Source organism: Dethiothermospora halolimnae (genome assembly GCF_037577855.1).
Taxonomy (GTDB): domain Bacteria; phylum Bacillota; class Clostridia; order Tissierellales; family VENL01; genus Dethiothermospora; species Dethiothermospora halolimnae.
On the sequence record NZ_JBAKFX010000013.1, the window covers coordinates 1 to 57671 of the forward strand.

46 protein-coding genes and 1 CRISPR repeat array (1 of these 47 running past the window's edge) are annotated in these 57671 nt (G+C 28.9%); of the genes, 41 read left to right on the forward strand and 5 right to left on the reverse strand.

The features are described from left to right. Window positions 1-146: 146 nt before the first annotated feature. Together V6137_RS07270 and V6137_RS07275 are read left to right on the forward strand one after the other, a co-directional pair. Entirely contained in the window at window positions 147-881 is a 735-nt protein-coding gene (locus V6137_RS07270; RefSeq protein ID WP_425447239.1) for a Rossmann-like domain-containing protein, read from the forward strand. A 19-nt stretch (window positions 882-900) separates the two neighbouring features. Continuing rightward, the gene (locus tag V6137_RS07275) at window positions 901-1311 is read left to right on the forward strand and encodes a (deoxy)nucleoside triphosphate pyrophosphohydrolase (protein ID WP_425447240.1); all 411 of its coding nucleotides are present in this window, start codon (window positions 901-903) and stop codon (window positions 1309-1311) included. A 105-nt stretch (window positions 1312-1416) separates the two neighbouring features. Here the strand turns inward: V6137_RS07275 and V6137_RS07280 are convergent, their stop codons facing one another. Beyond that, window positions 1417-2892 (reverse strand): methyl-accepting chemotaxis protein, encoded by a 1476-nt coding sequence (locus V6137_RS07280; RefSeq protein WP_425447241.1) that lies wholly within the window; start codon window positions 2890-2892, stop codon window positions 1417-1419. Window positions 2893-3529: 637 nt separating this feature from the next. On the opposite strand from V6137_RS07280, the gene V6137_RS07285 reads away from it, so the two are divergent. The 26 genes from V6137_RS07285 (at window position 3530) to uvrA (ending at window position 32880) form a co-directional block, all read left to right on the forward strand. After that, on the forward strand, window positions 3530-4006 hold the full coding sequence (locus V6137_RS07285) for a hypothetical protein (RefSeq protein WP_425447242.1): 477 nt from the start codon (window positions 3530-3532) through the stop codon (window positions 4004-4006). Between the two features lie 116 nt (window positions 4007-4122). Continuing rightward, the gene (locus V6137_RS07290) at window positions 4123-4401 is read left to right on the forward strand and encodes a hypothetical protein (RefSeq protein ID WP_425447243.1); all 279 of its coding nucleotides are present in this window, start codon (window positions 4123-4125) and stop codon (window positions 4399-4401) included. Between the two features lie 50 nt (window positions 4402-4451). After that, on the forward strand, window positions 4452-4922 hold the full coding sequence (locus tag V6137_RS07295) for a GNAT family N-acetyltransferase (protein WP_425447244.1): 471 nt from the start codon (window positions 4452-4454) through the stop codon (window positions 4920-4922). A 233-nt stretch (window positions 4923-5155) separates the two neighbouring features. Beyond that, window positions 5156-5998 (forward strand): DegV family protein, encoded by an 843-nt coding sequence (locus tag V6137_RS07300; protein WP_425447245.1) that lies wholly within the window; start codon window positions 5156-5158, stop codon window positions 5996-5998. A 290-nt stretch (window positions 5999-6288) separates the two neighbouring features. Next, window positions 6289-6585, forward strand: a complete 297-nt coding sequence (locus V6137_RS07305) for an ABC transporter permease family protein (RefSeq protein WP_425447246.1) — start codon at window positions 6289-6291, stop codon at window positions 6583-6585. A gap of 11 nt (window positions 6586-6596) precedes the next feature. Next, window positions 6597-6947 (forward strand): FtsX-like permease family protein, encoded by a 351-nt coding sequence (locus tag V6137_RS07310; protein WP_425447247.1) that lies wholly within the window; start codon window positions 6597-6599, stop codon window positions 6945-6947. 5 nt (window positions 6948-6952) lie between these two features. Beyond that, entirely contained in the window at window positions 6953-7546 is a 594-nt protein-coding gene (locus V6137_RS07315) for a response regulator transcription factor (protein ID WP_425447302.1), read from the forward strand. Next, window positions 7543-8580, forward strand: a complete 1038-nt coding sequence (locus V6137_RS07320) for a sensor histidine kinase (protein WP_425447248.1) — start codon at window positions 7543-7545, stop codon at window positions 8578-8580. Before V6137_RS07315 ends, V6137_RS07320 begins: the two co-directional genes overlap by 4 nt. A 35-nt stretch (window positions 8581-8615) precedes the next feature. Beyond that, window positions 8616-8825 carry a sensor histidine kinase gene (locus V6137_RS07325; protein ID WP_425447303.1) on the forward strand — a complete coding sequence of 70 codons (210 nt, stop codon included), beginning with the start codon at window positions 8616-8618 and terminating at the stop codon, window positions 8823-8825. 319 nt (window positions 8826-9144) lie between these two features. Next, the gene (locus V6137_RS07330) at window positions 9145-9426 is read left to right on the forward strand and encodes a CD3324 family protein (RefSeq protein ID WP_425447249.1); all 282 of its coding nucleotides are present in this window, start codon (window positions 9145-9147) and stop codon (window positions 9424-9426) included. A gap of 221 nt (window positions 9427-9647) precedes the next feature. Next, window positions 9648-10034: a BlaI/MecI/CopY family transcriptional regulator gene (locus V6137_RS07335; protein ID WP_425447250.1), complete on the forward strand. Its 387-nt coding sequence runs from the start codon at window positions 9648-9650 to the stop codon at window positions 10032-10034. Further along, on the forward strand, window positions 10027-12795 hold the full coding sequence (locus V6137_RS07340) for a M56 family metallopeptidase (protein WP_425447251.1): 2769 nt from the start codon (window positions 10027-10029) through the stop codon (window positions 12793-12795). Before V6137_RS07335 ends, V6137_RS07340 begins: the two co-directional genes overlap by 8 nt. A 263-nt stretch (window positions 12796-13058) precedes the next feature. Continuing rightward, window positions 13059-13301, forward strand: coding sequence for a GNAT family N-acetyltransferase (locus tag V6137_RS07345; RefSeq protein WP_425447252.1), 243 nt, complete (start codon window positions 13059-13061; stop codon window positions 13299-13301). Between the two features lie 188 nt (window positions 13302-13489). Next, the gene (locus V6137_RS07350; protein WP_425447253.1) at window positions 13490-13855 is read left to right on the forward strand and encodes a cupin domain-containing protein; all 366 of its coding nucleotides are present in this window, start codon (window positions 13490-13492) and stop codon (window positions 13853-13855) included. A gap of 259 nt (window positions 13856-14114) precedes the next feature. Continuing rightward, a complete protein-coding gene (locus tag V6137_RS07355) occupies window positions 14115-14993 on the forward strand; it encodes a GNAT family N-acetyltransferase (protein ID WP_425447254.1) in 879 nt (292 codons plus the stop codon). 257 nt (window positions 14994-15250) lie between these two features. Continuing rightward, entirely contained in the window at window positions 15251-16009 is a 759-nt protein-coding gene (locus V6137_RS07360; RefSeq protein ID WP_425447255.1) for an ABC transporter ATP-binding protein, read from the forward strand. A 1-nt stretch (window position 16010) separates the two neighbouring features. Then, window positions 16011-18362, forward strand: coding sequence for an ABC transporter permease (locus V6137_RS07365; RefSeq protein WP_425447256.1), 2352 nt, complete (start codon window positions 16011-16013; stop codon window positions 18360-18362). Between the two features lie 43 nt (window positions 18363-18405). Then, the gene (locus tag V6137_RS07370; RefSeq protein ID WP_425447257.1) at window positions 18406-19098 is read left to right on the forward strand and encodes a response regulator; all 693 of its coding nucleotides are present in this window, start codon (window positions 18406-18408) and stop codon (window positions 19096-19098) included. Further along, window positions 19088-20473, forward strand: a complete 1386-nt coding sequence (locus V6137_RS07375) for a sensor histidine kinase (protein WP_425447258.1) — start codon at window positions 19088-19090, stop codon at window positions 20471-20473. Before V6137_RS07370 ends, V6137_RS07375 begins: the two co-directional genes overlap by 11 nt. Before the next feature lie 774 nt (window positions 20474-21247). After that, window positions 21248-22747: an ABC transporter substrate-binding protein gene (locus V6137_RS07380; protein ID WP_425447259.1), complete on the forward strand. Its 1500-nt coding sequence runs from the start codon at window positions 21248-21250 to the stop codon at window positions 22745-22747. A 20-nt stretch (window positions 22748-22767) separates the two neighbouring features. Further along, window positions 22768-23166 (forward strand): hypothetical protein, encoded by a 399-nt coding sequence (locus tag V6137_RS07385; RefSeq protein ID WP_425447260.1) that lies wholly within the window; start codon window positions 22768-22770, stop codon window positions 23164-23166. Window positions 23167-23401: 235 nt separating this feature from the next. After that, entirely contained in the window at window positions 23402-25150 is a 1749-nt protein-coding gene (locus V6137_RS07390) for an ABC transporter permease (protein ID WP_425447261.1), read from the forward strand. A 521-nt stretch (window positions 25151-25671) separates the two neighbouring features. Beyond that, entirely contained in the window at window positions 25672-27051 is a 1380-nt protein-coding gene (locus V6137_RS07395; RefSeq protein ID WP_425447262.1) for a TldD/PmbA family protein, read from the forward strand. 1 nt (window position 27052) lies between these two features. After that, a complete protein-coding gene (locus V6137_RS07400) occupies window positions 27053-28348 on the forward strand; it encodes a TldD/PmbA family protein (protein WP_425447263.1) in 1296 nt (431 codons plus the stop codon). 208 nt (window positions 28349-28556) lie between these two features. Next, window positions 28557-29861 (forward strand): helix-turn-helix domain-containing protein, encoded by a 1305-nt coding sequence (locus V6137_RS07405; RefSeq protein ID WP_425447264.1) that lies wholly within the window; start codon window positions 28557-28559, stop codon window positions 29859-29861. 145 nt (window positions 29862-30006) lie between these two features. Beyond that, complete coding sequence (uvrA, locus tag V6137_RS07410; protein ID WP_425447265.1) at window positions 30007-32880, forward strand: excinuclease ABC subunit UvrA; 2874 nt, start codon at window positions 30007-30009, stop codon at window positions 32878-32880. A gap of 237 nt (window positions 32881-33117) precedes the next feature. On the opposite strand, the gene V6137_RS07415 is transcribed toward uvrA, so the two are convergent. Next, window positions 33118-34722 carry a M23 family metallopeptidase gene (locus tag V6137_RS07415; protein WP_425447266.1) on the reverse strand — a complete coding sequence of 535 codons (1605 nt, stop codon included), beginning with the start codon at window positions 34720-34722 and terminating at the stop codon, window positions 33118-33120. Between the two features lie 347 nt (window positions 34723-35069). On the opposite strand from V6137_RS07415, the gene V6137_RS07420 reads away from it, so the two are divergent. From V6137_RS07420 to V6137_RS07480, 13 genes are all read left to right on the forward strand, one after another. Then, on the forward strand, window positions 35070-35525 hold the full coding sequence (locus tag V6137_RS07420; protein ID WP_425447267.1) for an NUDIX hydrolase: 456 nt from the start codon (window positions 35070-35072) through the stop codon (window positions 35523-35525). A 52-nt stretch (window positions 35526-35577) separates the two neighbouring features. Beyond that, a complete protein-coding gene (locus V6137_RS07425) occupies window positions 35578-36618 on the forward strand; it encodes a threonine aldolase family protein (RefSeq protein ID WP_425447268.1) in 1041 nt (346 codons plus the stop codon). 210 nt (window positions 36619-36828) lie between these two features. Beyond that, window positions 36829-42980: direct repeats of the CRISPR family, unit length 30 nt; unit sequence ATTGAACCTTAACATAGGATGTATTTAAAT. A gap of 274 nt (window positions 42981-43254) precedes the next feature. Next, a complete protein-coding gene (locus V6137_RS07430) occupies window positions 43255-43488 on the forward strand; it encodes an HTH domain-containing protein (protein WP_425447269.1) in 234 nt (77 codons plus the stop codon). An 87-nt stretch (window positions 43489-43575) separates the two neighbouring features. Next, a complete protein-coding gene (gene cas6 / locus V6137_RS07435) occupies window positions 43576-44268 on the forward strand; it encodes a CRISPR-associated endoribonuclease Cas6 (RefSeq protein WP_425447270.1) in 693 nt (230 codons plus the stop codon). A 15-nt stretch (window positions 44269-44283) separates the two neighbouring features. Then, window positions 44284-46035 carry a type I-B CRISPR-associated protein Cas8b/Csh1 gene (cas8b, locus tag V6137_RS07440; RefSeq protein WP_425447271.1) on the forward strand — a complete coding sequence of 584 codons (1752 nt, stop codon included), beginning with the start codon at window positions 44284-44286 and terminating at the stop codon, window positions 46033-46035. After that, entirely contained in the window at window positions 46028-46981 is a 954-nt protein-coding gene (locus tag V6137_RS07445) for a type I CRISPR-associated protein Cas7 (RefSeq protein WP_425447272.1), read from the forward strand. Before cas8b ends, V6137_RS07445 begins: the two co-directional genes overlap by 8 nt. Window positions 46982-46984: 3 nt before the next feature. Beyond that, the gene (gene cas5b, locus V6137_RS07450) at window positions 46985-47773 is read left to right on the forward strand and encodes a type I-B CRISPR-associated protein Cas5b (RefSeq protein ID WP_425447273.1); all 789 of its coding nucleotides are present in this window, start codon (window positions 46985-46987) and stop codon (window positions 47771-47773) included. Between the two features lie 48 nt (window positions 47774-47821). Next, window positions 47822-50383: a CRISPR-associated helicase Cas3' gene (gene cas3, locus V6137_RS07455; RefSeq protein ID WP_425447304.1), complete on the forward strand. Its 2562-nt coding sequence runs from the start codon at window positions 47822-47824 to the stop codon at window positions 50381-50383. Further along, window positions 50383-50877, forward strand: coding sequence for a CRISPR-associated protein Cas4 (gene cas4 / locus V6137_RS07460; protein WP_425447274.1), 495 nt, complete (start codon window positions 50383-50385; stop codon window positions 50875-50877). The genes cas3 and cas4 overlap by 1 nt, the downstream gene beginning before the upstream one ends. Before the next feature lie 17 nt (window positions 50878-50894). Further along, on the forward strand, window positions 50895-51893 hold the full coding sequence (gene cas1b, locus V6137_RS07465; protein ID WP_425447275.1) for a type I-B CRISPR-associated endonuclease Cas1b: 999 nt from the start codon (window positions 50895-50897) through the stop codon (window positions 51891-51893). Further along, window positions 51893-52183 (forward strand): CRISPR-associated endonuclease Cas2, encoded by a 291-nt coding sequence (cas2, locus tag V6137_RS07470; RefSeq protein WP_425447276.1) that lies wholly within the window; start codon window positions 51893-51895, stop codon window positions 52181-52183. Before cas1b ends, cas2 begins: the two co-directional genes overlap by 1 nt. A 112-nt stretch (window positions 52184-52295) precedes the next feature. Further along, a complete protein-coding gene (locus V6137_RS07475) occupies window positions 52296-53966 on the forward strand; it encodes an SWIM zinc finger family protein (protein WP_425447277.1) in 1671 nt (556 codons plus the stop codon). 127 nt (window positions 53967-54093) lie between these two features. Further along, the gene (locus tag V6137_RS07480) at window positions 54094-54819 is read left to right on the forward strand and encodes a hypothetical protein (RefSeq protein WP_425447278.1); all 726 of its coding nucleotides are present in this window, start codon (window positions 54094-54096) and stop codon (window positions 54817-54819) included. A 156-nt stretch (window positions 54820-54975) separates the two neighbouring features. Here V6137_RS07480 and V6137_RS07485 read toward each other — a convergent pair whose 3' ends face one another. The 3 genes from V6137_RS07485 to V6137_RS07495 all read right to left on the reverse strand — a co-directional run. Beyond that, window positions 54976-55551, reverse strand: coding sequence for a rhomboid family intramembrane serine protease (locus V6137_RS07485; RefSeq protein WP_425447279.1), 576 nt, complete (start codon window positions 55549-55551; stop codon window positions 54976-54978). Window positions 55552-55624: 73 nt separating this feature from the next. Continuing rightward, complete coding sequence (locus V6137_RS07490; protein ID WP_425447280.1) at window positions 55625-56725, reverse strand: toxic anion resistance protein; 1101 nt, start codon at window positions 56723-56725, stop codon at window positions 55625-55627. 24 nt (window positions 56726-56749) lie between these two features. Beyond that, on the reverse strand, window positions 56750-57671 hold the 3' portion of the coding sequence (locus V6137_RS07495; protein WP_425447281.1) for a YceG family protein. 1571 nt of this gene lie beyond the right edge of the window; 922 of the gene's 2493 nt are visible here — the last part of the coding sequence; the start codon falls outside the window, past its right edge — the gene reads right to left on this strand; its stop codon occupies window positions 56750-56752.

The following is a 57671-nucleotide window of genomic DNA, read 5'->3' on the forward strand; positions in this document are numbered from 1 at the left end:
GCAAAAATAATATATATTATAAAATGAACCGTTTTTAAATAATATAAAATATTAAAATATATTTTACACTGAACCGTTTTTATAGATTTTTATAGATTATCTATAATTATTTATATTGACAAAATAAACAATAAGGAAGTGGAGAAATGAAAACTAATAATTTCTATGAAGATTTAATTACTAAGTTTAGAAAACTAGCTGAGGATAATGACATTATTAATGAAAATATAAAAATAAAGGGAAACATATTAAAACCAGAGGAAGCTATAGGAACTCCTAAAAGAGAAGATTACCCTATATTAAAAGGCAAAGAAAAAATGCTTCAGGCAGAGTTTAAAGGATGTAAAGGACAGGCATTTACTGATATGCCAGGAGAATTTAGTGGAACTATAAAGGAGATCTTAGATAGAAGGATAGAAACAAATTTTGATAGGGGAGTTTTAATCTCAACATTAAATGCTGTATGTAAACATTTAAAAATATGTGATGGAACTATTCATTGTAAGGATGAAGAACCAGAGGAGTGTGCCCAGTTACTTGTTGAGCATATAAAAAGAAATTATGGGGATCCTAAGATTGGATTAATTGGTCTTCAACCAGCTATGCTTGAAAAATTAGCACAAAACTTTAGGGTAAGAACGACAGATTTAGATAAAGATAAAATTAATACTATTAAGTTTGGTGTAAAGATTGAAGATGGAGAGAAAAATACTAAGGATATGTTAAAATGGTGTGACATTATATTGGCAACAGGAAGTGCAGTGGCCAATAGTACTATTACCAATTATATAAACAGTAAGCCAGTAATATTTTTTGGTACAACAATTTCAGCAACAGCATGTTTGAAAGAATTGGATAGATTTTGTCCATGTAGTAAATAAAAGTATAAGGAGTTACATGATGCTAAAAGTATGTGCAGCTATTATAATTCATAATAATAAGATTTTAATAACCCAGCGAAGCTCCAAAATGAAGTTGCCTATGTCATGGGAGTTTCCAGGGGGAAAAATAAATGATAATGAGACACCAGAAGAATGTATAAAAAGAGAAATCTATGAAGAGCTAAATATAGGGATAAAAATCATAGAAAAATTTCACATTAATTATCATAACTATGACTTTGGAGAAATTTGTCTTATTTCATTTTTAGCTTTATGGGAAAGTGGAAAGCTTCTATTAAATGAACATGAAAAGTATTTGTGGGTAAAAAAAGATGAACTTGAAAACTTTGATTTCGCTCCTGCTGATAGACCTGCTGTAGATAGATTAATTAGAAAAAAGTCACTTAAAAATACCGACGAATTGGTATAAAATATAGATTAAAAATCTTTATCCTAAAAACTTTATTTATTCGTTATTGGGGGATGTATAATTCCCCCAACTAACTATTATTAATAATTACCAAACAGTATTATATTACTCTTGGTATTTTGAAATCTCTTCTAAATCATTACTTAAAGAATTAATCTTACTTATAGTATCTCCCATGGAAGATACATCCCTATTTAAATTGTCCATCGTAGCTGCCACTTCTTCTGTAGAGGCTGCCTGTTGCTCTGAAATACTAGCTACATTTTCTATTTGTTCTTGTACAGAAATAATATTAGAAGAAACTTTTTTTATCATTTTAGTTTCTTTAGAAATAGATTCATTTGTTTGTGCAAAACCTTCAGAAAAATCGTTGAAATAAGTTAGTACATCTTCTAGGATATCATTTCCAGACTTCAGAGCTGTATCTCCTTTATGTACTGTGTCTACAGCGGTTTTAGTTTGTCTTGAAAGTTCTTTAATAATATTATTTATATCTTTTACTATCATTGAGCTACCCTCAGCAAGTTTTCTTACTTCATCTGCAACGACAGCGAATCCTTTACCCTGTTCTCCAGCTCTTGCTGCCTCAATAGCAGCATTTAGAGCAAGTAAATTTGTTTGCTCTGCTATATCATTGATAGCATTTAGAAATCCAATGATATCGTCTGTTTTGTTTTGCAGTTGATTTACAATGGTTAATGACGTTCCAACAGCTTCATTAATTGCTTTCATTTGATTTTCCATTTGTTGTACTTTGTCAATACCACCGGAAACCTTTTCTATCATGCTATTAGAGTTTTTTAAAACATTGTTAGAAGCTTTCTGTGTTTCATCCATATCATACCCAATTTCATTCATGTTACTATTTATAATGTTTATACTTTCTGCTTGATGTTGTACTCCTTTTGACATCTCCTGTACTGTAGTGTTTACATTTTCTATAGTAATTAAATTTGAATCCATATTTTCTGTAAACATGTTTATACTGTCATTTAATATTTTTGCCCCATCTTTAGTTTTACCTAATGTTTTATTTAATACATTTACTAAATTTAAAGCTTCATTTGCTTTTTGTTGAGATGTGTTAATAAGGTTTGAACCCCATTTGTTCACAAAGAAAAGACAAGCAATAATAGCATTTAAATTTATCATAACAAGTAAAAACAGAGTTATACGAGTTTGTCCACCTAGAAGGGTTTGGGGAGTAATTAAATAGACTGTTATGAGTAAAGCATTTAAAATAATTCCATGTATTACAATTAGCCTTTTACTAAAATACATTGATATTACAGCGATTGAAAGAAGTATTCCATATGAACCATTGAATCCCATTTCAGGATCAAAAAAGTCCTTTAAAGCAATAAGTGAAATTAGTAAAGCATAAAATATAGCCTTTATTTTACTATTGATATTAATAAAGTAAAATCCCGTCACCAATGCTGCAACTATTATTATAGGTATAGTAATTTTTAAACCCGGTATAAATCCAAATTTAAAAATGGCTATCGAGATTAATAATATAACTATAGAATCGATAATAATAGTACTGACTTTATCGGCATTTTTAAGGTGTTGTCCCATAAATATCTCCTCCTATTATATTTAATATTATTAAGTTTAAAATAAAGCCCCCTTTCTTGAAATAAAACTTTTATGTATCTAAAAGTATCCTCAATAAATATATCGACATATTTCGTCAAAAAAATTAGTTTTATGACGAAATTTTTGTATGATGTAAAAAACTTTATATATATGGCTAAGTAAGTTTAGAAACATATTAATACTTTAAGAAAGAAGGAATTTGTCATAGTAATATGGAATACTTCAAAAAAAGATATAATAATGAGAATTGCATTAAAGCAAATAGAGTTATATTAAAGCTATAAGCTATAATTATGCTATTAAACAATTTTATAAAATTGAAATAGAGGAGTTATGTCAATAAATTATTTGAGAAAATTTTAACTATACAATATTAAACAAAAGAACAAAATTATTATCAAGGAAAACTAACCATGAACTATAAACAAAAACTTAGATTTAATTTTAACTTAAATCGATAAATGGCATAATCTTATCCAAAATATGGAAATCAAAATATATGGTAATGTATGAATATATATATAACTATAAAAAGTATTAAAAATAAAAAACTTGGATATGTATCAGCAATGGCACGTATGACTAAGGATTTAAGAATATTATTGGGGGTTAATGTATGAATAAAATTAACGTGGATATAGTTTATAAGGAAGAAACTATAGAATTATATGGATTAAGTTTAAACTCTAATGATAGATCAATATCTAAAGATATTACTGATTTATCTAAAAAGTATTATAAAGCGGTAGAAAAAAATGAAGGAGAGGTTTTACCATTTTTCACCTTGAGTAGAAATTATAACAAGGAAACTAAAGATTTTAATCTTTTTATAGGGGGAATACTAAAGAATGATAAACTACATAAACATGTTTTACCTCAAGGTTATTATGGGAAAATAATTGTTAAACCAAAGTTAGGATTTTTATGGGGATTAGCCATAGGACAAGCAAAGGGATATTTTTATACAAAGTGGTTACCGAAATCAAATTTTAAAGGACTAAATTTTGAATATGAGTATCACACTGAAGAGAGTATATCAAAAAAACCTAAAATAGAGATATACTTTGCATTAGATAAAAAGGAGTGTATGTAATATTGTAATTGAGATTAGAATAGTAGTGAGACAGAACTTATTATATTGGGGCAGGTTGGGCTACTAAAGTTAACTTTTATCAGGTTATATTAATAGGAGCAGAAAGGATAGCAGAGATGAATTGGTATGGAGAAAAGGAAATGATTGGATTAATATATCATGAGTTAAGTCATGGTGCCCACAGTATAATAAGAGATCAAACTCTAGATATAGAGTTTGATACCCAATGTTTTTATGAAGGTTGGGTTGATTTTAAAGGATATAGCGATGTAGGGTGGTACTTAGGATGTGAATTTATTAAGGATATAAGTTGTGGTTATTCTACTAGAGAACTTGCTAAAATAAAAATGGATGAGTTAGAAGCTTTAGTAATAAATTATTTTAGGAAATTTTAGCTATACAATATTAAGTGAAAGAACAAAATTATTATTAGGAGGAACCAACTATGAACTATAGAGAAATTAAAATTAATAATAATACTGTAAACAAAAGATTAGATTTAATCTTAACTCAAATCGGCAAATGGCATAATCTTACCCCAAAAATATGGAGACCGGAGTATAGAGTAACATTTGAAGATATACAAGAAACCATAGAAAGGATTAAAAATACAAAAAGTGAAGATTTATTTCTTATGGTGGCAGAAGATAATCAAGGTGAAGTAAAGGGCTTTATATGGGCAAATAAACAGGAAGAACCACAGGATAGCATAATGATTTTATCCTTATATGTAACAGAAGATTGTAGAGGACAAGGCATAGCAACGGAGTTAAAAAAACTATTAGAAAAATGGTGTATAGGTAAAGGTATCAAAACTATACAGACAACAACCCATTATAATAACCATAGTATGATTGAATTAAATAAAAAACTTGGATATGTACCGGGTATGGAAGACTCTATAATAGAGATATAATATCGGGGTAGGAAAATAAGGATAGCTTAAGCTATCCTTATTTTTTTGTTATAGACTATTATAATAAATGGATATATGTACAATAATACTAATATAGAGTTTACCAATAATAAACAATTAATTGTCTTTTACATAGTATATATGAAAAGGAAATATTATACGAGAAAGCATATAGCTATATCTACTATTAATACAATAAAATTTTGAAGTATTTAATCTTAGGAGGGATATTTTTGAATAAAATTGCTTTGGTCACTGACAGTACAAGTGATCTAAAAGATGATGAAATTAAAAGGTATAATGTTCATGTGTTGCCTTTAAAAATCCTATATAAGGATAGGGAATATACTGATAGAGTTGATATAACTCCAGAAGAAGTATATAGTAACATGGCAGTTGAGGTTCCTACAACATCTCTCCCTTCATTGAATGATATCGATCAGCTTTTTATGAAACTGAAAAAAGAAGGATATACCCATATAATAGCCGTAACAATCTCTTCAGGTCTATCTGGTACATATAATAGTGTCAAACTTGTCAGCAAGAACTATCCTGAAATTAAGTTTGAGATATTTGATTCACGGGCATTGACCCTTGGGGCTGGGGCTATAATACTAGAATGTGGAGAGATGCTTAGATTAGGTAAAAGTTTTGAAGAAATAGTAACACAACTTCCTAAGTTTAGGGATAAAATAAGTGTGTACTATGTTCTAGATACTCTTAAGTATCTCATGAAAGGAGGAAGAATTGGAAAAGTTTCGGGGAATATAGGTAAGCTTTTAAACGTGAAACCTATTATCTCAATTAATAAAGAAGGGGTTTATTATACTTATAAAAAGGTAAGGGGGAGGAAGAGGAGTATATCAAAGGTTTTTGATATAGTAAAAAATACACTGGAAGAAAAAAAAGGAAAGGTATGGGTTCTACATGGTGGAGCTCAAGAAGAAGCACAGGAACTTTATGAAAAAATCTTACAACTTCCAAATTTAATTAAATTAGAATTTGGAGATATAAGCCCAGTTGCAGGAGTACATACAGGGCCTGGGTTGATTGGTGTTACAATAATGACAGATTAAAAGTATATTTGTATTAATTAAATAAAACATATTTTTAGAAGAACACTGCTTAAAAGGTAGTGTTCTTTCGATTATTTATAAAAACTTTCAAAACTTAAGGATTTCTTAATAATTACAATGTTATTATATTATCATAGAATACCAAGGGAGGTGAGTATTATGATACTCAAAATATTAAGAAAAGATTTACAGAGAAATAAAGTTATAACTATAGCAGTTTTTGCCTTTATTTTGTTATCAGTCAATCAGACTTTGAAACGTTAAAAAGTGGATTTGGAGAAATAGAATATATGATTAGTTACCAGTTAAATGATTTAGAAGATTTACCTAAATTTTCAAATCAGTATGATTCATCAAATCTTCCTAAAAAAGGACCTACTATTGATTATGGACTGATAAAAATAATGAATAGTATAACCGATGGACTAGTAGCTGCAGTAATTATTTTTGTTGCTTTATTACTGAATGTAATAGCTCTTTTATGCTTGAGATTTACAATACTTTCTACAATAGAAGAAGATTATCGTGAAATAGGTGTTATGAAAGCCATAGGTATATCCCACTATGATATAAAACGGGTTTATTAACTATATTAGCTATGGTGCTAGCAATTCTTGTTTCAATATTGATTACATCATTATTTTTAAAAATGCTTATTGCCAAGGATTCATCTCAAATAGCTATTATGAGGAGTATAGGTATATCATTAAGGGACATTCAGATACAGTATATAACTAGAGGGTTAATTGTTCTAAACTTAGGGATTATTATCGGAACTGTTATCTCAAATACATTAGGTGAAAAAATATTAAGCCTTATACTTTCTATAATAGGTGCATATAAAATTGAATTTACGGTTAATCCCATTGAAGCATATTTGTTTACTCCTGTGATGTTAATGACTGTTGTAACAATTACAACATTTTCGAAAAAGAGGGATATAAGGTAAAAATTATAAATGATGGTAAAGAAGCTTTAGACTACTTAGAATTAAATTCTATAAAGCTACTCATATTAGATATAATGTTGCCAGGGATAGATGGATTATCCATTTGTGAAGAGGTGAGAAAAAAATCAAATATTCCTATTATCATAATTAGTGCCAAAACTGGGGAGGATGCTAGAATTATTGGTATAGAACTAGGTGCTGATGACTATATTGAAAAGCCCTACTCAATAAAGGAACTCTGTGTTCGAGTAAAATCTCAACTTAAAAGAGCATATGAGATGAATGTAGAAACAGATAAATTAGTTGATGGTGACTTAACCATTGATACTATAGGGGGACAAGTATTTCTAAAAGGGAAAAAGCTAGCCTTATCGAAAAAGGAATATAAGCTACTTAAGATATTGCTGGAAAATAAAGGACGTGTTATGCGAAAGGAAAATCTTTTTAATATGGTATGGGGAATTGATAGTTTCAGTGAGATTTCAACTTTAACAGTTCATATTAATAAGTTAAGGGAAAAAATTGAAAAGAACCCTAAAAACCCTAAATCTATTATAACGGTTTGGGGTGTGGGATATAGATATGAAGGTACAATATGAAAAGACAACTTTCAGTGATAACAGTAATTTGGTTAATGGCATTAATAATTATTATAAATATTTCAACAAATAATTCCCATACAATTGATGGGATCTATAAAGTGATCATAAATAGGATACATCCTCTATTAACCCAGGATTTAGAAAAGAATATTAAAATTATCAATAAATTAACAGAAGAAGAGATGGAGTTAGTGGAAGATATAGAGATTATTGACTATCAGCATAAGTCCCATGATGAGGTTGGTAGGTTCTTTTATTCTGAGATATCTTCTGGTGATAGGGCGATTTTTAAGCCGATAGAAGGAACGAAATACATAGTCAAATATAAGGTGAAGTCTAGTGATTCTAAAGGTAATACTAAGGTTTTAGTAATATTACTTATCACAGGGGGATATATATATTTAGTTCTTCATATATTAACTCTCAATAGAAAGTTAATTAGACCTTTAATAAGAATTTCTGGTATAACGAAGGAATTAGCAAAGGGGTATTTAGGAAAAATAAATCTCCAATCTAAAAACAAATACTTTAAAGACTTCATTTGGGGACCCGATATGCTTAGGGAACAATTATCATATGAAAGAGATAGAAATCTTAAATTAGAGAAGGAAAGGAAAACCTTGGTGGCTGGATTGTCCCATGATATTAAAACTCCTTTATCTTCAGTTAAAAACTATGCTATAGCTTTAAAGGAGAATATCTATGAGGGAAAAGAAGAGAGAAATAGTGCTTTAGAAATTATATTAGACAAAGTGGAAGTTATTGAGAAGCTAACAAAGGAATTACTAGATACATCATCTAAAGAAATGAGAAGTATAGAGGTAAAACCAAAGGAAATCTATATGATTGATGTACATAATCAATTGGACAGGATCATTCATCAAAAAACAGACCTATTACATATGGACTATATAGAGGCTAAACTACACGAAAATTTAATGGTAATGGTTGATTTAGAACGTTTACAAGAAGTATTTGATAATATTATAGAAAATGCCATAAAGTATGGTGATTTAAAAAAATCCAAGTAAGTTATGACGAGGAAGAAAACTATCAATTAATAGAAATTTGTAATACCGGTGAATCTATACCTAGTACAGAACTTAAGTATATTTTTAATAGTTACTATAGGGGATCCAATGTAAATGATAATCCAGGGTATGGATTGGGGCTATATATATCAAAGGAAATTATGAAAAAGATGCAGGGAGATATTTTTGTTAAGAATACTAAGGATGGTGTAAGTTTTACTATTGTAATTAAGCAAGTGGGATAGTGTATGATAGGTCTCTTAAAGGTAAATATTGGTTGAATATTTTGTGATTTATTATAGGAATGATATAATTAGTATAGTGTAACAAAATTTTATATGAATAGATTGTTATAATCAACTAATATAGTTACAGAAAAGGGGGTTATAATGGTGAAGCATTCAGTTGAACCTATTACTAGATTAGGCTCTGTGCAAAGATTACATAAAACAAGTGCAATACCCTTTGTTCAGGGCCTGAGTCTATAAAAATTTTAATAATGTAGTTTTATGTAGTCTTTGCTCTACTATTTACAAAATAAAAAGTAGATAGGAGCGAAAGATTATGAAATATGAAAACGCAAAAGAAGTATTACCTAAAGATGTGATCAAATTAATTCAAAAATATACAGATGGTAGTTATTTATACATACCTGTCAAGTCTGAAAATATAAAAGCTTGGGGAGAAGAGAGTGGTGCAAAAAGGAGTTTAAAGAAAAGGAATATAGAGATTTTTAATAAGTATAATGAAGGATTATCTATTAAAGAGCTTAGCCACCAATACTATCTTACCGAGCATAGTATTAGAAGAATTATTAGACAAGAAAAAAGAAAAGTATCAGCATAAACAATAAAAGGGTATTTGGTATCTAATCTTAGATATCAAATACCCTTTTATTGTTTAGGAAAGCTATATGGAGACCCTGAATATATTAGATCCCCCTTTAGCCAAATGGCTGAAAGGGGGATTACTACTGAAAAGATAATTTTATATTGACAGTAAGAGGTTACAGGTGTAAACTATAAATGCAAAAGGTTACACCTGTAACCTGGAAGGAGGTATAGGCCATGAGTAAATTAGTTTCGAAAATAACAGATTCAGAAGTTGAAGTAATGCGTGTTTTATGGGAGGCAGAGGGTGAACTACCCATTGGTGACATTAGAAGGATCCTTGAGAAAAATAGTAATTGGAAAAGGTCTACAATAAAAACTCTGCTTCGAAGACTTTGTAAAAAGGGGGTAGTTTTAGCAATCAAAAAAGAAGTATTTTATTATAAACCACTTGTTAGTGAAAGGGAGTATAAAGAATATACAACCCAAAGCTTAATTGATCGAGTGTATTCTGGTAGTGCCAAGAATCTTGTTGCATCCCTTGTGGGAAATAAAAAGCTAGATAATCATGATATTGAGGAGTTACGTAGTCTATTTAAAGTGGAGGATAACAGGGATGAATGAAACAATTAAATTTTTATTATCACTTTCATTATCGGGGAGTATTATTGGGGTATTAATATTTACCCTTAAACCTTTTATAAAACATAGGTTATCAAAAAAGATACAGTATTATATATGGATTATAGTGCTACTAAGACTTATAACTCCATTTTCCGTTGAAGATAGTATAATGAATGATGTATTTTATAGTAATAAAGCACCTGTAGCAATAGAAAAACAGAATACTATTAAACCAATGGAGATTACATCGAATAATATCATTATTTCAACACCAGTATCTAAAGTTCAAGAAAATATAGTACCAGAGATTTATAATGATAAGGTTAATGACAGTAGAGGATTTATTGATATACTTAATAAATATGCTGTATCCATATGGATACTTGGTTTAATGACAGTACTTTTAGGAAACTTGTCTGGCTATATAAGGTTTCTAAAGCAATTGAAAACAGGATATAGACCAGCAACTGATAAAGAAAATAAAATATTTTATAAACTACTAAATGGAAGAAAAGGTGTGAAACTTGTACGTAATCGGTTTGTAACTACACCTATGCTAATTGGGCTTTTCAAGCCTTACATTATAATTCCAGATGTGGATTTTAATGAAAAGCAACTTAAAAATATTTTACTTCATGAGATTTCCCACCTTAGACATTTTGATATAGGGATAAAATGGTTAACTATGGTAGCTACTTCCATCCATTGGTTTAATCCTTTTATGCACTTCTTTAAAAAGGAAATTAACCATGCTTGTGAATTAGCCTGTGATGAAGCAGTTATTAAGAAGCTTAATTCATCAGAAAAACAAGATTATGGTGATACATTAATATCTGTTATAGCAGAGCATAAATATTCTACTTCGGTACTACAGGCAACTATGTGTGAAGAAAAAAAGACCTTGAAAGAAAGATTAATAGCAATTATGAATCATAGTAAAAAATCAAAACTTATAATATTTTTCTCAATAATTTTACTAGGATTTATAATATTTGGGTCATTATTTTTAGGGGTAGGAGTTAATAAAGAAAAGAGCAGTCCACCTAATATAACCATACGTACAGAAGGAGAAAAAACAAAAGAAGCCCAAATAGGTAGTTATTCTTGGAGGACTGGGGATGAGCATATACAAGCTGATTCAGATATACCTATTAATTTCCAATATAGAGTAAATAATATAGTTTCAACATCATCTAAGGAGCAGCTTATTATTGAGACTGAGAAATTAAAAAAGAATAAAGAATATGATTTTAAAGTGGAAAATATAGTCGTTTATAAAGGGGATAAAGAGATAGAAATTGATATAGAATCAAGGGTTACAAATAGTAAACTATATATACAGTCTCCACCTGATTCAGGGGAATATATTTATACTTTAGAGTTGAATTTTAAGAATAGGGGAATAGTTACATATGGATTTGTTGTAAGGGTTAATATGATGACATATGATTTGGAGGAGATTTCAAAATATAAAACACCATATCTTGGGAATCATATAAAGACAATGGCTATCGCTGGTCTTTTACCCGTTCCAGATAGATACTTTATACAGAGGTATACATCTATGGAAACAAGTAATAGACCTTATGGTCTTACAATATATTACGAGGCAAAATCACCAACAAAAGATGGAGAAAAATGGCCTATCCTAACACCAAAAGATATTATTAAAGCAAAGTCAAAAACAAATGCATTGGTTGCTTTTTCTATGATTGATAATCTTGATGAATTGACATTTGCATTCCGAAATACAAAATCTGATGGAATATTGGATAAGTCAAAGTATAATACTAAATTTAAATTTGAAAGATCTTATTTTGAAGAAAAGTATGGGAATCTTTCTAAACTTAGTAATGATTTAGATTTACTAAAGGATATATTAACAGATAAGAAAATTATAAAAGGGGTTGAAACGGAAGAACAATTTTCCCAGGAAATCATTGACCTTGTGGAAGAAAATTTGAAGTCCATAATGTCATCCCCTAAAGAATCCTCTAATCCAAGGGATTATGTTAAAGCACACGAAGATGAATACGAAGATATTATTAAATATGGGGGAGAAGAAGCACTTAAATATATGCTTTCTCAGTTTCATAAAGGGGATGTGGATGGACTTCGAGGTCAACTTATGATGACACTTTGTAAGGAATTATTAGGTCAAAGGGATAATGTAACAGATGAAACTTTATCTCCTATGGAATGGTTTCAACAGCTTGATATAAGAGAAGAGGTTATCCTTCCTGATTTTTCTTATAAAGGAGATTATCCCATTGAAAAGTTGGTATACGAAACTGAAATTGAAAAGAAGAAAAATAACAGAAGAGGTGGTTTTACTATAATAGCCCCCCATATTTTTGGAAGTTATAAGGAAGAAAATAAACTAAAGGTTTTTGTTACAACATATAGTATTAGATATAAACTATATGATAAGGTCCTTGTTGAAGATGAAGGTTCCATTATTCCAGTTTCTATAACATATGTAAAGAATGACAATGGAAACTATTCTTTAGACGAATATCAGCAGGCTATGGATGGAGCTTACTTTACTAGTTCAATAAAGGAGTTTTGTGTACTGCCTGTATCTGGGAAAAATATAAAGGGACTTGCCGATGAAATTCTTAATCATTATGGCAATCGCAAAGATATTGCCATATTACAGCGGGAAAATTTAATTAAGCATCTAAAGGAGAATAATCAATATGGGGTTTCCTTATATGAAAAAAACTATGAAAATGATGATGAATTAATTCCTCTTACATAGCAACTCAAAGGTGCTAAATTAATTAAGATTATAACCTTTTATAAAATAACTACTAAAATCACAAAAAAGATAGGGGTATTCTACCTCATGATATTAAAACTCCATTATCTTTAGTTAAAAACTATGCCATACAATATAATAATAAAATTTAGTTGCTAGGGGGTTCGTAATCCCACAGCTCATTGAAAATATAGTCTTTGGCATAATAGGTATTCTCGAAGAAAAACTAAGTGGTTTAATGTATTGAATCACTACATATATTTATGGGATTACCAATTCCCTGCTCTCTGCATCTTGTACTCTGGACAGCACAAAGGAGTGCCAACGGCACCTTTGTGCTATATAAAGGTAAGATTACCAGTGTCTGTTATGCATGTGCAGTAGGGAATAATAAATTAGAGTTAGATGTAGAAACATCTAAGGAATTTCAAGGTAAAGGTCTAGCCACTCTAGTTACATCAATATTTATTAATAAGTGTATTAAAAAAGGGATGGCTCCAGTTTGAGAGTGTTATAAAGAAAATCAAACCTCTTATCATTTAGCTAAGAAAATAGGTTTTGAGGAGAAAAGTAGTTATGATAAATATTGGTGGATTCTTCAAAGAAAAAATTAAAATACTAAAAGAGTTTTTGATACAATAGTAGTAATTAGCTTATCAAAAATATTTAGATTAATAAAATGGAGGGAATAAAAATGAATATAAAAGGAAATGTTAGTAGTTTGTTTTGTTCAATAGATAAATATTGGTCACCAAAGGTAATTGCAGAAGTAAATGAAGACTACATAAAAATAGCAAAATTTAAAGGTGAAATAGTATGGCATATCCATGAAAATGAAGATGAAATGTTCTATGTTATAAAGGGAAACTTTGATCTTCATTTGGAAGATGAAGTAATCACATTAAATGAAGGGGATTATTACGTAGTAAAAAAAGGAATAAAACATAGGCCAATGGCAAAGGAGGAATGCTGGGTAATGCTAATTGAAAAAAAAGAAACGAAACACACTGGTAAAGTGATTACAGATATAACTAAATCCATCGAAGATCAGTTAGAGTAGGGTATCTGATGGATTATTAGATAAGCCAAAGTATAATATTAAATTTCAAAGGTCTTATTTTGAGGAGAAATATGATGATCTCTCCAAACTTTCCAGTGATTTAGACTTGCTAAGGGATATATTAAAAGAAAATTACTAAAGATATTGCTAGATAGGATTAGTTTTCTAAAGGAACGAGAGAAAATATATGGATAGATTATCCCTATGTTAAATTGTTAATAAATAACTAGATAAGAAATCTGAAAAAGGGGATGTTAATTTGAAACTATTATTTAAAGAATATAATATAGAAATACCTGTGACACTTAGTGAAGTTGAAAGAAAAGATATTTTAAAGTTAGCTGAAATTTCAAATATATATGACAAAATTCATATGGAATTCAACTTAGAAAGGAAAGAAAATAGCGAAGTAAAGGATTTATTATGTTATAAGGGAAAACAGCTTATAGGATATCTAGTTATTTATCCTAGTTATAAGAAGGGAAATGTCAAAATAACTGGAACGGTACATCCTGAATTTAGAAGGCAAGGAATTTTCTCAGCTTTATTTAAAAAGGCAAAGGAAGTTTGTTTAGGAGATGACATTCACACGATAACTCTCATTAATGAACAGGGGTCAAAAGGGGGAACTGAAGTTGCTTATTACTTAGGTGGGGAGTTGGAGTATTCTACTTACAAAATGAACTTTCAAAGAGAGTTATATCAAAAAAAGCCTAAGACAGTAGATCATTTCTCTTTCAGAAAAGCTTGTAAAGAAGATATAGATGATTTAGTAAGAATAGGTACAGAGGGATTTGGAACCACAGAGGAGGAAGAAAGGTCTTTTATAAAAAGTAATTTGAAGGATACTAACCGTAATGTTTTTGTTGGTGAGATCAAAGGGAAAATAGTAGGTACTATTTCAGCGAGACAGTGGAGTGAAAAAATGTTAATTAGTGATTTGGTAGTTTTAAAAAGTTATAGAGGCCAGGGGATTGGTAGAAAAATATTATCAAAAACTATTGACAAACTTCTTAATAAAGGATTAGATAAAATTACTCTTGTTGTGGAAACACAGAATAAAAACGCATTATTATTATACAAAGATTGTGGATTTAAAGTAGATAATGCAAATGACTTTTATAAGATATCCATTTAATACAGTAACAATTTAAAAGAATATAGGCTGTTAAAAGCAAAGATACTCTCTATATTGGAGTCATTTATAGGGAGTATTTTTTTATTATTTCATTATTCTTTAATAATCAGTTAATAAATAGTTAAGGATTTAATTAACCCTTTTATATTATTATATATATAACATCTACTGTAGATTATTTAAAGGTTAATAAATATTAAATTATTAATAATAAAAATCATTGGTCTTATTTAATAAGGTGGAAAGGGGAAAGAATAATGAAACAGGTTGTATTAGAAGGTAAAAGTCTTTGTAAGACATTTACTAATGGAGAAGTATCAACTAATGTTATAAGAAATCTAGATGTTGAAGTATACAAAGGGGATTTCACAGTAATAATGGGTACATCAGGGGCAGGTAAATCAACATTACTATATTTGTTAAGTGGTATAGATAATATTACCTCTGGAGAGATTTATTTAAATGAAAAACGTATTGATAATATAAAGGAAAGTAAAATGATAGATATTAGAAGGAATCAAATTGGTTTTGTATTTCAAGAGCCAAATCTTTTAGATGATTTTTCAGTTTATGAAAATATTATTATAACAGGATATTTAGGTGTAAAGGACCGTAAAAAAGTCCATAGTAATACAGATGAACTATTAAATAATATAGATATGATGGATCATAAGGCCAAATATCCTTCCCAATTATCCGGGGGACAAAAGCAACGGGTGGCTATTGCTAGGAGTCTAATCAATAATCCTAATATAGTCTTTGCAGATGAACCAACGGGAGCTTTAAATGCAAAACAAAGTGAGCAGGCTCTAGATTTACTATCAGATATTAATGATTTAGGTCAAACAATATTAATGGTTACCCATGACATAAAAGCTGCATGTAGAGGGAATCGGATCCTTTATATTAAAGATGGTAAAATTGATGGAGAGTTAAATCTAGATCAATTTATGGTAGATAGTTTAGAGGAACGGGAAAAACAAATATTTGATTTTATCATGAGTAAGGGGTGGTAGTATGATTATTGGACTAAAATCTGCATTTGCTATGATAAGAAGAAAAAAAATGCAAAGCTTTCTTATAGGATTGACAATTATGCTAACAGCTCTACTAATTTATACTGGATTATCTTTAATGAATCAGTCAGCTCCATTTGATGAAATGTACAGCCGAGCAAAGGGTTCGGAAAGCTTATTATACCTAGATCCAAGGGTGAACGATATAGAGGATATTAAGGGATGGTTAGAAAATTATAAGACTGTAAAGGGTGTTAGTAAATTTCATTCATATAATAGTAAGGTTGAATTTATGAAAGACAATGAAAAAGTAAGTAATAGCCTACTAATTACGGAGTTTGTAGAAAACAGTAAACAAGATATAATATATATCGATGAAAATGAAAAGGCCCCAGCACCCAAAAGTGGTGAGATCTATATCCCATATAGTTTTGCAAGTAATAACGAATTAAAAATTGGTGATACAATAGAAGTTTATTTCAATGGAAAGAATTATGAATTTACTGTTGCAAAGCTCACTGTGGACCCTCAGTTTAATAATGGATTTATGTCACCATTTAGATCCTTTGTCTCTCCAGATTTTTTTCAAAGAGAAGGTATAAGTCCAAATACAGCATTATTGGGTATTAAATATAAAAATTATACATTACAAAAAGAAAAGGCTCTTAAAAAAGACTTTGATTCTTATATGGTTGATACTATCCAGCCAACTTTCATAGGCTATTTAGAAATTGATGCTGCTTATAATATGATTGGGAATATGATTGCAGCGATGTTATTAATAATATCAATTTTTATGTTTGTTATTGTTATATTTATAATACGGGTTACAATTAGAAATCAAATTTTACACCAATATAAAACCATTGGAGTTAGAAAAGTAATTGGATATAGCAGTGGACAAATTAGACAAATGTTTTTATACATGTATATTATAATTGGAATAATTGCATCATCTATTGGTGCAATCTTAGGGGTTCCCGTAAGAAATTTATTAGAAAAAGCATTAACGAAGAATCTACAAGTAGATGTTAAGAACAACTTAGATTTGTATATTGGAATTACTATATTAGCAATATTAGGATTATTATTTATCTTTGTATCCTTAGCTGCAAATAAAGCTAATAAAATTAAACCAATACAAGCTATAAAATATGGTATGCCCGAGAATAAACTAAAAAGAGCAAAGTTCAGTGTAGACAGGTTACAAAAGGCTCCGTTAAGTATTGTTTTAGCTATAAAACAAATACTTATGGATAAGAAGAAAGCAGTATTAACTATAGTTTCTATAATGATAATCACATTTGTTAGTTTAACCATTAGTAACATCACTGGTTCTATGTCCAATGCAAGACATTTTTCAAAATATTTGATGGCTATGAAGGCAGGAGATGTCTCAGTCACTTACTCCGGTGGTATGGCAACAAAGGAAGTGATGGATAGGATAGAGAATATTGAAAATGTGGATAGAATAGTATTTAATAAGAAAGAATTATCAGTTAGTACCCTTTCTAAAGATGGTACTGAAAGTATCCCTTTATTGGGAACAAAGATATATGGAAATCCAGATAATGATCTAATGGTCTTAGGTGAGGGTAGACAGCCGGTGAATAATAATGAGATAGTGATCAGTTCTCCAGTCATGGATAAAACGGGAAAGGAGATTGGAGATTATATCACAATCAAGAAGGCAACCGGTGATAAAAAATATTTAATTACAGGCATATACGATTCAGTTATACATTCAGGATTATCTTATATGTTAGTTGAAAAAGAGATTTCAAGGGAGAAAAAGCATAGCGATGGCTACTATTGGTTATATCTGAACACAGAAAATGTTATAATAGAAGAAATAGAAGAAAGTATTATAGATTTATTGGGTGATGGGGCAACGGTGGCGGAATTTGATAGTGATTCACTACAGATAATTAGTACAATCAAAACACTACCCTTTGTAACCAATATGGTACTAGCTATTTTCTTAATAGTATGTGGAATAATTATATTTAATTGGACTTTAATCGATATCAGTAGGTCAACAAAAGTATATGGGATATTAAAGGCTACAGGGTTTAGTAATAAACAGTTAAGGATTTTACTTATAACTAAATCAATGTTATTAACATTAGTTGGGGCATTTGTTGGTTATACATTATGTGCTTTAACAATAGATAAAGTGATGACAGCTATGTTTAAAGTGACACCCTATAGCACAATTAAATTACCAGTTGAATTTATCCATGGACAAGGTATATTGATTATTGCTTTATATTGTTTAATAGCCTTGGTTGCCACTCTTATACCTACAAGGAAAATTGCTAGTATTTCACCAAAGGATTTGATTACTGAATAAGGCATTTGTAAGGAAATAATAAGCCTAGATTGAGGTGATTTATATGAACAAGAAACGTGTGCTTATTGTAGATGATGAAAAGGAAATTGCAGATATATTAAGGGATTTTATAGCAAATGAAGGGATAGAGGTTATGACTGCCTATGATGGAGAAGAAGCTTATAATAAATTTAAAAGCTTTTCTCCATCCCTTGTTATTTTAGATATTATGCTTCCCGACGATGATGGAATGGAGATATGTAGGCGTATACGTAATGAATCGGATATCCCTATTATTATGCTAAGTGCAAAGGATGCAGATATTGATAAAATACTTTCCCTTGGATTAGGTGCAGATGATTATTTAACAAAACCCTTTAGCCCAGCTGTGGTTGTGGCTCATGTTAAAGCCCATCTAAGAAGATATATGGCAACAAATAACAACGATGCAGACAAAGGATTGGTTATTAAAAATATGATGATTGATCCTAAAAAACACTTGGTAAAAATAGATGGTAGACAAATCGAACTAGTGAATAAAGAATTTGAAATTTTGTGGTTATTGGCATCCAATGCCGGTACGGTTTTTACTAAGGAAGAAATCTATGATGAGATATGGGGGCCTGATGAGTTTGGGGAGATAGGTACAGTGACTGTACATATAAGAAAAATTAGAACCAAAGTAGAAGTAGATCCTGCTAATCCAACGTATATTAAGACAATATGGGGAGTGGGGTATAAGCTTGATGATGAGTAAGATTTATAAGAAAAGCTATATTATTACTATTTTATGTACTATTGGAATTATAATAACTTTAGTTATAGGTTGGAGAATAAGTGAAAAAGAAGAGAGTTCAAATATTGTAAATGAAATGAGGATTCAAGTAAATCCTGAATATGATCTTATAGTTAATAACTGGCCTCTTTCAAGGGATATACAAAAACAATTAGATGAGAAGCTTAGAGATAAAGCACTAGCTTGTACCATAACTAATTTAGAAGGTTTAGTTATTTATGAATACAACAGTGGATTTAAACTTGGTAATAAAATTGACTTAACAGAGCATTTATATTCTGATCATAGTTATAAAATAAGAAATAAAGATAAGTATTTATTAAGCTTTCCCATATATAATAAAGGCTCTATTGTAGGATTTTCCATATTTGAAACAGTTATAGATGGGGGAGATGGTAATTATATACCAATCCAGTGGAAATTTGCTATTATACTACTGAGTGTATTATGGGTTATAAGTGTTATTGTAACTATTACCAGCTACCATAAAAGTCTATTAAATCCTTTTGAAAAATTGATCGATGGATTAGACCATGTATCTAAAGGGGTTTTCAAGCCATTAAAGTTACCTGAAGAATCAGAGAAAAGAGAAGTCTATATTAGTTATAATCGTATGGTAGAGGAACTATCCTATTTAATGAAAAAACAACAGTCCTATGAAGGACAGAGAAAAAGCTTTTTAACTACCATTGGTCATGAGCTAAAAACACCTATAGCAACTATAAATGCATATATTGAGGGGTTAGTTAGTGGAGTAGCAAAAGATGAAGAAACAAGACACAATTATCAAAGGGTTATACAGGATAAGATGAAGAGTTTAATGAACCAGGTGGACAACCTGTTTAAATATGCTCAAGATGATATGAATCAGTTTAAATATAATTTTGAAGAAGTATATGCAGACGATGTGTTCAATAAACTATTAAAAATTATTATTGATAAAGATAATAAACGGAAAGTAGTTATTAAGAATGATATACCAAAGTGTATGATTAATGTGGATGTTATTAGAATAGAACAGGTGATTTTAAATTTTTATAATAATGCTATAAAGCATACACAAAATAATGATACTATAATAATCCAAGGATATAGGCAAGAAAATGAGATATTAATATCGGTAAAAGATAATGGAGAAGGAATTGATCCTAAGGATTTACCCTATATATTTGATTATTATTATCAAGGCAAAACATCAAAAAAATCAGATTATGAAGGTGTGGGCTTAGGACTTGCCATATGTAAGGAGATAATAAATAAACATGGAGGGAAAATATTTGTTAAGAGTCAACTGGGTAAGGGAACTAAGATAAGTTTTACTATACCCGTTGTGTGATAATAATAATTTTAATGTTTAACTGAGCAATTAGCTCAGTTTTTCTATGGGTAAATTTTTGATTGAAAAATATTAAACAGTTGGTAATATTAAACTTTTTGTTGTAAAATATGTATAGGGAAATTAGTGCAACATATTATAATCTTCCATATAGGATATGGCCAATTGATATTAACTATTTTATCACTATTATTTACATTTGATATTTTGAGTTTGGTATTATAATGAATAAAAGTCATAATAATAAAAAGATACTTAAAACCTATGTTATAAACCTTTGTAACGGTGATATATTTAACTATAAAACAAAAGCTTACATAAAAAATTTAGATAGGTAAGGGCTAGATATATATAACTGATAATGATAAAATCTCCTTGGAAAAGATTGAACTTATACAGAGCCATTACTACCAAGCTTTAAAAAAGTCTTTTTAGAAGATGGAGCTCTTGAGATAGATAAGATCTCATAACAATATCCCCTAAGAATGGATTCTTAGGGGATATTGTTATATCGTTGTGCTATATTGTTACACTAGTACTTGTTTAGTCAGCTAAATAATATAGACTCTGGAGTAATAGATTCAAGAGAGAAAATTAATGGAATTAATTTAACTTAGTTGCCAAATCAAGTAAAACAATATATTATTATACATAGAAATAAAAAACTTATTTATCGAAATAATAATTCAACTTAAAAATATTGTGTAATTTATTTAAAAAGCAAAAGTTATCATCATTAAGAATTTACTAAAGAATAAAAAGGAGGCAACTTTTATGAAGAATAAAAGTTTTAATATAATATTTCTAGTATCCATAGCACTACTTCTATTAAGTGGATGTTCTGGCTCAGAATCAGGAATGTATAGTGAAAAAATGGATGAAATTAGGTCTAAAAATACTACAGAAGCTACTACAGATGAAGATAATAAAGTTAAAAACAAAAAAGTAGATAAAAGTATAGAAAGCTCTGACATAGACGAAGAAAAAGAGTTAAGGGGTACCTTAACTGTAAGTACCTACTGGGATGGATATATGACAAAGCGGGCAGAAGAATTCATGGAGCTATACCCAAATGTAAAGATAGAGGTTAAGGGTTCAGAAAATAATCAAAATGCATCTGAAACTTTAGAGATGTATGGAAACCGTATAGCAGTAGAGTTAATGAGTGGCACTGCCACTGACTTAGTTGACTTGGCAAAGTTTGATATATATAAACAAGCTAAAAGTGGATTACTATGTGATCTATATAAGTTTATGGATAATGATAAAGCCTTTGATAAATCGGATTATTATACTAATATATTTGAAGCTATGGAGTATAATGGTGGGCTTTATGCTATGCCCTTTGCTTTCGAGTATAATATGTTATATATAAATCGTAAAATGGCTGAAAAGTTAGATATTGATTTAAAAAATTTAGAGGGACTTAACTATATAGAAATGATGGATATCTACGAAAAAGCAAAGGAAAAACATAAAGATCCTAAAAATTTCAGAATTATGCCTGGCATAGTAAAAGAAAGTTTTGATGACTATGAATTTCCGGAATTCTATGATGTGGAGAAAAATAAAGCTTGGTTTGATAGTCAAGAATTTTTGGATTATTTAAATATAACAAATTCTATTGAAACGAAATATATGCCGGATAATACAGGTTCTTGGGATATGACCAGGGTTAGTATGGGAAATGATGACTTTATGGAATCAAAATATATGTTTGTAAGACTTGATATTAATGCAGTGGATGTACATAATCTTATGATAGATTATGATAATATATCGGAACCTGTACCATTATTAAATAGTCAAAATAATGCTATGGTTAATACATTTTTTGGAACCTATGGCATTCCACAAAGTAGCAAAAACAAAGAGTTAGCATGGGAGTTTTTAAAATATTGTATTTCTGAAAGAGAAGCTCCAGAGTCAGATAAACATGAAACTGCTTATAGTTATTTTATGGATTATCATGGATGTGTCCCCATAAATATAAAAAACTTTTATAACTTATATGAATATCAATATAAAATTGATAGAAAAAACTTTAGTGATTTAAATATTCCATGGAAAAAAGGGAATCAAGAAAAATTGATAAAAGATGTATTAGACAAAGTCCATAGCTGGAATCTTGAGAGGAATAAGCTAGTTTCTAATTTTGAATTATGGTCATTAACAAAAAAAGAATTGGATAACTTCTACTATTATGATCTATCAACAGCCGAAGAAACAGCTAAAATTATTCAGAATAAAGTAATGTCATATTTAAATGAATAAAGTAATAGGGTGATAAAAATATGAAAAGTAAAAAAATATCGATTATTGCAGGGGTTATATTTATAGCTATTTTAATAATTGCTACCATTTATTCAAGAAACTATTATCAGAAGCAATTGCCAAAGGTAGATATAGCAATTTCTAAAAGTGGTACATTAAATATTGAAGATAAAAAAGAGGGCTTTAAATATACAGTACCTTTAAAAGCATTACATAAAGATCAAAATGATAGGAACTATGTTCTAATGGTTAAAGAACAGAAGGGAGCATGGGGAAAAGAATATATATGTGAAAGTAAGTTTGTAGTTGTATTAAAAAAAGGTGAAAGTCAAGTTGCTTTAAAAAAAGGTATAAAATATCCAGTGGTAGTTAGTAGTGATAAACCGGTTTTTAATGGAAGTGTAGTTAGCTTTAATTAATAATTTTTAGATGATAAAGGTTATTTTATAGTAGGATTTCTATATTTTGTGTTTCACAATATTATTATATCGGGGAATGAATTCCCCTCTACTTATTTAAGTTATCAACTAAAAAAAGTAGCTTCGAATTCATTCGAAGTTTTCATTATATTTTTCAAAACTAAGATAGTTTTAGTTGCTGGGGGGATTGGTAATCCCTTAGCCTATTTAAAGAAATAAGGAAAGGAAGAAGCAAATGAAGAAGAAGTCTAAAATGTTGCTATTTTTGTTACCTAGTTTGTGTGGACTACTGATTTTTTATTGTATTCCATTTATATTATCTATATATTATACATTAATAGAAAACATGAGTACAAAAAAGTTTGTAGGGTTTGATAATTTTATAGATACTTTAAAAAATCCCATGTTTCAAAGGGGTTTAACAAATACAGGTTTATTTATGTCTATCGGTATACCCTTATGTATAGTTTTAGCCTTCTTTTTAGCCTTGTCATTTAAAAGAATGGATAAAGGAAAAGGAATAGTTGGACTCATATTGTTACTACCACTAGTTATACCATCGGGAACAACAGTGTATTTTTGGAAGAGTATTTTTGATATAAACGGATTACTAAACAAACTACTTTATACCTTTGATATCCCTATTATAAACTGGTATAACAGCAAAGGGGTTATGTTAATTGCCGTTACTATTTTTTCATGGAAAAATATTGGCCTTATTACCATGTTATTTTATGTTGGACTTAAGCGTATACCAAGGGAATACTATGAAGTGGCAAATATTGAAGGGGCTAATACATTTAAACAGTTTCGCCATGTAACCTTGATATATTTATTACCTACAATATTTATAGCGATAATTTTATCTATAACCAATTCTTTTAAAATATTTAAAGAAATTTATATGCTGTTTGGCAACTATCCAAATGAAAAAATATATTTATTACAACACTATATGAATAATCAATTCTTTAGTTTAAATATGCAGAAGTTAACAACAGCGTCCTATATCTTATTTATTATTATTGGGATTATCATATATCTATTATTTTCTTTACAAAAAAGATTTTCAGATACATTTAACACCATACAGTTTGAAAATGTACATAATAATATAAAAGGCAAAACTCCTATTAAAGGTGGAATTGTTATAATAACAGCTTTTTTAATAGTAATTCCACTATTATTTATCTTTTCTAATTCCTTTATGGGGAGCAGTGAGATTATTAATAGATATACAACAGATATTACTAACTATAATATGAAGGATCTATCTAGAGGTAGTATGCATTTTGTTCGTATGGGACTTTTACCAGATGAGGCAACGATAAGTCAATATAAAGAGCTATTATTTAGGAGTCCAGAGTATTTAAGACTGTTTTGGAACTCTATTTTTATAGTAATTCCTGTTTTAATAGGGCAATGTATAATTTCACCACTGGGGGCATATGCCTTTGAACAAAGTAAATGGAAGTACAAAGAAGTTTTATTTTTTGTATATATTCTCATTATGTTGATGCCCCTGCAAGTGTTGTTAGTACCAAATTATCTTGTATCAAAATGGTTGGGATTTATAGATACATATTGGGCAATAATCCTTCCAGGTATATTTAATCCACTAGGAGTTTTTATAGTACGGCTACAATTAAAGGGTTTTCCAAAGGAGTGCATAGAGGCTGCCCAGAATGCTGGAGCAAATCATTGGCAGACATTTAGGCATATAGTGCTTCCCAATCTAAAATCATCTATAGCAATACTGGGGATAATTACCTTTGCAGAGTATTGGAATGTGGTTGACCAAGCCATAGTTTTCATTAAAGGACAATATAATAAACCATTATCAGTACATCTATCCCATATAGCTCAAGGGGATTTAGGAATGTTTTTTGCCATATCTTGTTTTTATATGATACCTGTATTAATTATATTTTTTGCAGGAAAAGACTATTTATCAAATGAGGTTAATTTGATGAAAAGCAAATAAATTTTAAAGTTTAAAAACGGTTCAGTGGAATAAATTATAAATTTAAATAGAAGAATCCCCTTAATCTAATATATTAGATTAAGGGGATTCTTCTATTTAGCATAATTAAAGTATATTAGAGAATAAAAGTGTATATAAATCAATTATTACTGCCGATAATATTTTTATTAAAAGACGGGCTGAAAGAAAAAAGCAAAGGGAAATCTGTTATTATAGAGATAGAAGTACATTTAAAACAGCTGATTTTTTAGTTTGAATATGGGAAACCTATCCTACGGTTATGCGACAGTAGTGGTGCTACACTGAAGTGTCACAAACAGATACAAGAGTAGCAGTTACATTAAAATCAAGAACTATAAAGGATAAAGTGGGTTAATAGTATGTTATTTTGGGATTTAAATTTTCATAATATTATGTATATACATTGATATATAGAAAATTATGTTATATCATTATAGTAATAAGTCATTAATACAAAATAATACAAATTTATAATTTAAAAATAAAGGGGGATACACTAAGTGGTTTTAAAAAACTTAAATAAGTACTCTGGTTTATTTACTGAGTATACAGAGCTTAGGGTTCAAGAAAACAGAGAATTGGTTATAATGTATAATCAAGGTAATCTAGTTACCAATAAAAAGGAATCAAATAATGGTGTTAGTGCAAGGGTTTATAAAGGTGGCTCATGGGGATTTGCATCTATGCCTATAATTGATGATAAGGCGATTGAAACAGTGATAAATGAAGCTAAAGAAAATGCTTTGTTTTTAAATTCTAAACAGAATAAAAATAAAGGATCCCTTCCTAAGAATAGTTTTTCCATAGAAAAGGATTTCACTACAGACAAGCTTAGACTTAGTCAGAAAGAATTGATGGCTTTTGTAAAAGAGGTAGATAACTATATAAAGAAGAAATATCCAAAATTAAGCAATAGAGTAGTGGGATTAAATTCTTTAGAAATGGAAAAGTCCCTATTAACATCCCATGGCTCACAACTTTATTCAATGCTTCCAAGAACTAATTTCTATGTTGCATTGACTATAGAAAGAGATGGAACACCAATTGATATGTATGAAATATATGGGGGCTTGGGTCAATTTGAAGATATATTTAATAAACCTGAAGACTTATATAGTGATATAGATAAGCTTTATAAAAAACTTATTGAAAAAAGCGAAGGGGTATATACAGAGGCAGGTGTTAAGGAATGTATATTAGATTCTGACCTAGCAGGTATTTTAGCCCATGAAGCCATTGGACATACAACAGAAGCTGACATGGTTTTAGGGGGATCTATTGCAGCTGACTATTTAAATGAAAAGGTAGCCAGTGAACTTATAACACTGGTTGACTTTGCTAATACATACAATAATGAAACTTGTCCTGTACCTATATATATAGATGATGAAGGTACAAAGACTGAAGATGCTGTAATAATAGAAGATGGAGTATTGAAGGAATATATGAATAATAAGGAAAGCGCTAAGTACTTTGATGTTAAACCTAAAGGAAATGCAAGGGCATATAAATATAATGATGAGCCTTTAGTTAGAATGAGAAATACTGCTATTTTACCAGGAAAGAGTAAACTAGAAGATATGATAGCTTCAATAGATGATGGTTATTATCTTATGAAGCCAAGTAATGGGCAAGCAGATATGACAAGTGAGTTTATGTTTGGGGTTACTATGGGTTATGAAATAAAAAATGGTAAGTTAGGTAGGGCTATTAAAGATACAACTATTTCAGGCGTCGCCTTTGATGTATTAAAAAGTGTAACCATGGTATCCGATGATATGACCTGGAGTTGTGGCGGTATGTGTGGTAAAAAGCAAATGATTACAGTAGGTATGGGTGGACCGGCAATAAAATGTAAAGTAAATATAGGGGGAAGATAAAATGAATAATAGAGATATAATTAAAAACTGTATAGATTCCCTTAAAAAAGAGGGGGCAGATAAATCCCAATGTCTATTAACAGAATCTAAAAAACATGAACTAAATGTGGAAAATGGAGAAATATCTTTGTTAAGAACTACAACGGACATAAATTTCGATATAACCGCTATAAAAGATAATAAAAAGGGAAAACTATCCATAAATAAACTTGATGAGGCTTCAATTAAAGAAGGAATAAAGAATGTAATTGAACTATGTGAAACTTCCAATGAAGATGAATGTTATGATATATCTCCTAAACAAGAAAAAGAAGAGTTTTCTTTTGGTGATAAGGAACCGGATTTAGATAAAATGTATAAATTATTAGATAAATTCTTAAAAAATGTTAAAGAATTTTTTCCTAAGGTAACAATTGGAGAGATGACTTTTGATTTTCAGCAGAAAGATAGTTTGTTATTAAATTCCAATGGAGTAGATTTTAAGACTTATAATGGATTATATGAATTTGAAGCCGTATTTTCTTCCAAAGAAGGTAAAAAGGGATCTTCTTTTAACTATACAGGCTGTTCTATGGGAAAATTGGAAAAGGATTTACTGGATTATGGAACTATTAAAACTTTACTTAAACAATCAGAAGGGCAAATTGATGTTAAGCCTATAGAGGGAAAATTTGTTGGCGACATTATTATTACACCGGACTGTTTACATGATATAACCATTAATTATATTAGAGTATTTTTAGCAGATGATGCTTTAATATCTAAGAGTAGTATCTTTAAAGATAAATTGAATGAAAAGGTGGCAAGTGAGAAATTTAGCATTGATATTTGTCCTGTATTAGATGAAATTAGTAATAAGGAATTTATAACCAGTGATGGTTTTAAGGCTGAAAATCAAACTGTAATTGATAAAGGTATTTTAAAAGCCTTTGTCTTGAGCCAATATGCTGCTAATAAAACTAATGGCAAAAGGGCTAAAAGTAAAACTATGACTTATGATATAAAACCAGGAAATACTTCTTTAGATGATATGATTAAAAATGTTAAAAAAGGTATTCTTTTCTGTAGATATTCAGGGGGAAGGGCAAGTTCCAATGGAGATTTATCAGGGGTTGCTAAAAATAGTTTCTATATAGAAGATGGAGAAATAAAGTACCCTATATCTGAAACTATGGTATCTGGTAATTTATATGATATATTTATGAATATAAAGGATGTATCTAAAGAGAGGGTTAATTTTGGACATTCAATCCTTCCCTGGATACATACATCAGGTGTAACTATTTCCGGGAAATAATTATTAAAAAGTATTAAAATTGGAAAAGACTAAAACCCCCAATATTGATTATTTAAATAATCAATATTGGGGGTTTTATATATGGATCAAAGATTAGGTAGGTAACTTGCGAAGGTCAGTATTCACAAGGACTCAAAACATATCAAGGATCGTCAAGAATAAGAGAAATGTTATATGCTATAATATTGTTAAAGGTTGGTGATGGAATATGTCTGATTATTATAATAAGTTACAGGAAGCACTGAATTATATTGAGGAACATATAAAGGAGGATATTTCCCTTGAGGAGTTAGCATCTTTATGTTTCTATTCTGATCATCATTTTCATAGAATATTTCAGTCCATAGTAGGGATACCCGTTACAGATTATATACGAAAGAGGAAGTTATCTGTGGCGGCCAGAGAAATAATAAAGAGCGATAAGAAGATAGTGGATATAGCCTTGGATTATGGGTTTAACTCCCATGAAACATTTTCAAGGGCCTTTAAGAGGATATTTGATATTACTCCCAGTGCCTATAGGAAATTAGGTACCCATGCTATACCTCTGGATTTCTGGAAAGTTAGTTTTACCAATAGTGACTTACAGAAGCGATATATGAATGCAGTTGAAAATTTATGTGAAAGACTAAAAAAGGATGTTAATGTTCTTGCAGTACTTATAATGGGAAGCCTTTCCTATGATAAGGTGTGGGATAAGTCAGATATAGATATGACCATTATAGTCAATGATAATTCTAAACTTAAAGACGAGTTATGGCTTCTAGAAGATAATATATATGTAAATGGAAGCATAATGACTAGAACAGAATTTAGAAAGTTAATGGGGAAGAGTTTACATGCTTCATTTACCCACTCCTATTATTCATTGGGTACAATGATCTATTGTAAAGACCAATCATTAAAGGAGCTTTTTGAAGAGGTTTGTGGTACAGATAAAATAGGTGATAGGGATAAGTCATATGCTTTAATGGAGAGAACAGAATGGATTCTTTGGAGATTATGTAAAGCGGAGAAATGGCTTAAGGTTAAAAGTGATGTTAGATATTCATATTTATGGATAACGGAAACCATAAAGCATATAGCAGCGATAGAGGTACTGCTAAATAATAACATTCCCTCAAGGGAAGTTATACAACAGGCTTTAAAATATAATAATCCAATTATTGAAAAACTATATATGGGGCTTATGGATGAGAGAAAAAATAGTATAAATATATCAAGGTCTATCGATATGATATATGAATATTTAAGACAACATATGGATGATATATGTAAGCCTATTTTAGATTATTTTGACAAGGCAAATGATATAAAACCCCTTTCTACAATCCTCCAAGATTTCAATAAGACTATAAATTCAAACACAATTTGTGATATATGTGAATGGCTTTGTGAAGAAGGGGTTTTAGTTAAAGATATTGCTGAAACCCATATAACCAGTAAAAGTAATAACATTGTATATGAACCAGCTTACTTTAAAAGTGATATGGACGTTAATGTATTTATATAGTGAAACTAATATTTTTAGAAAATTGATGTTTTTATCTTTTGGGATTTTGTAGTTGTTTTTTAATTTATCATTTATAATTTAAAATTTAAAATTAACAAAAGCGGCCATGCTTTTGGCCACTTTTGTTCTATAGGGGTGTAGTCTATTGTTAGGAAAAAAAGATATAGAAATAAGGGGTGCAAGGCAGAATAACCTTAAGAATATTGATGTAAATATACCACGGGACAAGATTACTGTTATAACAGGCGTAAGTGGATCAGGGAAGTCTTCTTTGGCCTTTGATATTGTCTATGGAGAGGGACAAAGAAGATTTCTTGACTCATTACCCACATTTTCTCGAAGCAGGATAGCACAGATAAAGAAACCAGCGGTAGATTTTGTATTTGGATTATCTCCAGTAATAGCTATAGAACAGAAAAGAGGACTTGTTAATCCAAGGTCTACAGTTGGAACTATGACAGATATTTATGATTATATGAGGTTGTTATACGGGGCTGTAGGGACAGTTAAATGCCCCTATTGTGATGAGAAGTTTGATATAAAGACCTCAGGTCAGATAGTTGAAGGTGTATTATCATTACCTAAGGGAACCAAGGTTGAGTTTTTGACACCAGTAAGTAAGTTGTATGGAGAAACCTATAAATATCTTTTTGATGAAATAAGACAAAAAGGATACAATAACCTTATCGTAGACGGAAAAAGAGTGGATATAAGTGAAGAGATTAATATAGACGAATACTGTGATCATGACATTAAAGTGGTTATTGATAGATTTGAGGTAAAAAGTAATATTGAAAAGAGTATAACAAACTCCTTAGAAACTGCACTAGAAGTAATTGGAGAACATGTTCTTATTGGAGAAATTATTTCTGAAGATGTGCCACAGGATATAAAAGATAAGTTTTATAGTAGCTTTGGTTGTAGTAAGCACCATATTACTATGGCAAATATAGAGTCACAGTATTTTGCATTTAACAATATTTCCAGTGCCTGTAGAACTTGTGGAGGAATAGGAACTTCTAAAAAGGCTGATCCCAGATTAATGATTGTTAATCATGACAAAAGTATTAATCAAGGGGCATTTGATCCAAGTGTATATAATCCTAAAGTAAAAATGACATATAAGCATATTATAATGTATAATCTTTCAAAACACTATAACTTTAGCCTAGATATCCCCTTTAGTCAATTATCTGATTATGTGAAAGACATATTATTTTATGGAACTAAGGGTGAAAAAATAACTATAGAAACACCACCTAATTATAATAAAAGAAACTGGATAATAGGTAGAACAATTCAATTTAGTGGATATGTAAATCAAACGGAACATTGGTACAGGGAAACAACAAGAAAGGATAAGGTAAATAAGGCAGTTCTTGATTGGTTTAAAAAGAAAATGGTGGAATATACATGCCCAGATTGTGGAGGGAAAAAACTAAAAAAACAAAGGTTCAATATACTCATTAATGATAAAGATATACATGAATTATGCTGGATGCAATTGACGGAACTATACGACTTTATGGATGGATTAGAATTTTCAGAGGATAAAAAACATATAGCAGAACCAATAGTTCAGGAGATAAAAAAGAGGGTATCATTGCTTATAGAGACTGGACTAGATTATCTTTCCCTAGGTAGAAGGGCAGATACAATTTCTGGTGGAGAAGCACAGCGAATAAGACTAGCTTCTCAGATCAGTTCAGGGCTAATGGGGATGATATACATTCTTGATGAGCCAAGTATAGGACTTCATGCTAGGGATAGCAAGAAGGTAATAAAGATATTAAATAAACTAAGGGATATAGGAAATACAGTTATAGTTGTTGAGCATGATATTGAAACAATAGAAAATGCTGACAATATAGTTGAAATTGGTCCAGGACCAGGAATCCATGGTGGTGAGATTGTTGAAATAGGAAGTATAGATAAGATAAAAAAATCTAAAGGTTCTATAACAGGAAGATACCTTTGCGGTAAAGAAATGATACCGATTCCTAAAAAAAGACGTAAAGGAAATGGTAATAAGCTTACTATATTAGGTGCTAGAGAGAATAACTTAAAAAATATAGATATAGAGATACCATTAGGGGTTCTTACATGTATATCTGGGGTTTCAGGGTCCGGTAAAAGTACGTTGGTCAATGAAATTATCTATAAGAAACTTAAGAGTATAAATGATCCAAGGATTATTCCTGGAGAACATGGAGATTTAGAGGGATATGAACACATAAATGATATTATAAATATAGACCAATCTCCCATAGGGAAAAATAGTAGGTCTAATCCTGCAACATATATTGGACTGTTTAATAGTATAAGAAGGTTGTTCACTAAAACTGATAAGTCTATAGAAAAGGATTATACTATATCCAACTTTAGTTTTAATAGTAAAAATAGCGGTAGGTGTGAACACTGTAAAGGTGAAGGAAAGATAGTAACAAAGCTACAGTTTATGCCCGATGTTGAGGTAGTATGTCCAATATGTAAGGGAATGAGATATAAAAAAGAAATACTAGACATTAAATATAATGGAAAAAATATATATGAAGTACTTAATATGAGCGTAGAAGAAGCAACAGATTTCTTTAAAGATAAGAAGAATATACATCATAAACTTAATATTATGAATCAATTGGGATTAGGCTATCTTAAGTTAGGTCAACCATCAACCACTTTATCGGGGGGAGAAGCCCAAAGGATAAAACTAGCTTCTGAATTGGGGAAGATAAAGAGAGGAAAAAATAACCTTTACATACTAGATGAACCCACAACGGGACTTCATATTTCAGATATAAAAAAGCTATTGAATTGTCTAAAACTATTTGTTGAGAAGGGTCACTCCCTTCTTGTTATAGAACATAATTTAGAAGTACTAAAAGTGGCAGACTATATTATTGACCTTGGACCTGAAGGCGGTAAAAATGGAGGTTATGTGGTAGCCAAAGGAACGCCGGAACAAGTGAAAGAGGCTACCGAATCCATAACAGGTAAATTTTTAAAAAAGGTTTTATAAGCTAATAGAGTATAACTAAATAGTTATCGTTGAAAGATTAATTGTTGGAGGATTTATAATCTTGAAAGATTAATTGTTGGAGGATTTATAATCTTGAAAGATTAATTGCTAGAGGATTTATAATCTTGAAAGATTAGTTGTTTGAGGATTTATAATCTTGAAAGATTAGTTGTTGGAAGATTCATAACCCTGAAAAAGTAGTTGCTGGGGGATTCGTAATCCCCCAGCTTTTGTTCACTAATTTAAACCAAACAATTTTTTATAATTTTCATAAGTAACAGCTTCACCATATATAAAATAACCGGGGTCTAAATTTCTATTATAACAAGAAATCATAAAGTGTAGATGGGGACCGGTTGAAAAGCCTGTAGATCCCACTTCACCGATTTCATCACCTATGTTTACCATATCCCCTTCTTTAACATGTCTTTTATTTAAATGATAATAAGTAGTAAACAAACCATTTCCGTGGTCTATAACGATGCTATTTCCTGTTAATATTAAATCCATTGATAGTTTAACCTTTCCGGAGTTAGAAGCAACTACTTTAGTTCCCGCTGGAGCTGCTATATCAAGACCTGAATGTCTATAGGATGTTGGAGCATTATTAACATATCTTCTTTCACCATATTCTGTAGTGAGTCTACCCTTAACAGGAAGCATAAAAGTTTTTTCAGTGTCAAAGTAGGGCTTGCTATGGGATTTATTTCTTACAGGTCCATAATATTTATTAAATTCTTCATATGCCTTGTCATTTCTTGTGTTTTTTTCAACAGTATTGTCAACTGTTAAGTATTGAATATTAAAATCCCGGGGAAGTACATTTACTGTAAAAGAACCTAATTCTTTATTGTTCACACCATAGGGAATGGTATACTTACCCTTACTAACATAATAGGATATGGGAATAAATCCTGTAGCATTACCATCTATATTTTCTGAAAAGGAAAATAGTTTTAAAATATTTTGTTTAATATAAGGATTTTCATTAGGGTCTAAATTCTTAACATTTACTTTTACTATATCTCCTTGATAAACAGTATCTTTATCTATAAAAAATTTGGGAGGAAGATCTAAGTCAAGGTTAATTTTAGAGTTTATACTACCTTTAAAACCCTTAGATTTATTATTAAAAAGTGCTGTTATATTTAAGCTATAATTACCATTTTCATCGGGGATTGAAAAAGAATTTTCTTTTAGAACTCCTTCTTTAACTAAGCTGTCGCCTTTAAAAAGTTTATATTCTAACTTTGAAGGTTTTTCACTATAGCTAAAAGTTATAAGTCCTTCACTGGTAAAATTATTAATATTACTACTTTCAATGGTGTTACTAAAGGAATAGTATATATCATTTAACTTTTTAAAGGACCAATCTATATTTGAAGTATGATGTATATCTTTTTCATTGGATATTATTTTTAAAGTTGGTGGTTTCCTATATTTATAGATACTTTCAAATGCAGCATGGGTAAAATAAAAGTTTTCAAATTTTTCCTTTGTTTTATATAACTTATTTTTATCAGTGTCTTTAACGTATATATCCTCATTATTATAATCAATAAGCAATATTTTTTTATAGCTTTTATTAGAAGTATTTATTAGCTTTAAGTTAAAAGGAATGAAATCATGGGTTGAAGGCTCTTTGGATAATTTAGCTGAGTCAAAACTATCTAGTATAAAATTGATATCTGACTCTGTTTTTATGGAACTTATGTTATTTTTTGAAGTAACCTTAATTTCTGTTATAGGTTCAAAGGCAAAGTAAGTTTTATAATAGTATATAGAAAAAACTAACACAATTAAGATTATGGGTAGGATTATTTTACTTTTAATATTTTTCATTATTACACCCCTTGTATAAAATAAATTTTATATTAAATATGTACTCTATATATTAAATACTATTCTAGGATTATGTTATATATCCTTTATAAAATGGGGAAACAATATTCAGTTATATGATATTTTAAAAACGGTTAAATAAAAAATAAATAAGAATATTTAATTATAGGAAAAGAAGGAATTTTAATAACCTAGGTTAAATATTAATAAGAGACATTATTAAAAAAATAATAATATGAAATTGTTACTATATATACTTAAGAAGTTTGATTTAAAGAATAACTTATATATATATTGAAGCATAGCTAGGAAAAATATTTATATAACATTAAGAAAGGTGGCTTAAAATGGACTATGTAAAATATATTAGAGAAAGAGTAGGGCATGATGCTATAAATTTAACTGGGGTAAATGTATTAATATTAAATGATAAAGATGAAGTTTTGTTACAAAAAAGGGGGACATACCCCTATAAATGGGGACTAATAGGTGGAATTACCGAATTAGGAGAAGATGTTAAAGATACGGCTATAAGGGAAGCTAAAGAAGAAACTGGCCTAAATGTTAAAGATCTTAGTTTTTTAGATATAACGTCTGGGAAAGAGTGTTATATGGAATGTCCCAATGGGGATAAGGTTTATTTTATTTCAATAGGATATTATACTAGTGATTATGAAGGTGATTTGTTTATAGATATGAAGGAAACAATGGAGTTGGGGTTTTTTGACTATAATTCATTACCTAATAATATTCCTAAAACCCATAGGAAGATGATAGATAGTTATTATAATTTAAAGAAATAGGTGGATAAAATAAATTATAATCTTATTAATTAACAATAAGGAGGAATGGTAGATGTATAGCTTTAAGAATGACTATAGTGAAGGAGCCCATCCAAGAATATTAGAGGCTCTCATTGAATCAAATACAGAACAGGTAGAAGGATACGGAGAGGATAAATATACTAAAGAAGCTATTAGATTATTAAAAGAAAAAATTGGAAGGGAGGATATTGATATTCATCTGCTCCCAGGGGGAACCCAAACAAATTTAACCGCTATTTCAGCCTTTCTAAGACCCCATGAAGCAGCTATCTCAGCAAATACTGGTCATATATTGGTCCATGAAACTGGAGCTATTGAGGCCACAGGGCATAAGGCTATTTCTGTAAAAGTAGATAATGGGAAATTAAATCCTGATGATATTAAACCAGTACTTGAAGAACATGCAGATGAACATATGGTAAAACCTAAATTAGTTTATATTTCAAACTCCACAGAGATAGGAACAATTTATAAAAAGGAAGAAATAGAAGAGCTTAGTAAATTTTGTAGAGAAAATGACCTTCTATTATTTCTTGATGGAGCAAGACTCGGTTCTGCCCTATGCTCAGAAGATAATAATATAAAACTTTCAGACTTGGGGAATCTCGTAGATGCCTTTTATATAGGAGGAACTAAGAATGGTGCCTTATTGGGAGAAGCTTTAATTATTTGTAATGACTACCTTAAAACAGATTTTAGATATCATATTAAGCAAAAAGGGGCATTACTTGCTAAAGGAAAGGTGCTTGGGGTACAATTTTTAGAACTTTTTAAAGATAATCTATACTTTGACTTAGCAAATCATGCTAATGATATGGCTAAACTATTAAGGAATGGAATCACTGAAGCTGGATATTCTTTTTTAATTAATTCATGTTCAAATCAAATCTTTCCTATCTTTCCAAAGGAAATAGCAGAAAAGCTTGGGGAGAAATATGCCTTTTATATTTGGGAAAAGATTGATAAGGATAATTCTGCTATTCGCCTTGTGACCTCTTGGGCAACTAGGGAGGAGAAGGTTATGGAGTTTGTTGAGGATTTGAAGAGGTATAGTAGGGAAAGCATAAAGTAACAATATAAAAAATATAAAGGGTACTGAAATGTTAGATTACCAAACAAAATATATAATTAAACTGTCTAAAAGGCTTTAAAATAGACGTTCTTCAAGAATATTAAATTGAAAATTTCAGAAACTAAAATCGGTTGGTAAAATTATTACTAAATGTTGAAATATAGAGGTATTTAGTATATACTTATATTTAAGGGTGGCTATTTTACTAGGATTGAACCTTAACATAGGATGTATTTAAATAACATTCTTTCGTGGCTTTCATGACCTACTGGTATATTGAACCTTAACATAGGATGTATTTAAATATACACATTTAGAACATTCTAAAGAAATAGCCAATAATTGAACCTTAACATAGGATGTATTTAAATGGCCTTATATTGCTCTCTATTAAAGTTTTTCCCATTGAACCTTAACATAGGATGTATTTAAATAAAGAAGAAAATTGGGCTAAAGAAGACGGTTCCAATTGAACCTTAACATAGGATGTATTTAAATATTCCATTCTAAGGCTTTAAAAGAACCTTCCCTATGATTGAACCTTAACATAGGATGTATTTAAATATCTCTCCTTTGTCAATGATATATTGACAATCCCACATTGAACCTTAACATAGGATGTATTTAAATATAGTTATGTCTATTTCACTTTTTTCTATATCCTTCATTGAACCTTAACATAGGATGTATTTAAATAAGAACTTTAATAGCTATTAAGACTACATTATTAATTGAACCTTAACATAGGATGTATTTAAATCCCTATATTGTGAACCAAAAGAAGAACAGGGAAGGCATTGAACCTTAACATAGGATGTATTTAAATCTCCAACAATTATGTTGTTCTTTAATCATTATTTGGATTGAACCTTAACATAGGATGTATTTAAATTATTTATATACTGATTAAATACTTCTCTAGAACAAAATTGAACCTTAACATAGGATGTATTTAAATGATCCTTTTGGAGCTTTGCTGCAAACCACATAGAATAATTGAACCTTAACATAGGATGTATTTAAATACCTCATAGTCCTTACTATTAATTGTAATTTTCAACAATTGAACCTTAACATAGGATGTATTTAAATCGCTATAGGGCAAGAAACATTCGATAATAAGCATCAATTGAACCTTAACATAGGATGTATTTAAATGCTTTTCACGAACTTATAAGATATAGATATTTAGATATTGAACCTTAACATAGGATGTATTTAAATTGGAAAGCAAAAGGATTATACAGTTATTTAATGGGAATTGAACCTTAACATAGGATGTATTTAAATAGAATATTATGATAGCCTTGATGAATTACTTAAAAGATTGAACCTTAACATAGGATGTATTTAAATGCGAAATCCTCTATTTCATCTGTATGCTCTATTCTTATTGAACCTTAACATAGGATGTATTTAAATTTTTTTGCACGAAATCTTCTTCTTTTTCTTGTATAATTGAACCTTAACATAGGATGTATTTAAATTTATCTAGCCTTAAATCTGTTATATTACTTTGGCTAAATTGAACCTTAACATAGGATGTATTTAAATAGGCTTAGGAAAGGCAATTCCTGCATCTTTACAGATATTGAACCTTAACATAGGATGTATTTAAATCCTTTTGGCATTGCATTTCTTCTATCCTCTATATTAATTGAACCTTAACATAGGATGTATTTAAATACACTTTTCTTTTCAATTCCCCATCTATAGTAGGAACATTGAACCTTAACATAGGATGTATTTAAATACTTTGGGAATAATATCTGTCAACTGTTCGTTGACTATTGAACCTTAACATAGGATGTATTTAAATTAAATTTTTGTATCTGATTAGTTTGTTCCCCAAATATTGAACCTTAACATAGGATGTATTTAAATATCTTTAAAACTCATACCACTACTAATCAAACTAGTATATTGAACCTTAACATAGGATGTATTTAAATCTTCTAAGGTCTTTTTCTCCTTGCTTACCTATTATGATTGAACCTTAACATAGGATGTATTTAAATGTGGTTATATTTTTTCCATTTTCTTTAGTGCATATAAATTGAACCTTAACATAGGATGTATTTAAATCCATTTTTATTTGCTCCATTTTGAGCACCTTGAGCCATATTGAACCTTAACATAGGATGTATTTAAATATCGAGAAAGCTCCCGACTGTGCACCTTCAATTAGATTGAACCTTAACATAGGATGTATTTAAATTTTTTATGATATGTCAACAGCAATAGCTACAACAATATTGAACCTTAACATAGGATGTATTTAAATTCTTTCGCCATCTTACTTACCATCTGTATCTGAATATTGAACCTTAACATAGGATGTATTTAAATGAAGATGAATGGTTAAAAAATCGAGTTAGATATCCTATTGAACCTTAACATAGGATGTATTTAAATATGAATGGATTTGATGGAAAAGTATTTAGATACTAATTGAACCTTAACATAGGATGTATTTAAATGTATATGAGGACACCAAGAATTTCACAGAAGAAAAATTGAACCTTAACATAGGATGTATTTAAATTTATCAAAGAAAGCCTCGGCAGAGTAAAACCTTCCTATTGAACCTTAACATAGGATGTATTTAAATTTGAAGTTAAAATTTGGTTTGTAGTTTCTAAAATCTATTGAACCTTAACATAGGATGTATTTAAATTTCTTCTTAGATGTTTCAACAGAAGAAATGAATTCAATTGAACCTTAACATAGGATGTATTTAAATATGTTTGAACGGTAGAATTAAAACAGCAGGAGGATTATTGAACCTTAACATAGGATGTATTTAAATCCAGACGAACCCGTTTCTCTTTGCAGTAGAGCAAACATTGAACCTTAACATAGGATGTATTTAAATTTTGCTTAGAGTTATAGTGTTTACATCTAAGAAAGTATTGAACCTTAACATAGGATGTATTTAAATCTTCCTGCATAATCACTTAGCATTTCGTTTATCATATTGAACCTTAACATAGGATGTATTTAAATAAGTTAAGAAAGGGGGATGTAATATGAGTACTATGGATTGAACCTTAACATAGGATGTATTTAAATTAGGCAGTCTCTACAAACTCAGTTAGGTATACTTGAATTGAACCTTAACATAGGATGTATTTAAATCGTCGAATATATCTCTGAATTTAACATTAATCATATATTGAACCTTAACATAGGATGTATTTAAATACTGTTGACTAGGAATAGTTAGTAGTATAACAGAAAATTGAACCTTAACATAGGATGTATTTAAATGTTTTACTTGCTATTGTATTATCCGTATATTGACTAATTGAACCTTAACATAGGATGTATTTAAATTCATTAACTTTTACTCCTAGTCTGCAAATCATATTAATTGAACCTTAACATAGGATGTATTTAAATACGGGTGTCCTAGTCTTAGCCTCCGCAACTACAAATTGAACCTTAACATAGGATGTATTTAAATCTATCTCCAACTGATACTTTATCGTCTGCATAATAAATTGAACCTTAACATAGGATGTATTTAAATAATTTTTCGGCAAGTCCATTAATAAATCCTAATGCATTGAACCTTAACATAGGATGTATTTAAATAGACAAATATGATGCTAGGAAAGTAAAATATCAACATTGAACCTTAACATAGGATGTATTTAAATCTGGATGCATATCTCTTACTAATACCAGTTGCTTTATTGAACCTTAACATAGGATGTATTTAAATGATTTTCCACCAACAAAACCATTCTCTATTCCAGTAATTGAACCTTAACATAGGATGTATTTAAATATATGAACAACTATGGAATAAGATGTTAAATAACAAATTGAACCTTAACATAGGATGTATTTAAATTAATTCCTACACATACAAATTTAGCTGACTCTACCCATTGAACCTTAACATAGGATGTATTTAAATAAGTTTATTTGCTTAATCTTATTCTCGTATTCTTCATTGAACCTTAACATAGGATGTATTTAAATATACAGAACACTGTTAAATTAGTTTCTAAACTACTTAAATTGAACCTTAACATAGGATGTATTTAAATCAGAACGACCCATAAGAGTTGCTATAATTGCACCTATTGAACCTTAACATAGGATGTATTTAAATGGTACATCGGCGTAAGTATAAGTTCCATTTAGAATATTGAACCTTAACATAGGATGTATTTAAATAAATACAATGTGATATCGTAACCTTTTCTCCATGAAATTGAACCTTAACATAGGATGTATTTAAATTTTTTTAAGTGATTTAACATATTAACATCTCCCCTTAATTGAACCTTAACATAGGATGTATTTAAATTTGTTATTAATTTTCTGATTAATTAAGCTATTTATCATTGAACCTTAACATAGGATGTATTTAAATCCACTTGCATATAAGTCGAATATATATTTAATTAATTGAACCTTAACATAGGATGTATTTAAATTAGCTTCCTAACTTATTAGTTTTATTAAGAAAATATATTGAACCTTAACATAGGATGTATTTAAATTGCCTAAAAGTGTGTCTTTGACTTCCTTGTTCATTTATTGAACCTTAACATAGGATGTATTTAAATGGCTTAGTCTTCAACTCTCCATCTTCTAGCCATGTTATTGAACCTTAACATAGGATGTATTTAAATACTGTAAAATGCCAAGATACATACTTATCACATGCATTGAACCTTAACATAGGATGTATTTAAATACTGTAAAATGCCAAGATACATACTTATCACATGCATTGAACCTTAACATAGGATGTATTTAAATATTAGTCTCTTAATATATTTTAATACTGTATTCTTAGATTGAACCTTAACATAGGATGTATTTAAATTGTTTGGCCAAGGACTTGATACAACCACAGACAAGTATTGAACCTTAACATAGGATGTATTTAAATGCTATAGTCATCATTGGGTCGTCTCCTGCTAATTCATTGAACCTTAACATAGGATGTATTTAAATAATCCTAGTAGATTATCACCATCCACTTGAATTTTAATTGAACCTTAACATAGGATGTATTTAAATCCGTTAACTGTATATCCAAACGGTAGAATTGTGTAATTGAACCTTAACATAGGATGTATTTAAATGACAAGTTGTAAAACCTTGCCTGTTATGTATCTCTTATTGAACCTTAACATAGGATGTATTTAAATCAATGGTACCGGAATATATGCTAAAGATGGAAATGGATTGAACCTTAACATAGGATGTATTTAAATACAATCCTGTTTCACTAACTTCATCCCTAACACCATATTGAACCTTAACATAGGATGTATTTAAATGTCGAAGAATACCTCGGAGAAATCGACTTCTAAGTGATTGAACCTTAACATAGGATGTATTTAAATAAATGTGTTATGCTATTTATCCAGTAGTTAGGTTTGATTGAACCTTAACATAGGATGTATTTAAATTTTACACTGGTGCTTTTCTGCTCCTTATCTATTATAATTGAACCTTAACATAGGATGTATTTAAATTGGCATCCGTTACTTTCTTTTGGTAATCTTCTTGTAAATTGAACCTTAACATAGGATGTATTTAAATTTGCACTATGTATAGAGTTCAAAGATTGTAAAGGAAATTGAACCTTAACATAGGATGTATTTAAATTTTAAAGGTATATCAAGCATTAATGCATATTCGATTATTGAACCTTAACATAGGATGTATTTAAATGTAAGTTAGACTCAACATATGCTGTGTCAGGAGCTATTGAACCTTAACATAGGATGTATTTAAATTATACAATCTCTATTTCATCAACTCTTATTAGAGGGATTGAACCTTAACATAGGATGTATTTAAATCCGTAAAGAAAATAGCAAGCCATTCCATACATCGGATTGAACCTTAACATAGGATGTATTTAAATGCCTTTATGTCCCCGCCTATACCTAGTAGCTTTCCCTTATTGAACCTTAACATAGGATGTATTTAAATAGCCTAAAAAAAGTACTCCTACAAAAATAGACCCAAATTGAACCTTAACATAGGATGTATTTAAATAGATTATTATTGTCTATATCTTCTATACTTTGATTTATTGAACCTTAACATAGGATGTATTTAAATAAACAATCCTCACAGAACACCTCACCACATTCTTGAATTGAACCTTAACATAGGATGTATTTAAATTATGGAGGTACTTTATACAACCCACAAGGATATAAATTGAACCTTAACATAGGATGTATTTAAATAATTTAATGCGAAGTACTGATTTTAGAGATAAACAAATTGAACCTTAACATAGGATGTATTTAAATGCAAAATATGCTGCAAGAATGCATGAAGATATTTATATTGAACCTTAACATAGGATGTATTTAAGTACTATAATATATTAGCTAAAAGTATATTTACATAAATATAGATCGATTGAACTTAAAAATAATGGGAAAATACAAGTACATATGTTATTATATATTTATTAACCATAACAAGTAGTTGTATTTAAATATAAGTTGAATGAAACAATTTAACTTTTATTAACCATAACATTTGATGTAAAAATTTAATTATGACATTATTTTAGCAGTGTATTTGGTATAATATGATTATAAATTCAATAAGATGAATAAAACAATTTATAAAAGAGGTGGAGATGTGTCTAAACTGTCGATTCAGTTGAAATTATTAGATATATTATTAGATGAAGATATCCATAGTGGAAAAGAACTAGCAGAGGAATTAGAAATAAAAAATAGTACTATAAGATGGTATATAATGAATTTAATAATATCTGGATTCCAAATAGAATCTTTTAGAGGAAAGGGTGGGGGCTATAAACTAAATAAAAAAATGTGTGCAAATAATATTTTGAGACTAATAGAAAGCTGACATATTAACTTAAATACTCATAAAAACATAAAAGTATTTACAAAATAAAACAATAAGTATAAAATTAGGTATAAAGGGGGTGGTTAAATGAAGGTTTTTGAAATATCTATGTTAGTATTCTTACTAAAAGATATAAATTCAAAAGAAGCCTTTTCAAAGATAGGTGAGTTTATAGATAGTGGAATGGCTAAAAAAACAGAATTATTAGAATTACATAATACAAACACATACAAAAACTATTGTTTTTGTTCCTTGTTTCCACTAGAAAACGATAAAGTTTATAAGGCTGGAAATAGCTATACGATAAGAATAAGAACAGTTAATAATGAACTAGCCAAATTCTTTAATAATAAACTAGTAAATCATTATAATGATAATATAAAAGCTCTAACATCAACAATTAAAGTATTACCTAAGAGATATATTGAAAAAATTTATTCTATAACTCCTTCGATAATTAAGACAGATAAAGGATATTGGAAAGGAAATATCTCCCTAGATGACTTTGAAAGAAGGTTAAAGGAGAATCTGATAAAAAAATATAATTTATTAAACAATACAAAAATAAACGAAGATTTTCAGCTTTATACATCTGTAGAGTTTAACAATAAAAAGCCTATAGCAATAGAATATAAAGGTAAAAAAATACTTGGAGATAAGTTAACCATACATATTAGTGATGATGAGAAGGCTCAAGAACTGGCATATATGAGTCTAGGTACAGGGGTATTAGAAATGAATGCTAGAGGTGCTGGATATATGAACTTTAAGTGGTTATAAAAAGGCGGTGATAATGTGCTAAGCCAAGCTGTAGAGGTATTTAAAAAGGAGTACAAAAGATATGATGATGCTTTAGTTCTAGGTAATTACATTCCCGCGGATGGAACCTATGTAGTGGTTAAACCTGAAAATGATGGGTTTATTATAAAAGACACTGTGGATATAAAATTGGATAAAAAAACTAGAACTATAGATAGAAGTCAAAGTCAATATATGGATTTTATATATTTTGCTGATTACTATAGTAAAGTAACAGATATGAACAAGGCCATATTATCCAGTAAAGGTAAAGTGATACAGGGGAATAATTATTTATCTTTTATCATAAAAAAGGATAGTCTTACCAATGGCAAACTTACAGTTGAAATAATAGATAAGTACTATAGTTATTTGGAAGAGCCTAGATTAAAATATAGGAAAAAGCCTAAAGCTCTGGCATTATACGAAGTAGCTGAAGAGAAATTGGGAAAAGTAGATAAAAATAGATTAAATAAAATAAAGCTATGGATTAAGGAAAATTTATTTAAATCCTTTGAAGAATATACTGGTAAGGACTATTTGAAAATATTTTTTTATTACCCAAAGGAAGATTATAAAAAAGAAAGCGAAAGATATTTTATACCAAACATATATAATAATAATGCTTATAATCAAAAATCAGGCAATAATATATATGGGTTACCTAATGATAATATGGGGTTAAATTCAAAAAAGCCATATTTAGAAAACAAAACTCGAAAAGTAAAAATCCCCTATTTAATTGACCAAGAAGAAGTTATGTATCAAAAGAAATTTTTTGATTATTTAATGAATCAAGCTTCTAGTGGTAAAGTCAACATATATATTGGCGAAGAAATTGATTCATTGAGCAATAAAGAACATAAAGATGAAAAGTTCAGTGGAATGTTCATGAGAATAAAGAAAGGTAAGGAAGTAGAAATTTTAGACTATGATATTATCTCTAATTATAACCCGAAGTTAGATGGAATTTTTGAGTATAAAAATATATTAGGAATGGATTATGCTAAATTAAAAGCAAGCTATGGGAATATTAAAAGGTTAGAAACAATGCATAAGGTTATAAATGAGGTTCTATTTAGCAAGTTTTTAAGCTCTAATTACTTTACCGAACCAAAGGACATATCAACAAATGATAATACATTAAAATCCAATATACTGATGTGTAGAATTGCACTGTTTAATTGGTTTTTTAAAGGAAATGGGAAAAACATATGGATGTTACTTAATAAAGCATCATTAAGTTTAGTAAAAGGATCTATTAAAAATGGATATATGACAAAAGCAGCTGATCAGTTCAATTTAAGGCTATCTCTAAAAAAATATTTTAAAGGAGGGGAAGAAATGGCAGATGTTATCCTTGAGATCAAAGATAACTTAAGAAGTAAAATTTCACAGAAAAGCACCAGTTGTATAGAAAGTGATAGAGAGTACTTCTTTGCAGTAGGACAACTAGTTAGTTTTTTTATATCTAGAAGTAAGGGAAAGAAAAAGCCCCTATCATTGGCTAACCCATTTATTAATGCTAAAGGAGATAAAGTTATAAAGGAAAAATTAAAGGGATTATATAAAAAATATAACTATGACATTGAAAGTTATAATTATAAATTTAAGGGCTTATATGCTATGGTTATGTCTTATGAGTTAAATAATGACATTGATGAAGATATAATTATTGCAGGTTTCTTACATAGTAATCTGTTATACGAAAGAACAGAAATCAATGGGGAGGTAGAGGATGATGAATAAAAGAGTTTATGGAATTATTGGAATATCGTCAGTGATGGCTAATTGGAATGCGGACTTTACAGGATACCCTAAAACTGTATCTACAGGAGAAATTTTTGGAAGTGATAAAGCTTTAAAATACCCTATAAAAAGAATGTGGGAAAATCAAGGGGAAAAAGTTTTATATATAAAATCTATGAAACTATCAGAAGGTAAGAAGGGTCAAGTTACATTAGTTCCTAGATCTTTAAAGGAGAGATATGAATATCTTTTTGATGAACCTGACTTAAAAAAATGCAAAGATAGTAAGAAGGTTTTGACTAACTTATTCTCGGCTACAGATGTTAAAAATTTTGGAGCTACTTTTGCTGAAGAGGGGAATAATATATCGATTACAGGAGCAGTTCAAATAGGTCAAGGGTTCAATAAATATGAAGACTCCTATGCAGAAGAACAACAAATCCTATCTCCATTTAGAGATGCTTCAATTAAAGGAAATAAAAAAGCGGATCAAGAAGATGCAAAAAATTCTACTTTAGGTACTAAAATAGTAAGTAATGAGGCCCATTATTTTTATCCCTTTACTATTAATCCGTTAGCATACAAAGAGTTTATAAACCTTGGTGTTACTGATGGCTATTCAGAAGAAGATTTTAATAAGTTTAAAGAGGCAGCATTATGTTCTGCAACTTCTTTTGCAACAAATGCTAAAGTCGGATGTGAAAATGAGTTTGCATTATTCGTTGAAACTGAAAGGAATACATATCTCCCTAACCTTTCAGAATATATAGAATTTAAAAAGGGTGAAGGAAACAATAAAATAACTCTAAACTGTGGAAATCTATTGAATTCCTTGGGGGAGAAGGTGTTATCTATAGAAGTTTATTATAACCCATATACTACAGAGATTAATACAGATATAGAAAATGCTAAGGAATATAATATATTTACAAAACAAGAGGTGTAAAGTATGGAGGTTATTAAATTTACTCTAAAGGGGAGAACGGGTTTCTTTAAGAAGCCCGATGTTAATAGTTATCTATATTTCACATACGGAAATATTCATAAAGTGGCTCTCCTTGGTATATTTGGAGCAATACTAGGATATAGAGGATATAATCAAATGAGCTTTAAATCAAAATACAAGAAAGATTTTAAAGAGATAGAGAAAGAAAATAATGAAGTTTATCCCGAATTTTATGAAAGGTTAAAACACTTAAAGGTCGGAATTGTGTCTAAGGAAGTTAGTATAAAGAAGAAAATACAGGTTTTTAATAATTCGGTGGGATATGCATCTAAAGAAAAAGGTGGAAATTTAATTGTGAAAGAGCAGTGGCTAGAAAAGCCAAATTGGGACATCTATATAGCCATTGAAGATGATGAAGGAAAAAAGTTAGCCAAGGCATTAATGGATAGGAGTTTTGTCTATATACCTTATTTAGGGAAAAATGATCATTTAGCAGATATAGAAAATATTGAGTTAATATCAGATGTTAAAGAAGTAAGTTCAATAATTAACATTAACAGTTTGTTTTTAAAAGACGATTTTGAAATAGTTGAAAAAGATGACTTTGATGAGTTTACTAATTTAGAAAAAAAGACTCCTACATTTAAATATGAAGAAAAGTTACCAATTACCTTGGATAAATCCACTAATAAGTATGAACTAAGAACTTTCATATACACAAATGAAAATCTGAAGAAAATAGGGGATGCTTCTGTGTATGATGTAAAAGATAAAAATATAGTATTTATTTAAAAGAGGAGGTTGAAAAACCTCCTTAAATCATAGGAAAAGGTGAGTTTTATGTATTTTGATTGTGATAAAAAGATAAATGTGTCTAATTTGCTAAATAATAGATATCTAATATATGCCCATATAAAAGATGGTAGAAATGAAAGATTGGAAGAACACATAGATCGTTGCTTAAAATATTTTTATAAAATTATTGAAGACAAAGGATTTGAAGAAATTTTTGAACAGATAGAACGGGAGATTTTTAAAGACATTTCCCTAAAGGGAAAAGAAATATTTAGAGAAATGATTTTAAATACAGTCACATTACATGATATAGGAAAAGTAAACTCCTATTTTCAGAAAAAGAAACTACAAAATGACCTAAAACTAAGAAACTGTGGAAAATATAAAAATTCTAACCATTCCATGTTATCGTCTATTATCTATATCGATATATATTTCCCTAAAATAAGGAAGTTTACAAAGGTAGAAAGAGATTTACTTCTTGACTTTATGATGTTAAATGCCTATATAATATCAAGACATCATGGTAGTTTGAATTCTTGGGAACAATTCAAAGAAAAGTTTGATTTAGATGGAGAAGGAGAAAAATTAATTGTAGAACAAAAGGATCTATTTGAAGATACCCTTAATAGTAAGTTAAATATTACTGTAGAACATATAAGGACAATATTAGACATAATAAAAGAAAATAACGAAAAGCATACCAAAGAGCAGTTGGTGTATAAGTATATTTATACAAGAATTATTCTATCTATATTAATAGCTTGTGATTTTTACTCAACATCGGAGTTTATGGATGGGGTTGAAATAAATGATATAGGGATTATAAATGATATAGAAGAATTTTATGATGTATTTAAAAAGGGGGAAATATATAAATCAATTAGAAATTATGAGAAAGAACAATATGGGAAGAAAAAAGACTTTACTAATATAAAGGATATAAACATATTAAGAAATGAAATGTTTTTAGATGCAGAAAAAAAACTTGATGATAATATGGAATCAAATATTTTTTATTTAGAAGCTCCAACGGGTAGTGGTAAAAGTAATGTGGCTACAAATCTAAGTTTTAAGTTACTACAAGAAGATAAAAGTAAAAATAAGATATTCTATGTTTACCCCTTCAATACTTTAGTGGAACAAAATATAAATACTCTAGAAAAGGTATTTGAAAAGGAAAAGGATATATTCAACAAAATAGCAGTAATCAATTCAATAGAGTCAATAAAAGTTGATAAAAAAATTAATGAAAGTGAAAATTCAAACCTAGAGTATTATAAAAGAGCTTTACTAAACAAACAATTTTTGAATTATCCAATGGTTTTAACAACCCATGTTACAATTTTCAAGTATCTATTTGGAACATCAAAAGAAGATATTTTTCCCCTTCATCAGTTAGCAGGTAGCGTAATAGTATTAGATGAGATTCAAAGTTATAGAAACTTGATATGGGGAGAGATAATTACCTTGTTAACTTGTTATGCAAAAATATTAAATATAAAGATAATCATAATGTCTGCTACCTTACCAGAATTAGATAAGTTATCTCTTTCAACAGGTAATACTGTAAAATTAATTGAAGATAGAAGAAAATATTTTGAAAACCCTATTTTTAAGGATAGAGTAAATGTAGATTATTCTTTATTACAAAGTCAAAATATAGAAGATGATTTATATAACCATGTGAAGGAGAAAAGTTATAAAGGCAAAAAAATACTTATTGAGTTTATAAGTAAAAATTCAGCATATGAATTCTACAATAGATTAAAAGAAGATATGGAAATATTATGTGATGTGGAGCTTATGAGTGGTGATGACAATATAGCTGAAAGGGATAGAATTATAAAAAGGGTTAAAGATAAAGACTCTTTAATATTAGTAGCAACACAGGTTGTAGAGGCTGGGGTAGATATAGATATGGACATAGGATATAAAAATATATCGATGTTAGATAGTGAAGAACAGTTTCTTGGAAGGATAAATAGGTCTTGTAAAAAAGAAGGGTCAATAGTTTACTTCTTTAAAATAGATGAAGCTAAAAGAGTATATAAAGATAGAGTAACATCCCATAGTGATATAAGAATAAATAAGGATATAACATTAGAAAATGAAAGCATTAGAAATATTTTAAGAGATAAAAATTTTAGTAAATTTTATGGTCTTGTAATTGAAAGACTAAAAAATCTAACAAGTGGGCTCAATGATTTAAATATAGAGGATTTCTTTAATAGAGAAATTAAAAATCTGGATTTCAAAAAAACAGAAGAAAAGTTGAGATTAATACAAGATAATGAAAGTAAAATATCTGTTTACTTAAGCAGTAACATTATAGTAAATGATGAGGAGCTAAATGGAGAAGATATATGGTATACATATAAAAAGCTATTACTAAACAAGACCATGGATTATTCTGAAAGAAGAGTGAAATTATCAGAAATCAGATCTGAAATGAACAATTTCATATATGAAATAAGGTGGAACTATGATTTTCCATATAATGATAGACTAGGAGAACTTTATTTTATAGAAGACGGAGACAAATATTTTAAAGAAGGTAAATTAGATAAAGAAAAATTTATTAGCGGGATAGGAGATTTTATATAATGAGAATTAATGGTACTTTAATAAATTATTATTTTCATTGTAAAAGACAATGTTATCTCCATGGTAATAGACTTAATCTTGAGGATAATAGTGAAAATGTAAAGATAGGAAAAGCTATACACAAAGAAAAGGAAACTAAAGGTAAAAACCATGAAATTGCAATAGAGAATATAAAAATCGATAAGCTCACAGAGGAATATTTAACAGAAATAAAAAAATCCGATGCTGATGTAGAAGCTTGTAAATGGCAACTGATATTTTATTTAAAAGTTTTAAAAGATAAGGGGATAAATAGAAAGGGGAAACTAGAATTTATTGAAAAGAAAAAAGGGAATAATAAGGTTCTATATTTTGAACTTAATGATGAATTATTAAGAGAATTAAATTACTACATAAATAAAATAGAAAATTTAATAAAAAGTGATGAAATTCCAAAGTCTTTAAATAAACCAAAATGCAAGAAATGTGCCTATTATGAATACTGTTACATTTAGGAGGGAAAGAAATACAAATGGGTAGCACAAGGTATATAACATCTATGGGGGAGTTAACTAGAAAAGATAACTCCTTATGTTTTAGAAAAAATGGTAAGAATGTATACATACCAGTAGAAAATACAAAGGAAATATATTGTTTAAATGAAGTAAGTATAAACTCTAAACTTTTAGATTTTTTATCTAGAAATAATATTGTTGTTCATTTTTTTAACTATTATGAAGGGTATAGTGGAAGCTTTTATCCTAGGGATCAGTATATTAGTGGGAAACTTCTAGTTAAGCAAGTAGAAACTTTTAATAATAGAAGGTTAGATGTGGCCAAATCTATTGTAAAAGGTACAGGGAATAACATAGCAGAAGTATTATATCATTATTATAAACATAACAAGAAAGAAGTTAAGGGGACTATTGATTGGATAAGGGGAGGGTTTCTTCAAGGTATAGAGAAAAGTAATAATATAAAACAACTTATGGCTGCAGAAGGGGAGCTATGGCATAGATTTTATGGTGAGTTTAAAAATATATTACTTGATGATTTTATAATGAATAAAAGGGTAAAGCGACCGCCAGATAATCCTATTAATGCTTTGATATCTTTTGGGAATTCTTTATTATATACAAAAACAATATCTGCTATATATAGAACTCATTTGGACCAAAGAATTAGCTTTCTACATGAACCTTCAGAGGGAAGATTTTCTTTAAGTCTAGATATAAGTGAAGTCTTTAAACCTGTTATTGTATATAAGACTATATTTCATTTAGTGAATAATAGAAAATTGCAGGTAGCTAAACATTTTCAAAGAAAGGTAAATTATTGTTTATTAAATGAAGAGGGAAGAAAAACTTTTATACAAGAATTTGAAAAACGTTTGGAATCTGTATTTGCCCATCCTAGATTAAAAAGGAAAGTTAGTTATAGGACAGCAATTAAATTAGACTGCTATAAGTTAATTAAATTTATAATGGAAGATAAAGATTTTGTTCCGTTTAATCTTAAGGAGAAGATATAATGAAAAGAAATTTAAACTATAATTATGCATTTGTTTTTTATGATGTAAATGAAAAAAGGGTTCAGAAAGTGTTTAAAGTGTGTAAAAAATATTTATCCCACTTTCAGAAATCAGTTTTTAGAGGAGAAATAACTCCATCTAAATTAATTTCATTGAGGGGAGATTTAAATAGTGTAATTAATGAGAAAGAAGATTTTATATGCATCATAAAGTTATTAAATGATAGTATATTTGATGAGGAAATCCTAGGCTATCAGAATAATAATACTGGAGAAGATTTGATAATTTAATTTTATACTGAATCTTAACATGAGATGTGCTTTTATAATATATCACTATATATGATTTAAGAAGATAAATACGTGATTATATTAATAAAAATAAAATAGCGAGGGATAAAAAATGAATATAAAAGATTTTGAACAACATATTGACTCTAAAATTCTAAACAGAGGATATGATTACTATGATAATGGAAATATAATAGAAATATATGAACAAGGGGAAGATGAGTATACTTTTATAATTGAAGGAAGAGAAGATTATGAAGTAACTGTAAAATTAGATGACAAAGGGGATATTGTTTACTCATATTGCAATTGTCCCTATAACTTTGGGCCTGTATGTAAGCATGAAGTAGCAACTTATTTTCAGCTATTTGAGATTTTTAATAGTAAAAATCTCAGTGAAAAAATTACAAACGATATAGTAAAGCGACCAAAAATAGAGGAAATCCTAAATAGCCTTTCTAAAGATGAATTAGTAAACATTATAATAGATATTACAAAAGAAGATAGTACTTTAAAGAATAAAATTATCTTTAAATACTCAAAGGATGAAGGTGAAGACGGAATAGAAAGATGCAAGAAATTGATGGAATCCATAATAAGAAAATATATGACTAGGGAAGGTTATATTCTATATAGAGAAACTTATGGATTTATAAACGATATGGAAATTTTATTAGAGAAAATGAAAGATACGAAAGATAAGATATCAGCTTTAGAGATTGGATTTTTATTACTGGAAGAGCTAATAGAATCTTTTCAATATGCAGATGATTCCGGTGGAGTGATAGGTTCCTTAATAATTGAAATAATAGACAGTATGGAAGAAGTTATAATGAAATCTAAAAGTTTAGATAGAAGTATAAGGGAAAAAATGTTTGAAAAATTATTGACTCAGGTAGATAATAGGGTTTTTGAAGGTTGGGAAGATTACCGTATAGATATAATAGCAATATGTGCTGAGTTTGCAGATGTTAAACCATTTAGGGATAGATTGTTAAACAAAATAAAATCTTGGGTTGATAAAAATAATGATGATCAATATAAAAAATATAGCAGTGAAAGAATGCTTATGATACTATACAATATAATACAACAATATGGAGAGCAAAATGAAGCAGAAAGATTTATAAAAGATAATCTTAAATTTTCTTCATTTAGAGAACTATTAATAGAAAAATATATGGAAAAAGAAAATTATAATAAGGTTATAGAGTTAGCATTGGATGGAGAAAAAAATGATAAACACTTTAGAGGCCTAGTCTCAAAATGGAAGGAACTAAGATATGTAGCTTACAAAAAACTTCTACTGAAACAAGAACAGGAAAAATTGGCGAAGGAATTATTTTTTAGTGGAGAATATGAGTATTATAAGGAATTAAAGGAGTTACATAAGGGTAATGAAGAAGAGCTTTATAATGCTCTAAAACAAGAACTGAAAAGTTCTAATGGATGGCATAGAAGAGATATTTATCTTAAGCTTATAGTTGATGAAAAAGACTTGGAGGAAATAATGGAGTACGTTAGACAAAATCCAATGGCTATAGAAAATTATTCTGATATGTTGATAGATCAGTATGAGGATGAGGTAGTAAATATTTATAATAATATGATAATGTCCGCTGCAGATTTGTCTAATAATAGGAAAAGATATCAAGAAGTTTGTAGAAAAATTAAAAGATATAGAAAAATAGCAGGGGATAAAAAAGCTAATAAAATTATAGAAAAATTAAGGAAACTTTATAAAAGAAGACCTGCATTTTTAGATGAACTTGGTAAAATTTAATTATAAAAAATATAAATAGATAAAAGTTAATAGTAGGGAAAAAGATTATACTTACTAACAGATATAATTTTGTGTGTTATATTAGTCTTTAAAGAAAATTAAGAGGTTGATACGGGGGAGATAGCATATGTTGTTACCAGTAGTAATAGGCTTTTCAATAAGTTTAATAAGCATCATAATAATAGGTTTTCTTGAAAAGACAAAAAAGTTAAAAGAAAGAAGTAAAATATATATGTTAATTGGAGTTATAGGAGTTTATATCCCCATATTTGCAGCTTGTGGATATTATTTTTATATGAAAACAGATACATTAAAAGGAGCTATAATTGTAATAAGTGGAGTTTATATATGTTTAATTTTATTGGAATTATTTAATAGAGTATGGGGTGAAAAAAAGTATAATTATGTGACCTTTGCAATTGTAGTGTTAACTTGTTATTTTATTATTAATTATATAACATCTTATATGCTATCAAAGTCAGATAAAAACCTTTTTATAATAGTTGCTGGCTTTATTTTAGGGGGTAAAATAATAGATAACTGTAAGAATAAGAAAAAATTAATTATTTCAGGGATAATAGTTATGGCAATTGTTATAATAGAACCTTTAAATTATATAGATAGTTTAAAAAAATATGATAAAGTAGAAAGTACAGCTATAGAGTATGTAGAAAGCATAGACTATCCTATAGAAGATGATTATAAAATAATTAGGTGGAATGACTCTATAAGAAATAAACCAATTAGTTTATCTATTATCCAAAAGAAGTCAGAGGATAAGGATGGAACTATAGAGCATATTAAAATGACCTACTTCAATGGAAAAATTATTAAGTTGGAGGAAAGGCCTTAGTTTAGATCTACTTAATAGAAATCTTAAGGAACTAAAAAATTTAAAAGACTATGGAGAAAAATATTACAATTTCCTCCATAGTCTTTTTATTTAGTATAGTTACTTATAAAGATTCATTAGTATAGATTCAAAATAATTTATCTGAAATATTATTCTTTAGTTATTTTTAATATTATAAACAAATCCAAGTACAGCTCCTGACAGACCTCCAATTATATGGGTCAGTTGTGAGATATTATCTTCGTTGACTATTCCGTTATAAACTTCTCGACCAATATACATTATTAAAACGAGAATAAAGGACAAAGGAACCTCACCGTCATCTTTTATACCAGATATAGAGCTTAAGACAATCATCATAAAGACCACCCCTGAAGCACCTAAAAGGGCTGTAGATGAAAATAACATATTAAATATGCCAGTCACAAGTGCTGTGATTAATATTGCTTCTGCAATTATAAATGATCCGTATTTTTCCTCGAGCATTGAACCTATGACTAATAGTAAACTAATATTATAGAACCAGTGTTGAAAATTTGCATGACCCAATACATGGGACACAGTTCTAAAGTATGTTAATGGAGACGTTAGAGAACTTTTATAATTACTAAAATATTTTATTACAAACTCTCCATCAGTTAATTGGCTAATTATCAAGACAATAAAGCTTAATAATGTAAAAGTGAGAATTATAGGTGAATTAAATTTGATTTTATTTAATTTAATTTTCATATCTATTATTAACTACCCATATTTATAGTTAATTTACCTCCTGACTATATAGTTAGTTATTATTATCAAGATTTTAGTTGCCAGAGCCTAGCTTATTTTTATAGTCATTTTGGAGTTCTTGCATTCTTTTAGTTCCTGTAATTCTTTTTTGTTTAGCTTCTTGTTGGATCTTTCTAGTTTCATCAATTCCCTGTACTATAGTTTGCCATGTTTTTTCAAGGGTTTCAATCTTAATAGAACTTCCAGAGGCTAATTCTGCTGTAAGTTTAGATTGAGTAGCAATATTTTGGGAATTTTTCAATAACAATTCGTTTGTTTTATCATCTAGTGCTTTCATAGCATTAGCTTGAATCGCTTGTCTTTTCAAAGTTATTGCTTGAATCATTGCATTTTTAAATATTGGAATAGTAATAATAAATGCTGAGTTAATTTTTCGGACTAAATTGTAGTTACCTTGTTGAATTAATTTGATCTGTGGCATTGTTTGTAGAGATACAGTTTTAGCTAGTTCTAAATCATAGACTCTTTGTTCCATCATTTCTAATGCTTTCATGCCATTTGACAAATTCATTTGATTAAGTTGATTAGGAGATTGATTAGCTTTCAATTGTAAATCTGGTATAACTTCATTTTTAACCCTCTCAATAACTAAATTTCCAGCTTGAATATATTTTTCTATTGTCTCATAGTATTCCATATTTTTGTTAAACATTTCTTCTAGCATAACATTTGAAGTGTTAATTTCTGATTCGTAATTACTTAATTCAACATAAACTTTATCTATTTCTGAACCCATTGTATGATACTTTTTAAATAAGTCTTCCATAGATTTTTTTGCTTTCTTAAATATTTTTTGTAATAGCCCAGTTTTTTCTTCTTTAAAATCTTTTATTTCAAATTTATCCATGATTTTATTTAATTGCTGAAGAAGATTTCCTGAATCTTCAACATTTGTAGTTTCTAAAGAGTGTAGTATTCTATCTGCAAATTTTGATATTTCTTGTGAAGTGTCCTGACCGAATTTAAGAACTGCTTGAGCATCTTTAATATCTAGTTGTTTAGATAAAGCTATGACTTCAGGTGAGTTTTGCACCTTTGATGCTATTTCATTAGTTTCCTTGTCTAAATTAACTGCATTTGGTTCACTTATTTGGCTTGTTAGTTGGTTATCCATTTTAATTCCTCCTAGACTTTGATATTATTTGTTTCTACCAAGTAGATTTGCTAAAAAAGATTTAGCTTTGTTTGTATTTAGAAAATTAAAATCTGGTAATTCTAGATCAAACCTAACTTCTTCTAGTTTATGAGTATCATAATACTTATTAAATATTTTGTCTTCGATATTATTGTATCCTGTTGGTGTTAGTACCAGTATGTCAAATCCTATTAAGTTTAAAAATGCTAAAACTATTGAATCTTCATCACTAAACATACTTTCATTATTATCATAAATTATTATCTTAGGTACTTTAAATGGGTAATCAAAGCGTTGTATTAATTTTAGTATGCTCTTATCCAGAGATAGAAGTGTCATAATTACTTTAATTTTAAATTCTTTATTCATATTCACTTTTAACATATCAGAGGATATTAATCTATTTATTTTATCTATAATAGTATCTTGTAAAGCCGTTTTTAAGTAAGAATATTTATAAGATTGATGTTCTAATAATCTCTTTTTATTTAGTCCATTTTCATTTATTAGAGAACTAGACGTATACATATCTGATGTTTTAAATGAAGATTTTGTAAATGGAACTTTGTCAAGAAATAATACTTGTTCAACTGATTTAAATTGTTTTATTTCATCCCAATATAAATTTAAATCATTATAGGTTCCACTTATCTTTGCAAATAAATTAGGTATATAAACAGTATCGCCTTCTACTTTAAAGCCAGTTCTCATTCTGGATTCCTCATTCCAAAGCAACTTTAATTCATCATATGTGGATTTTAATGTAACATGTGAAGTTTTATAAGATTCAAATTGCCAGTGTTGATATAAACCATCTTGGTCATTATGAATTATTCTAGAAATTTCTTGTGATGCCCTAAAAGCATTTGTTTCTACCCTTATGGTGACGTCCTCTTTAGGAAATTCTTTTATATTTATTTTATTT

Excerpts from the sequence above, each read along its gene's own strand:
- V6137_RS07270 (WP_425447239.1), top strand. The coding sequence starts at position 147 with ATGAAAACTAATAATTTCTATGAAGATTTAATTACTAAGTTTAGAAAA.
- V6137_RS07275 (WP_425447240.1), top strand. The coding sequence starts at position 901 with ATGCTAAAAGTATGTGCAGCTATTATAATTCATAATAATAAGATTTTA.
- V6137_RS07280 (WP_425447241.1), bottom strand. The coding sequence starts at position 2,892 with ATGGGACAACACCTTAAAAATGCCGATAAAGTCAGTACTATTATTATC.
- V6137_RS07285 (WP_425447242.1), top strand. The coding sequence starts at position 3,530 with ATGAATAAAATTAACGTGGATATAGTTTATAAGGAAGAAACTATAGAA.
- V6137_RS07290 (WP_425447243.1), top strand. The coding sequence starts at position 4,123 with ATGAATTGGTATGGAGAAAAGGAAATGATTGGATTAATATATCATGAG.
- V6137_RS07295 (WP_425447244.1), top strand. The coding sequence starts at position 4,452 with ATGAACTATAGAGAAATTAAAATTAATAATAATACTGTAAACAAAAGA.
- V6137_RS07305 (WP_425447246.1), top strand. The coding sequence starts at position 6,289 with ATGATTAGTTACCAGTTAAATGATTTAGAAGATTTACCTAAATTTTCA.
- V6137_RS07310 (WP_425447247.1), top strand. The coding sequence starts at position 6,597 with ATGGTGCTAGCAATTCTTGTTTCAATATTGATTACATCATTATTTTTA.
- V6137_RS07320 (WP_425447248.1), top strand. The coding sequence starts at position 7,543 with ATGAAAAGACAACTTTCAGTGATAACAGTAATTTGGTTAATGGCATTA.
- V6137_RS07330 (WP_425447249.1), top strand. The coding sequence starts at position 9,145 with ATGAAATATGAAAACGCAAAAGAAGTATTACCTAAAGATGTGATCAAA.
- V6137_RS07335 (WP_425447250.1), top strand. The coding sequence starts at position 9,648 with ATGAGTAAATTAGTTTCGAAAATAACAGATTCAGAAGTTGAAGTAATG.
- V6137_RS07340 (WP_425447251.1), top strand. The coding sequence starts at position 10,027 with ATGAATGAAACAATTAAATTTTTATTATCACTTTCATTATCGGGGAGT.
- V6137_RS07345 (WP_425447252.1), top strand. The coding sequence starts at position 13,059 with ATGGGATTACCAATTCCCTGCTCTCTGCATCTTGTACTCTGGACAGCA.
- V6137_RS07350 (WP_425447253.1), top strand. The coding sequence starts at position 13,490 with ATGAATATAAAAGGAAATGTTAGTAGTTTGTTTTGTTCAATAGATAAA.
- V6137_RS07360 (WP_425447255.1), top strand. The coding sequence starts at position 15,251 with ATGAAACAGGTTGTATTAGAAGGTAAAAGTCTTTGTAAGACATTTACT.
- V6137_RS07365 (WP_425447256.1), top strand. The coding sequence starts at position 16,011 with ATGATTATTGGACTAAAATCTGCATTTGCTATGATAAGAAGAAAAAAA.
- V6137_RS07370 (WP_425447257.1), top strand. The coding sequence starts at position 18,406 with ATGAACAAGAAACGTGTGCTTATTGTAGATGATGAAAAGGAAATTGCA.
- V6137_RS07375 (WP_425447258.1), top strand. The coding sequence starts at position 19,088 with ATGATGAGTAAGATTTATAAGAAAAGCTATATTATTACTATTTTATGT.
- V6137_RS07380 (WP_425447259.1), top strand. The coding sequence starts at position 21,248 with ATGAAGAATAAAAGTTTTAATATAATATTTCTAGTATCCATAGCACTA.
- V6137_RS07385 (WP_425447260.1), top strand. The coding sequence starts at position 22,768 with ATGAAAAGTAAAAAAATATCGATTATTGCAGGGGTTATATTTATAGCT.
- V6137_RS07390 (WP_425447261.1), top strand. The coding sequence starts at position 23,402 with ATGAAGAAGAAGTCTAAAATGTTGCTATTTTTGTTACCTAGTTTGTGT.
- V6137_RS07400 (WP_425447263.1), top strand. The coding sequence starts at position 27,053 with ATGAATAATAGAGATATAATTAAAAACTGTATAGATTCCCTTAAAAAA.
- V6137_RS07405 (WP_425447264.1), top strand. The coding sequence starts at position 28,557 with ATGTCTGATTATTATAATAAGTTACAGGAAGCACTGAATTATATTGAG.
- V6137_RS07415 (WP_425447266.1), bottom strand. The coding sequence starts at position 34,722 with ATGAAAAATATTAAAAGTAAAATAATCCTACCCATAATCTTAATTGTG.
- V6137_RS07420 (WP_425447267.1), top strand. The coding sequence starts at position 35,070 with ATGGACTATGTAAAATATATTAGAGAAAGAGTAGGGCATGATGCTATA.
- V6137_RS07425 (WP_425447268.1), top strand. The coding sequence starts at position 35,578 with ATGTATAGCTTTAAGAATGACTATAGTGAAGGAGCCCATCCAAGAATA.
- cas6 (WP_425447270.1), top strand. The coding sequence starts at position 43,576 with ATGAAGGTTTTTGAAATATCTATGTTAGTATTCTTACTAAAAGATATA.
- V6137_RS07445 (WP_425447272.1), top strand. The coding sequence starts at position 46,028 with ATGAATAAAAGAGTTTATGGAATTATTGGAATATCGTCAGTGATGGCT.
- cas5b (WP_425447273.1), top strand. The coding sequence starts at position 46,985 with ATGGAGGTTATTAAATTTACTCTAAAGGGGAGAACGGGTTTCTTTAAG.
- cas3 (WP_425447304.1), top strand. The coding sequence starts at position 47,822 with ATGTATTTTGATTGTGATAAAAAGATAAATGTGTCTAATTTGCTAAAT.
- cas4 (WP_425447274.1), top strand. The coding sequence starts at position 50,383 with ATGAGAATTAATGGTACTTTAATAAATTATTATTTTCATTGTAAAAGA.
- cas1b (WP_425447275.1), top strand. The coding sequence starts at position 50,895 with ATGGGTAGCACAAGGTATATAACATCTATGGGGGAGTTAACTAGAAAA.
- cas2 (WP_425447276.1), top strand. The coding sequence starts at position 51,893 with ATGAAAAGAAATTTAAACTATAATTATGCATTTGTTTTTTATGATGTA.
- V6137_RS07475 (WP_425447277.1), top strand. The coding sequence starts at position 52,296 with ATGAATATAAAAGATTTTGAACAACATATTGACTCTAAAATTCTAAAC.
- V6137_RS07480 (WP_425447278.1), top strand. The coding sequence starts at position 54,094 with ATGTTGTTACCAGTAGTAATAGGCTTTTCAATAAGTTTAATAAGCATC.
- V6137_RS07485 (WP_425447279.1), bottom strand. The coding sequence starts at position 55,551 with ATGAAAATTAAATTAAATAAAATCAAATTTAATTCACCTATAATTCTC.
- V6137_RS07490 (WP_425447280.1), bottom strand. The coding sequence starts at position 56,725 with ATGGATAACCAACTAACAAGCCAAATAAGTGAACCAAATGCAGTTAAT.